This is a genomic window from Proteiniphilum propionicum (assembly GCF_022267555.1).
Lineage (GTDB): Bacteria > Bacteroidota > Bacteroidia > Bacteroidales > Dysgonomonadaceae > Proteiniphilum > Proteiniphilum propionicum.
The window spans coordinates 3,005,013-3,062,683 of sequence record NZ_CP073586.1; the positions used below are offsets into that span (position 1 = coordinate 3,005,013).

The 57,671-nt window shown below is 42.2% G+C and carries 42 protein-coding genes, 1 tRNA gene, 2 pseudogenes and 4 riboswitches (2 of these 49 cut by a window edge); of the genes and pseudogenes, 21 read left to right on the top strand and 24 right to left on the bottom strand.

Going from position 1 to position 57,671, the window contains the following annotated elements:
* Positions 1 to 132 (bottom strand): annotated as a pseudogene (locus tag KDN43_RS12515) (transposase); its annotated part reaches 110 nt to the left of the window's first position; the annotation flags it as partial.
* 251 nt (positions 133 to 383) lie between these two features.
* Between KDN43_RS12515 and KDN43_RS12520 the strand changes: the two are divergent.
* The 11 genes from KDN43_RS12520 to KDN43_RS12570 all read left to right on the top strand — a co-directional run bounded on the left by KDN43_RS12520 (position 384) and on the right by KDN43_RS12570 (position 16,100).
* Positions 384 to 1,484 (top strand): 6-bladed beta-propeller, encoded by a 1,101-nt coding sequence (locus tag KDN43_RS12520; RefSeq protein ID WP_238866593.1) that lies wholly within the window; start codon positions 384 to 386, stop codon positions 1,482 to 1,484.
* 349 nt (positions 1,485 to 1,833) lie between these two features.
* Entirely contained in the window at positions 1,834 to 2,136 is a 303-nt protein-coding gene (locus KDN43_RS12525) for a hypothetical protein (protein ID WP_238866595.1), read from the top strand.
* 114 nt (positions 2,137 to 2,250) lie between these two features.
* Complete coding sequence (locus tag KDN43_RS12530; RefSeq protein WP_238869470.1) at positions 2,251 to 3,339, top strand: 6-bladed beta-propeller; 1,089 nt, start codon at positions 2,251 to 2,253, stop codon at positions 3,337 to 3,339.
* Positions 3,336 to 3,968: a hypothetical protein gene (locus KDN43_RS12535; RefSeq protein ID WP_238866597.1), complete on the top strand. Its 633-nt coding sequence runs from the start codon at positions 3,336 to 3,338 to the stop codon at positions 3,966 to 3,968. Before KDN43_RS12530 ends, KDN43_RS12535 begins: the two co-directional genes overlap by 4 nt.
* 47 nt (positions 3,969 to 4,015) lie before the next feature.
* Positions 4,016 to 5,230, top strand: coding sequence for a 6-bladed beta-propeller (locus KDN43_RS12540; protein ID WP_238866599.1), 1,215 nt, complete (start codon positions 4,016 to 4,018; stop codon positions 5,228 to 5,230).
* Between the two features lie 100 nt (positions 5,231 to 5,330).
* Positions 5,331 to 6,410: an efflux RND transporter periplasmic adaptor subunit gene (locus tag KDN43_RS12545; protein WP_238866601.1), complete on the top strand. Its 1,080-nt coding sequence runs from the start codon at positions 5,331 to 5,333 to the stop codon at positions 6,408 to 6,410.
* Between the two features lie 249 nt (positions 6,411 to 6,659).
* Positions 6,660 to 6,917 carry an NVEALA domain-containing protein gene (locus tag KDN43_RS12550; RefSeq protein WP_238866602.1) on the top strand — a complete coding sequence of 86 codons (258 nt, stop codon included), beginning with the start codon at positions 6,660 to 6,662 and terminating at the stop codon, positions 6,915 to 6,917.
* A 94-nt stretch (positions 6,918 to 7,011) separates the two neighbouring features.
* Positions 7,012 to 8,118 carry a BF3164 family lipoprotein gene (locus KDN43_RS12555; protein ID WP_238866603.1) on the top strand — a complete coding sequence of 369 codons (1,107 nt, stop codon included), beginning with the start codon at positions 7,012 to 7,014 and terminating at the stop codon, positions 8,116 to 8,118.
* The gene (locus KDN43_RS12560; RefSeq protein WP_238866604.1) at positions 8,115 to 11,180 is read left to right on the top strand and encodes an efflux RND transporter permease subunit; all 3,066 of its coding nucleotides are present in this window, start codon (positions 8,115 to 8,117) and stop codon (positions 11,178 to 11,180) included. Before KDN43_RS12555 ends, KDN43_RS12560 begins: the two co-directional genes overlap by 4 nt.
* Before the next feature lie 234 nt (positions 11,181 to 11,414).
* On the top strand, positions 11,415 to 12,890 hold the full coding sequence (locus tag KDN43_RS12565) for a TolC family protein (RefSeq protein WP_407681769.1): 1,476 nt from the start codon (positions 11,415 to 11,417) through the stop codon (positions 12,888 to 12,890).
* Positions 12,891 to 12,926: 36 nt separating this feature from the next.
* Entirely contained in the window at positions 12,927 to 16,100 is a 3,174-nt protein-coding gene (locus KDN43_RS12570) for an efflux RND transporter permease subunit (RefSeq protein WP_238866605.1), read from the top strand.
* A 476-nt stretch (positions 16,101 to 16,576) separates the two neighbouring features.
* Here KDN43_RS12570 and KDN43_RS12575 read toward each other — a convergent pair.
* A tRNA-Val gene (locus KDN43_RS12575) sits at positions 16,577 to 16,651 on the bottom strand.
* A 269-nt stretch (positions 16,652 to 16,920) separates the two neighbouring features.
* Here KDN43_RS12575 and purB point away from each other — a divergent pair.
* The 4 genes from purB to lepA all read left to right on the top strand — a co-directional run bounded on the left by purB (position 16,921) and on the right by lepA (position 22,995).
* Positions 16,921 to 18,264: an adenylosuccinate lyase gene (gene purB, locus KDN43_RS12580; RefSeq protein WP_238866607.1), complete on the top strand. Its 1,344-nt coding sequence runs from the start codon at positions 16,921 to 16,923 to the stop codon at positions 18,262 to 18,264.
* A 132-nt stretch (positions 18,265 to 18,396) separates the two neighbouring features.
* A complete protein-coding gene (locus KDN43_RS12585) occupies positions 18,397 to 19,494 on the top strand; it encodes a pseudouridine synthase (protein WP_238866609.1) in 1,098 nt (365 codons plus the stop codon).
* Between the two features lie 213 nt (positions 19,495 to 19,707).
* Positions 19,708 to 21,105, top strand: coding sequence for an asparagine--tRNA ligase (asnS, locus tag KDN43_RS12590; RefSeq protein WP_238869473.1), 1,398 nt, complete (start codon positions 19,708 to 19,710; stop codon positions 21,103 to 21,105).
* Between the two features lie 102 nt (positions 21,106 to 21,207).
* Complete coding sequence (lepA, locus tag KDN43_RS12595) at positions 21,208 to 22,995, top strand: translation elongation factor 4 (protein ID WP_238866612.1); 1,788 nt, start codon at positions 21,208 to 21,210, stop codon at positions 22,993 to 22,995.
* Positions 22,996 to 23,250: 255 nt separating this feature from the next.
* On the opposite strand, the gene KDN43_RS12600 is transcribed toward lepA, so the two are convergent.
* The 22 genes and pseudogenes from KDN43_RS12600 to KDN43_RS12710 form a co-directional block, all read right to left on the bottom strand.
* Positions 23,251 to 23,997, bottom strand: coding sequence for a DUF4465 domain-containing protein (locus tag KDN43_RS12600; protein WP_238866614.1), 747 nt, complete (start codon positions 23,995 to 23,997; stop codon positions 23,251 to 23,253).
* 203 nt (positions 23,998 to 24,200) lie between these two features.
* Entirely contained in the window at positions 24,201 to 25,154 is a 954-nt protein-coding gene (locus KDN43_RS12605; RefSeq protein ID WP_238866615.1) for a PKD domain-containing protein, read from the bottom strand.
* 86 nt (positions 25,155 to 25,240) lie between these two features.
* A complete protein-coding gene (locus tag KDN43_RS12610) occupies positions 25,241 to 26,404 on the bottom strand; it encodes a YncE family protein (RefSeq protein ID WP_238866617.1) in 1,164 nt (387 codons plus the stop codon).
* Positions 26,401 to 28,443 (bottom strand): TonB-dependent receptor, encoded by a 2,043-nt coding sequence (locus KDN43_RS12615; protein ID WP_238866619.1) that lies wholly within the window; start codon positions 28,441 to 28,443, stop codon positions 26,401 to 26,403. The genes KDN43_RS12610 and KDN43_RS12615 overlap by 4 nt, the downstream gene beginning before the upstream one ends.
* A gap of 121 nt (positions 28,444 to 28,564) precedes the next feature.
* A riboswitch (cobalamin riboswitch) is annotated at positions 28,565 to 28,779 on the bottom strand.
* 151 nt (positions 28,780 to 28,930) lie between these two features.
* Positions 28,931 to 29,392, bottom strand: a complete 462-nt coding sequence (gene nrdG, locus KDN43_RS12620) for an anaerobic ribonucleoside-triphosphate reductase activating protein (RefSeq protein ID WP_238866621.1) — start codon at positions 29,390 to 29,392, stop codon at positions 28,931 to 28,933.
* 100 nt (positions 29,393 to 29,492) lie between these two features.
* Positions 29,493 to 31,622: an anaerobic ribonucleoside-triphosphate reductase gene (gene nrdD, locus KDN43_RS12625; RefSeq protein ID WP_238866623.1), complete on the bottom strand. Its 2,130-nt coding sequence runs from the start codon at positions 31,620 to 31,622 to the stop codon at positions 29,493 to 29,495.
* 189 nt (positions 31,623 to 31,811) lie between these two features.
* A riboswitch (cobalamin riboswitch) is annotated at positions 31,812 to 32,025 on the bottom strand.
* 223 nt (positions 32,026 to 32,248) lie between these two features.
* Entirely contained in the window at positions 32,249 to 32,731 is a 483-nt protein-coding gene (locus KDN43_RS12630) for an aspartate-alanine antiporter-like transporter (protein WP_238866625.1), read from the bottom strand.
* A 94-nt stretch (positions 32,732 to 32,825) separates the two neighbouring features.
* Positions 32,826 to 34,553 carry a 5-methyltetrahydropteroyltriglutamate--homocysteine S-methyltransferase gene (metE, locus tag KDN43_RS12635; protein ID WP_256448740.1) on the bottom strand — a complete coding sequence of 576 codons (1,728 nt, stop codon included), beginning with the start codon at positions 34,551 to 34,553 and terminating at the stop codon, positions 32,826 to 32,828.
* A gap of 41 nt (positions 34,554 to 34,594) precedes the next feature.
* Positions 34,595 to 36,245: pseudogene (locus tag KDN43_RS16595) on the bottom strand (IS1182 family transposase).
* Positions 36,203 to 36,916 (bottom strand): hypothetical protein, encoded by a 714-nt coding sequence (locus KDN43_RS12650; protein ID WP_238866630.1) that lies wholly within the window; start codon positions 36,914 to 36,916, stop codon positions 36,203 to 36,205. The pseudogene KDN43_RS16595 and the gene KDN43_RS12650 overlap by 43 nt, the downstream one beginning before the upstream one ends.
* Before the next feature lie 169 nt (positions 36,917 to 37,085).
* Positions 37,086 to 37,275, bottom strand: a riboswitch (cobalamin riboswitch).
* A gap of 56 nt (positions 37,276 to 37,331) precedes the next feature.
* Positions 37,332 to 38,012 carry a nickel pincer cofactor biosynthesis protein LarB gene (gene larB / locus KDN43_RS12655; protein WP_238866632.1) on the bottom strand — a complete coding sequence of 227 codons (681 nt, stop codon included), beginning with the start codon at positions 38,010 to 38,012 and terminating at the stop codon, positions 37,332 to 37,334.
* Complete coding sequence (larE, locus tag KDN43_RS12660) at positions 38,009 to 38,818, bottom strand: ATP-dependent sacrificial sulfur transferase LarE (protein WP_238866634.1); 810 nt, start codon at positions 38,816 to 38,818, stop codon at positions 38,009 to 38,011. The genes larB and larE overlap by 4 nt, the downstream gene beginning before the upstream one ends.
* A 10-nt stretch (positions 38,819 to 38,828) precedes the next feature.
* Positions 38,829 to 40,112, bottom strand: coding sequence for a lactate racemase domain-containing protein (locus KDN43_RS12665; protein WP_238866636.1), 1,284 nt, complete (start codon positions 40,110 to 40,112; stop codon positions 38,829 to 38,831).
* Positions 40,113 to 40,383: 271 nt separating this feature from the next.
* Positions 40,384 to 40,974 carry a DUF6580 family putative transport protein gene (locus KDN43_RS12670; RefSeq protein ID WP_238866638.1) on the bottom strand — a complete coding sequence of 197 codons (591 nt, stop codon included), beginning with the start codon at positions 40,972 to 40,974 and terminating at the stop codon, positions 40,384 to 40,386.
* A 189-nt stretch (positions 40,975 to 41,163) separates the two neighbouring features.
* Entirely contained in the window at positions 41,164 to 43,095 is a 1,932-nt protein-coding gene (locus tag KDN43_RS12675; RefSeq protein WP_238866640.1) for a hypothetical protein, read from the bottom strand.
* A 16-nt stretch (positions 43,096 to 43,111) separates the two neighbouring features.
* A complete protein-coding gene (locus KDN43_RS12680; RefSeq protein ID WP_238866642.1) occupies positions 43,112 to 45,091 on the bottom strand; it encodes a DUF5018 domain-containing protein in 1,980 nt (659 codons plus the stop codon).
* A gap of 17 nt (positions 45,092 to 45,108) precedes the next feature.
* Positions 45,109 to 46,671: a PKD-like domain-containing protein gene (locus KDN43_RS12685; RefSeq protein WP_238866644.1), complete on the bottom strand. Its 1,563-nt coding sequence runs from the start codon at positions 46,669 to 46,671 to the stop codon at positions 45,109 to 45,111.
* Positions 46,672 to 46,677: 6 nt separating this feature from the next.
* Complete coding sequence (locus KDN43_RS12690; RefSeq protein WP_238866646.1) at positions 46,678 to 46,827, bottom strand: hypothetical protein; 150 nt, start codon at positions 46,825 to 46,827, stop codon at positions 46,678 to 46,680.
* Between the two features lie 35 nt (positions 46,828 to 46,862).
* Entirely contained in the window at positions 46,863 to 47,999 is a 1,137-nt protein-coding gene (locus KDN43_RS12695) for a YncE family protein (RefSeq protein WP_238866648.1), read from the bottom strand.
* 6 nt (positions 48,000 to 48,005) lie between these two features.
* Positions 48,006 to 50,021, bottom strand: coding sequence for a TonB-dependent receptor (locus tag KDN43_RS12700; protein WP_238866649.1), 2,016 nt, complete (start codon positions 50,019 to 50,021; stop codon positions 48,006 to 48,008).
* A gap of 146 nt (positions 50,022 to 50,167) precedes the next feature.
* Positions 50,168 to 50,378: riboswitch (cobalamin riboswitch) on the bottom strand.
* A gap of 292 nt (positions 50,379 to 50,670) precedes the next feature.
* On the bottom strand, positions 50,671 to 51,141 hold the full coding sequence (locus KDN43_RS12705; protein ID WP_238866650.1) for a hypothetical protein: 471 nt from the start codon (positions 51,139 to 51,141) through the stop codon (positions 50,671 to 50,673).
* A gap of 316 nt (positions 51,142 to 51,457) precedes the next feature.
* Positions 51,458 to 52,279 carry a hypothetical protein gene (locus tag KDN43_RS12710; RefSeq protein WP_238866651.1) on the bottom strand — a complete coding sequence of 274 codons (822 nt, stop codon included), beginning with the start codon at positions 52,277 to 52,279 and terminating at the stop codon, positions 51,458 to 51,460.
* A gap of 195 nt (positions 52,280 to 52,474) precedes the next feature.
* On the opposite strand from KDN43_RS12710, the gene KDN43_RS12715 reads away from it, so the two are divergent.
* From KDN43_RS12715 to truB, 6 genes are all read left to right on the top strand, one after another.
* On the top strand, positions 52,475 to 53,935 hold the full coding sequence (locus tag KDN43_RS12715; RefSeq protein WP_238866652.1) for a CCA tRNA nucleotidyltransferase: 1,461 nt from the start codon (positions 52,475 to 52,477) through the stop codon (positions 53,933 to 53,935).
* A 111-nt stretch (positions 53,936 to 54,046) separates the two neighbouring features.
* On the top strand, positions 54,047 to 55,042 hold the full coding sequence (locus tag KDN43_RS12720; RefSeq protein WP_238866653.1) for a TerC family protein: 996 nt from the start codon (positions 54,047 to 54,049) through the stop codon (positions 55,040 to 55,042).
* Positions 55,043 to 55,171: 129 nt separating this feature from the next.
* Complete coding sequence (locus tag KDN43_RS12725; RefSeq protein ID WP_238866654.1) at positions 55,172 to 56,050, top strand: cell division protein FtsX; 879 nt, start codon at positions 55,172 to 55,174, stop codon at positions 56,048 to 56,050.
* 15 nt (positions 56,051 to 56,065) lie between these two features.
* Positions 56,066 to 56,314, top strand: coding sequence for a DUF3098 domain-containing protein (locus tag KDN43_RS12730; protein WP_238866655.1), 249 nt, complete (start codon positions 56,066 to 56,068; stop codon positions 56,312 to 56,314).
* A gap of 33 nt (positions 56,315 to 56,347) precedes the next feature.
* Entirely contained in the window at positions 56,348 to 57,232 is an 885-nt protein-coding gene (locus KDN43_RS12735) for an undecaprenyl-diphosphate phosphatase (RefSeq protein WP_238866656.1), read from the top strand.
* Between the two features lie 4 nt (positions 57,233 to 57,236).
* A protein-coding gene (truB, locus tag KDN43_RS12740) for a tRNA pseudouridine(55) synthase TruB (RefSeq protein WP_238866658.1) crosses the window boundary here: on the top strand, positions 57,237 to 57,671 show its 5' portion. It continues 258 nt past the right edge of the window; the window shows 435 of its 693 coding nt (coding positions 1-435); the start codon lies at positions 57,237 to 57,239; its stop codon lies beyond the right edge, outside the window.

The window sequence follows — 57,671 nt, forward strand, 5'->3', positions numbered from 1 at the left end:
TTCGACGGATCATAAATTGATCACACAATTGTGAAAAAAGTGTCTCAATACGTTTTCTTGTTCTTGTTAACAGATAGGCTGTTTTATATAATTTCGCTGATTTACTCTCATAGGAACTTCCAATCTGATAGATATTATTCGATGTGAATAGAAACTGTCTAAGGAAGGGGAGAAGTTTAATGATCTTTATTTTTACTAATATTATTTCAATGAAAGATCTTAAATACAAAATAGATGTAAACACCAATACAACTTTACCTTTCTGCCTATCCAAAAGATAAACAAATATATCCCTGCATTTTAAAAATTAAGAATGGAAAGATAGATCAAATAAAATTTCAAACTCCAACAGAAGAATCATTAAAATTAATTTTGTGAATTAAATGAAAAAATTACCAATTATTTTATATATATTAGTATTTCTTATTCTATCATGTACTAAAAGCAATGATAAGGGAAATCTACAAACATTAAAAGTATACGAAAATATAGACAAACAGAAAAGATCTTTTTTAATGGATCAAATGGCAGGATACAAAGAGATAATTAAGCTTGAGACTACTGACAGTTCCTTAATTTCTAATGTTAATATAAAATTCACCACTCTCCAGTATATATGCTTATTAGATAATAATATGATCTTTTTCTTCGACCAAACCGGAAAATTTAAACTTAAAATAAATTCTAAGGGAGAGGGTCCGAACGAATATAATTCCATATCAAATGTTGTTTACAATTCAATTGACTCTACATTCTATATCCACGATATGTTTAAGAAAAAGATGTTGGAGTATCAACTTAATGGAAGATACCTCGGAGAAATTACAATTGACAATATAGGAAGTATTACAGATTTAGATAATAACTTTTATGTAGTCAGTTATTCACCTTATGCTAATAAGAGTAAATTAGTAGGTATTTTGGATCATTCTTTCAATATCGTGAATGAATTCATTGGCACAAATTTTAATAATGAAAATTATGCTGACAGGGGATATATTTTAATTAATGATTTTATACAAAGCAATCATACTAAATGTATTAAACCGATCTCTTCGGATACCATTTATAAAATATACCCAAATAAAGTGCAACCTTACTTCTTTATTGAAAAAGGAAGGCTAGCCATCCCAATTGAAATACTTTCTGATGTTTCCCAAAACAATAAATTCAAGAATTATATAACCAACGATTATGGTTTAATAATCAACAATTTATATTTTATGACTTTTTATTATAATAATAAATTATATCAAGACATTTGGGATATTGAAACGAGCAAGTTGTTATATAGAAATATTGCTTCTTCGGTTAATGACAAATATGGCGCTCCTATACATTTAAATGATGAAATAATAAATGTATGGCCTATATTTGTAGACAGTCAATCAGTTTATTGCAAAATTGATGAACGAGATCAACTATTGTTAAAAACGAACATAGAAGAGAATGACATACTGCTGAAAATTAAAGTTGAAAAATAAACATATTTACTTATCTTATTCAGCGTAAGCAGATTGAATCCGTAAATTTTCTTATAAACCTTTTAATTATAGATACATATTTCTAACAACAACGCTTATATTTCGAATGAGACATTTCTATTATATTTTACTGATTTTCTTAGTGGTTTCAAGTTTATTGATTTGTAGTTACTTTCTCTGTGACCTATAGAACAAACAGCGACAATATATGTTGCTCATTATCTGTCAATTTAATGAAATGAGTTATAAGCAACAAACATTACAAGCTACGGGCTTGAGCTATTGAAAGGATAGATATGGCAAACTAATAAACGAATCAGGAAAAGTAATAATTTTAAAACTGAAATTCATGAAAAAGAAAATACTTTTTATATGTACGGCAGCACTATTTGTCTTGGCTGCTTTGAATTTGAAACTTGCATTTAATAACGGATTAAATATAAACTTCTCTTTGGCTAGCATGGAAGCTCTTGCTCGTGGGGAGACTCTATATTGTTCAGTCTGTGGTGAGCAGGTTGATGCCTGTCGGTGCTCACCTGCTATCACATGTGACTATGGACATTGTCATGGGAAAGAATGTCATGAATTTACTGGTAATTTGATTTGTCCATGCAGAGCAAATGGAGATCCATTTTCTATTTGTCCATTATAATAACAATACAAAAAGATGTTCGGTGCCAATAACGTCGAACATCTTTTTAGAATTTTAATTTGATAAGCAATAATGAAGAAAGTATTCATACTCTTGATTGTGGTATTCTTCACAATGTGTAAGCAAAAGCCACAGACAGATGGTGCTATTTTCGTCGATCTGGACCGTCCGGAGAAAGTCTCTCTTTTCGATTATTTTCGTTCCATTGAGTTAATTCCATTGGAAACTTCGTCCGACGTTCTTATTGCAGGTATTATGAAAATGATTGTTTACCAAGATAAATATTATGCATTGGATAAGAATCAATGCATTATTTTTGTGTTTGATGAAACGGGAAAATTTCTATATAAAATTGGGAAAAGGGGGCAAGGCGTCGGAGAATATGTATTTATAGAAGATTTCAATATCAATCCTTTTTCAGGGAAACTTGAGATACTCGAACCATATGGTAAGGTGCATGTTTATGATTTATCGGGTAACTATATTGAAATAAAACAAATCACTTTTCCCGGCTTTCGCATTGCTCATACCCTTGCGGCCATAGATGAACAAACGCATGTTTTTCATACAATGTTCGAACCTGAAAAAATTATTTATTTTAACCTTGACGAGCAAAAGTTGTTACATCAAGAATTTAAAGAAAATAGGCGTTTGAGTAGTTTTTCGAATAATCCATATCAGTACCGAGGAGATTGGTTTTTTTTTCGACCTGTTCATCCTATAGTATACAAAATGGGTAGTAGAAAACTTGAAGCCGCTTTTCGATTCGATTTTGGCACGTATACTAGGGAAGGAAAAACTGCTGTTTTCTCAAAAGAATCAGAAAGATCCCTATCTAAATGTGTAGAAGAATTATTCGATCAATTTCCTTACCTGATACACTCAGTAAGACATAACAGTAAATATGTATTTGCCTCGCTTTCAAGAATTGATTTGGAAGACAAAGTAAATGTGATATACGACAGGGCGAGCGGAAAGTCAAAATATATTTCTGAATTTACCGAAAAAGTTCAGTTTAATTCATATCGAGGTGAGGAGATAATTGTTACGGATGAATATGTTTTGATGCCCTGTCAATGGGTTGATCTCGAAAAGCGTATTACAAAAGAGATGCTGGATAGCAAACAAAAAGAAATTTTTGAAAAATTGTTGAAATCTGAAATGGAAGAAAATCCTATATTAATTAAATACTGGTTCAAATGAAAAATAAAATAAAGTCCATTATTTTATTATGTATTGCAATATGTTTTTTGCTATTTAATGTCGTTTTGTTATTACTAGTCCAACTTCATAAGAATGAGTTAAATAATGTAAGACACGAGCTGGAACACTTGGAAAGCATCGAATTCATGTTTGATGAATACAAGAGAATAACGATCAATAGATTTAAATATGAACAATACAATATAGGTAACTCATCAATTTACATGGGATCAAATGACGCAAACATTATTCCTATTCTTTCTATTACAGATCAACCCAAATTAGTATTAGGTTTAAACCAGAATATGTGCCGGCCATGTGTTGAAGCAGTTTTTAATGATGTAAAGGAGTTTTTTCCTGATTTCGAAATCAATCCAAACATTTTATGTATTGCTGATATAGAGCAACGTTTTAAAGACAATTACTACGGTAAGGAGGTTATTAGTTTTCATAAAAAAGATGATTTTCCTCTGTATGAGATAGAAACAAAACCATATTTTTTCATTCTTGATAAGGATTTATGTGTGAAAATGCTGTTTATTACTGATATAACAAGCCCTGAATTAACGAAGACGGTTCAAAACCGCCTTTTATGTCTCTCACCGAAGACAGTAATCCGGTTGTGGTGAAAATAAAATTGAAATGAGAACAGTTTTTACGTTAAAAGATCACCATAATGAGTAAAAAACAACTCTTCTTTCTGATAATTTCTGTCGCTTTTATTGCATGTACAGGCAGTAAGCACCGAGATCCTTTACAAGTTGTTGAAAACCCCATTCCCGTCATCGATTTGGAAAAGGCCGTTCAATCGCCCACTGAGCCGATGAAAATGAGTGATTTTATAGAAAGTATCGAATACATACGTCCGGAATATCCCGCTTCGCTCGTCGGCACCATTTTTGGAGTGTCGATAAACGATAAGTACCTGCTTCTGGAAGTTCCCGACCGATTGCTTTGTTATACCCGGCAAGGGAAATTCCTGCGCGAAATCGGGAAAAAAGGACAAGGCCCTACAGAGCATCTGGGCATTCGTTCTTCCACCCTGCTCGACACCGTCGTAGCCATCAACAGCAACTTCAACCGCAAAATACTTCGATATGATGTTCAAGGAAACTACCTGAGTTCATTGCCCGTTTCCGACGAAGTGTTCAAAATAAACATGTCCGATACCAATCGGTTTGTCATTAACCTGCATCACGGAATTGCCATGGATGACCCAAATCTTTTTGTAACCGGGATACTCAATGACAAAGGCGATACGGTGCAGTTGAAGAAATTGCAGCCGTATTATCCAAAAGGAATGGCGCACAGTCCCACGATATGGTGGTATGGGGACACGGTTTGCGTACACACTTGTGTAACCGACACCGTGTATTCCGTAAGCAAAAATACTATTACGCCAAGATACATCCTGCATCAGGGCAAATATAAAATCAACCGGGAAGCATTCAAAGACATTCGTCTGTTGGAAGCGGAAAGGAGTAATTTTATTGATGGATTAAGTTGCTGTGAAACCGATGGTTATCTGTTGGCGTCTTTTTCGTTGGATAAAAAACGTTTGTTGGTTTATTACGATAAACATTCGCACGAAACCAAATCTTGGACGCAATATCCCGATGAAGTGAGCAAATATGGGACACTTGTTGGTGGAGGTTGGGAAAACGATGTGGATGGTGGATACAAATTGTCGCAATTGAATGCTATCAATCCTGATTATATTGCTGTTAGCATTCTTCCCGCCAAGCTAAAAGAGGTTTATACTGAAAATAAAAAGAAGGGAATCAAAGTAAAATGCCCTAAACGCCAACAAGAGTTAGAAAAATTAGTCAATTTATTAAACGAAGACGAAAATCCGGTAATCATATTGTATAAATTGAAAGCTAAAATTTAATATTAATACGCATTTAAAAAACAAAGAATAAAAACATTACGATTTATTCGTAGATTGCCGATTTTTTATATATTTGTAAAAAATTTATACGCTGAACAAAATGAAACACATTTTCTGTATCGTCACAACCATTATAATGGTAATATCGCTTCTCATATTCACATCGTGTAAAGCCGACAAGAAAAAAAAGCCCGACGAAACCGTCCAACAACTGTTGCCCGACGCTCCGGCGGAAGTAACCGCCATCACGCTCAAAACAGTAGATTTTGAACACGAATTGGTGAGTAACGGAAAAATATCGGCACGCACGGTGGCGGAACTCAAATTTCAAACCTCAGAAACCATCTCACAGATATTCGTAAAAAATGGTTCACGAGTTTCTCAGGGACAGCGCATCGCTATACTTGACACCTACTCCATTAATAATCGGATGGAGCAGGCAAAAGATGCGTTAGACCGAAGTCGGTTGGAGATGCAAGACGTACTTATCGGGCAAGGTTACAAATTAGACAGCCTTAATAAAGTTCCGACAGATGTGATGGAGCTTGCACGGGTAAAAAGCGGATTCAATTCGGCGCAAACGCAGTTCAATATGGCAACGCACGATTTGCAGCGCGCCACGCTCACCGCGCCCATCGGCGGTGTCATAGCCAACCTGTTTGCCAAACCGCATACGCTCTCTTCTCCAAGCGAAGTGTTTTGCAACATCATTGATACACGCAGCCTCGAAGTGCAGTTTACCGTGCTGGAAAACGAACTTGGCTTTATTAACATTGACGATAACATGAAAATCGTTCCTTTTTCGATGCCCGGATTGGAGGTAAGCGGACGTGTTTCGGAAATCAACCCGTGGGTAAACGAAAACGGAATGGTGCAGATAAAAGCTGCCGTGAATTACAACGCCCGCCTGGTGGAAGGGATGAACGTGCGGGTGAGCACGTTCCGCTCGGCAGGTAAGCAGTGGGTAGTGCCCAAAACCGCCGTGGTGTTGCGCACCGGAAAACAGGTGGTATTTAACGTGGTGGACGGCAAGGCCGTTTGGAATTACGTGCAGACGGGTCTGGAAAACGCCACGGAATACACCATCACGAGCGAAACGCTGAAAGAGGGCGACCAGATCATCGTGAGCGGGAACATCAACCTGGCGCACGAGTCGCCGGTGAAGGTGGTAGAAGATTAGTTGGATTAGATGACAAAATAGAATTGAAACAGAATCTTTACACTTTTATTTTTTATTATAAGGAAAGATTTTGTTTTATTTAAATTGATTTTACAAACACATAAAAAAGGAGGTAACAGGCAACAAAGAAAAAACAGACAAACATCACAAGTTATGGGCTTGAGCTATTGATGGGCTTGAGCTATTGAAAGGATACATATAGCACAATAATGGAATTTTTTTATAAATCAATCTAAACAATTATTTATTATGTCTAAAAAAACAGTTTTAAGCAGTATTTTCGCAATTGCATTGGTAACAGTTGCAGGAATGGGAATTAACAAGAGTGTGAATAAAGATACAGCTCTTTCAAATTTGGCTTTGAGTAATGTTGAAGCATTGGCAACACCTGAACAACCCCTTCAAATTCCGTGCGAAATGGAAGATAAATCTAAGTGTAAGGTTCTTTGTCAAGATGCTAGTGGAACTTTAATGCATATCGAATTTCATGATATACGACCCAGTTAAGTCAATCAAACTTAAAAGTACATAATGTTTTTTGTAAGTACTCTAAAAACTTTATGCACTTTTACATATTAACGAATGATATAATCTATTAAAGATGAAAAAATTAACAAATATAATTATTTTATTTCTCTTGATATTTATTTTGGCATCTTGCTCAGAAAAAGAGAAGAAAGAAAAATACAAGAAAAATGTAACGGAACAACTATATGGTCATATTTTAAAAGTTAATAGTTTAGAGGGAAAATCTTTTATTACGATTAAAGATAGTATGATGATTATGAATTCATTTTCAAGAGACTCATTAGTTGTTGCTTATAAATTAATAAATGGTAGTGATTTAGTTAAGATAGGGAATGCAATTCCAAGAGGTAATGGTCCAAATGAATTCAATAATACGTCATATTATGCAGATAAAGAGATTTTTGACATTATAAACTCAGATGGGATGATGACAAAACTATCAACAATAAATATAGACTCTCTATTTAGAAAAAAGACAACAAATTGTCTCCTTGATAAAGATATGAAATGGATAAACCCATTTAACTACGGAGGATGTTTTGTGAGGTTTGATAATAATAAAATTTTACTTTTAGGGGGCGACTACAATTCTCGGAACTTACTAACATTGATTAATTTAAAAACCAATTCCAAAACAAGTTTAGAATATTGGATTAATGATTCTTATAAAGGTCCTAATATCCCAAAACAAATGCTTTATTGCAGTAACTCGCGTATTTTTAAAAATAATGACAAAATATTGTTTGCTTGTGGAGTTGGTAGATATTTAGAAATTATTGATTTATTAAATACTGATATAACCAACAGAAAATTAATCTATGGATTCTATCCGATTTTTGAAAAAAGAGACGATAACTTAAATTTTAAAATAAAATTTAATAGCTTTAGGGGGATGAATGTATTTACAACTTCTACATATATTTTTGTACATTTAAAAACATATCAAGATGAAGAAGGAGTTCAAAAAAGCATATCTGATTTTAAGGGTTATCCATATTATTATAATGATGAACTAGAAGTTTATGACTGGGATGGCAATTTTTTAAAAAACTATCAAACGAATATTCCTTTTTACGATTTTTTTGTAACAGAAGATAATAAAACTCTTTTTACTATATCTCAAGACTTAAATACATATGAGCCAATAATGGTCAAATATGAATTACAATTCAGCCAATGATAAAGTTCCTCCTCCGCCGCCCCATCGCCGTCCTCATGGTATTTCTTGCCTGTGTGATTATCGGCATCATCACCTACAACACGCTGCCCGTGTCGTTGTTGCCCGATATTGCCATTCCCGAAATTACCGTGCAGGTAACGGGCGACAATATGTCCGCGCGTGAACTGGAAAATACCGTAGTAAAACCGATACGACGACAATTGATGCAGACTGGCAAGCTGCGCGACATCCGCAGCGAAGCCCGCGATGGCTCCGCTATTGTGCGGCTGAAATTCGACTATGGCACCAACACGGACCTGGCGTTTATCGAGGTTAACGAGAAAATCGATGCCGCGATGAACAGCCTGCCGCGCGATTTGCGCCGCCCTCGCGTGATCAAGGCCAGCGCCACGGATATTCCCGTGTTCTACCTGAACCTCACGCTGAAGGAGGACAAACCCTATACGCCAACCGACGAACAGAAATTCCTCGACCTGTCCGACTTTGCCGACAACGTGGTGAAACGCCGCATAGAGCAGCTGCCCCAAGTGGCAATGGCCGATATGACCGGACTGATGTACCGGCATCTTCAAATCGTGCCCGACCTGAATAGGCTGGAATCTGCCTCAATAAGTTTAAATGATATAGAAAATACCCTGGCAGCCAACAATATTGAACCCGGAAGCATGACCGTGCGCGACGGATACTACGAGTACAACATCAAGTTCTCGTCGCTGTTGCGTACGCCTGAAGATGTGCGTAATATCTACCTGCGAAAAGATGGCCGCATTTTTCAACTCAAAGACCTGACGAAAATAGATGTGGTGCGCCAACCGGAAGCCGGTATGTCTCTCATCGACGGGAAGCGCGCTGTCACGCTGGGCGTCATCAAGCAGGCGGACGAAACGATGAAGAGCCTCAAGAAATCGCTCAACGCCACGCTCGCCGACCTTGAACGCACCTACCCCGACGTGCAATTCACCGTAAACCGCAACCAGACCGAACTGCTTGACTACACTATCGCCAACCTTCGGGAAAACCTCACGCTGGGTTTACTGCTCGTTTTTATCGTGGCTCTGCTTTTCCTGGGCGATGCCAAATCACCGGTAATTATAGGGATAAGCATGATAACTGCACTGCTCACCACCTTTATATTTTTTTACCTCTTCAGGCAGTCGCTTAACATCATTACCCTTTCGGGACTGATCCTTGCCGTGGGAATGATGATCGACAGCGCCATCATCGTAACAGACATAATAAACCAGTACCGGATGCAGGGCTGTTCGCTGGAAGAATCGTGTGTGAAAGGAACAAACGAGGTCATCACGCCGGTGCTCAGCTCCACACTCACCACCATTGCCGTTTTCGTTCCGCTGGTGTTCATGAGCGGTATTGCCGGAGCTATTTTCTTTGCCCAGGCATTTGCCGTAAGCGTGGGGCTGCTCATTTCATACTTTACTGGAATTATTATGCTACCCGTGCTGTACAAACTGGTGTACGGCATGAAAACAGGCCCGGACAAGGTGGGCGATCTATTTGCCCGCACCCAGCGGCAGGCCGATAAATGGGCTTTCGGATGGTACGACCGCGGAATAGAGTTTATTTTCCGCCACAAAACTGCCACGTTTCTGTTCATTATTCTTTCCGTTCCGTTATGTGTGCTGATGTTCCGCATTATGCCACGATCATCCATGCCGCATATCGACCATACCGAAACAGTAGCGATGGTGGAATGGAACGAAAACATCCACGTGGACGAGAACAAGGAGCGCGTTTTTAACCTTATGGAATCGACGGACGAAATGACCACCGAACACGCCGGGTACGTTGGACACCGGCAGTACCTGCTCGACAAGGAGAATGACCTGTCGCCCTCCGAAGCACAACTCTATTTCCGTACTGCTAAAGCATCGTACGTGGAGAAACTGAAATTGCACATTTCCGATTGGATCAGAATGAACTATCCGCAAGCTGTGGTAACGTTCTCACCACCCGAAAACGTTTTTGAGAAGATTTTCGATACGTCGGAAGCCGATGTGGTGGCACAACTCTACCCCGCCAACCGCGAAGAAATACCCGATGCCGGAACCATCCGCGCCATTGAACGGCAGTTACAGGCGGCAACCGGCCTGGAAGCCGAGGGTATACCGCTTGAACAGCAACTAACGATCACCATCGACAAGGAAAAGCTGCTGCTCTACGGCGTGGATTACGGCGAGGTTTACCGCACGCTGCGCACCGCTTTCCGTGAAAACCAAATTGCCTTGTTGCGTTCCTACCAGCAGTACCTGCCCATATCGCTGGCCGGAAAACAACAAACCGCGGAACAGGTGCTGCGCGAAACACTGGTACAGGCAAACGCATCGCGAAACAATTCGGAAACGATGATTCCCTTGCAGTCGCTCGTGAGCGTACACCGGGGCGAAGACATCAAAACCATTGTGGCAGGCAAAAACGGAGAGTACATTCCGATGAATTATTACGATATTGACCGTCCTGAAACGCTTATTAAAAATGCCGAAAAGGCTATCAGGAAAGACAACACGTGGGAAGCCCAGTTCTCGGGCAGTTTCTTTTCCAACCAAAAAATGCTGGGCGAGCTGGTGGTAATCCTGTTGGTGTCCATCCTGCTGATGTACTTTATCCTCTCGTCGCAGTTCGAAAACTTTCTTCAGCCGCTGATCGTGTTGATCGAAATCCCAATAGATATTGCTTTCGCACTTATATTGCTCTGGGCAACGGGACACACGCTCAACCTGATGAGTGCCATCGGGCTGATTGTATCAAGCGGGATTATAATCAATGATAGCATCCTCAAACTCGACATGATTAACGAGTTGCGTAAACAGGGCATTCCCCTGATGGAAGCCATCCACACGGCTGGTGTGAAGCGTTTGCGTGCCATCATTATGACCTCGCTCACAACCATTCTGGCAATGGTGCCGCTACTTTTTTCGTTCGATTTGGGTTCAGAATTGCAGAAACCACTAGCCATCGGTATGATTGGTACAATGGTTATAGGAATGTTGGTGAGCTTATTTGTGGTACCGTTGGTGTATTGGGCGATATATAGAAAATTATGAATTACGAATTACGAGGGTAGAATTAAGAAAGGAAAACAGGAGTGAAGGAGGATTCCGCCTTAGGAAGATTAATGTGATAATTAAATAAAGTGTAAAGTTCATGTCCTGATTCTCGGCTCTCGGCTCTGACTAAAATGACATAAAATATGAAACGAGCATCCAAATCATTACACCCACAGAACATGATTATCGCGAGTTCCATACACCTTGATAAAAAAAAAATAAAATAATCGTATGAAATATACCCGTTTATTATTCCTTTTCGCGGTTATGGGCTGGTTGAGCCTATCAACTGTTTTCGCCCAACAAACCGAAATTACCCTCGATTTGAGGCGGACCGTGGCGTTGGCAAACGACAGTTCGCTCTCGGCATTCCGGGCCAGGAACATGTACATGGCAAGCCGGTGGGAATACCGTACATTCAAGGCGGCACGGCTACCGTCGCTCACGCTTTATGCCACGCCGTTACGCTACAACCGCGATTTCACCCGCCGCTACGACTCGGAGCAGAACATCGATGTGTACCGCCGCCAGCAATCGCTCTATTCCTACGGAAACTTGGCCGCTCAGCAGAACTTCGACTTCACGGGTGGAACGTTTTTTGTGGATACCGAACTGGGCTACATCCGCAACTTCGGTGACCTGGCACGAAGCCAGTTTAACAGCGTGCCCGTCCGTATCGGCTACCGGCAGGAGCTGCTGGGCTACAACCGCTTCAAATGGGAAAAGAAAATAGAGCCGCTCAAATTCGAAAGAGCGCAAAAGGAATTGATTTCCAACCTGGAAGCAACGGCTGAAACCGCATCGGGTTACTTTTTCGATTTGGCGATGGCACAGGCCGAACACCAACTGGCTCAGGAAAATCGACGGAACTCCGAACGGCTGTATCAAATTGGTGAGGAAAAGCACAAAATCGCCTCCATAGGACAATCGGAATTGCTCACGTTAAAGCTAGACCGGGTAAACGCCCAAAACTCGCTACAAAATGCCGAACTGCGCTTGAAACGGGCGATGTTTGCGTTGGCGGCTTACCTCAATCTGGATAAGGACACGAAAATCACGCTGCAACTGCCCGATTATCCCAAGAATGTCATCGTAAACGTGAACGATGCGCTGATGTTCGCCAAGGAGAACAATCCACAGTATATGGAACACAAGCAACGCATATTGGAATCCGAGCAGACTCTCGACCGCACCCGCCGCGAATCGCTCTTCAGCGCGGGGTTCTCAGCAAGCGTGGGGTTCAACCAGATTGCACCCACGTTTCGCGACGTGTATCGCAATCCGTTGCAACAAGATATCCTGGCGCTTACGCTAACCATTCCCATTGTAGACTGGGGCGTTCGCAAAGGACGGTACAACATGGCGAAGAACAACCTGAACATCACGCAGCTTTCGGCACAGGAAAGCGAAATCCGCCTGGAAGAAGACGTGATCATGACCGTGGGCGACTTCTCGGTACAGCAACAGATGATCCGCAGCGCCGAAGAGGCGATGGAACTCGCCAAGGTAGCGTACGAGCAAACACAGGAACGCTTTATCATCGGCAAGGCGGATATCAACAGCCTGACGCTCTCCACCAACCGCCGTCAGGAGGCACAACGCAATTACATTTCCGCCCTGCGTAACTATTGGCAGAGCTATTTCAAGCTGCGGAAACTGACATTGTATGATTTTGAAAAAAACAGACCTATTGAGGTAAGTTTTTAGTAAAAAGTTGAAAGTTCGTAAATTACAAATTGATTAATGTCTAAAAAATCTTCCATATCCTCATTCACCGTCATCGTTGCTTTCTTAAGCATAGCCCTCACAGGACTTGCCCTTATTCCGCTGTTGCCGGTCAAGATGGCTCCCTCGCGGACATTGCCCAGTTTGACGGTCTATTTCTCGATGCCCGGCAATTCCGCCCGCATTGTGGAAATGGAAGCCACTTCGAAGTTGGAATCGATGCTGGCGCGCATCGGCGGCGTGAAAAACATCCATTCCACATCGGGAAACGGCTGGGGCAACATCACGCTCGAACTGGACAAGCACACGCCAATTGATGCCGCCCGGTTCGAGGCTTCCACCATAGTTCGTCAGACGTGGCACGACCTGCCGCGCGACGTGTCGTACCCCTATATTTCGGTGCGCCGCCCCGACGAGAACGCCTCGCGCCCCTTTATGACCTTCACCGTCAATTCCGCCGCCACGCCCATCGTTATTCAAAAATATACCGAAAACACCATAAAGCAGCGTTTGAGCGATATTGGCGGATTATACAAAATTGATGTGCGGGGAGCTACACCGATGGAATGGCAATTGACCTACGACAGCGACCAACTACAAGCCTTGGGCATAACGGTAAACGACATCCGCGAAGCTGTTTCGATGTATTATTCCACCGACTTTCTGGGAATGGCGGAAACGCAAAACGAAAACGACACGCCTTCGTGGATGCGCATCATGCTGGTATCGGGGGGTAATAACGACCCCTTTGACGCTTCCGCCATTACCGTGAAAAACCGCAGAGGCACACTTATCCGCCTGGATCAACTGGTAAAAGTGGTGCACACCGAACAAGCGCCCAACAGCCATTACCGCATCAACGGTTTGAATTCCATTTACCTGTCGCTCACGGCGGAAGAAACTGCCAATCAGTTACGGTTAAGCAAACAGGTTCACGAAGCCATTGACGAAATCCGCCTTGCCTTACCTCCGGGTTACGAAATCCACTACAGTTACGACGCCACGGAATACATCCGTGCCGAACTGGGAAAAATTTACCTGCGCAGCGGGCTTACGGTACTTATACTGCTGCTTTTCGTGCTGCTCATAACCCGAAACGTGCGCTACCTGTTTCTTATTGCCGTTACGCTGGCAATCAACCTCGCCGTTGCCGTTATTTTTTATTACTTCTTCGGGTTGGAGATTCAGCTCTACTCGCTGGTGGGAATTACTATTTCACTCAGCCTGATTATCGACAATACCATTATTATGACCGACCACCTGATGCACCGAGGTAACCGGAACGCCTTTATGCCCATACTGGCGGCAACGATGACCACGGTGGGTGCGTTGGGCATCATCTTTTTCCTGGACGAGAAGATACGTCTCAACTTGCAGGATTTTGCCGCAGTGGTGATGATCAACCTCTGCGTATCACTTTTGGTAGCGCTCTTTTTTGTGCCGGCAATGGTGGAAAAGATCAATCTGAAAAAACGCGAACCGATGAAAAGACGGGGGCTTCTCCGCCGCCTGCCCATCCGTCCGCGCTGTCTGACGGTACACTTCAACCGTTTTTACAGCTGGATGATCCGCATCCTTTCAAAATACAAATGGATTCCGTTCACGGCGATTGTGTTGATTTTTGGATTACCGGTATTTCTGCTTCCCGACAAAATCGAAAAGAAAACCAGATTCGCGGAACGGTACAACAGGATTTTCGACAATTCCACCTACAAGGAGAAAGTAAAACCGGTTGTAAACAAAGCCCTGGGTGGTACGTTGCGCCTGTTTTCGGAAAAAGTGTATCAAGGAAGTTACTTCACACGAAGCGAAGAGGTGGTGCTTACCATCACCGCTTCGATGCCCAACGGAACCACATTGCCGCAGATGAACGCCCTTATCGAAAAGATGGAACGATACCTGAGCGGGTTCCCCGAAATACGTCAGTTTCAGACCGATATACCCAACGCACGCAGGGCATCCATCCGGGTATTTTTCAACAGGGAATCGGAACGGAGCGGTTTTCCGTACCAACTTAAAAGCAGTGTCATTACCAAAGCCTTGGAATTGGGTGGCGGAAGTTGGGGCGTTTACGGTTTGCAAGATCAAGGTTTCAGCAACGATGTTACCGAATTTGCCGGAAGTTACCGCGTGAAACTATACGGCTACAACTACGACGAATTAACGTCATGGGCGGATACACTCAAGAACCGTCTGTTGAACTATCGTCGTATCAAGGAGGTGCTGATTAATTCCAATTTCTCGTGGTACAAGGATGACTACCGCGAGTTCTCTTTCGATTTGAACAAGCAGCGGCTGGCTTCCGAAGGCTTTATGCCGGGTGAACTGTTTGCCTCGCTGCAACCCGTTTTTGCCAAAGACGTGTGGGCAGGCTCCTTGGTCATAGACGGCGAAAGGGAGGATATCAAACTGGCAAGCCGCCAGAGCAGGGATTACGATATCTGGGCGCTGCAATACATCGCCCATAACCTGGGCAACCGGATGTATCGGTTGGACGAACTGGCGGATATTTCCAAAGGACAGGCTCCGCAGGAAGTGGGCAAGGAAAACCAGCAGTATCGTTTGGCGGTGCAGTTCGATTACATCGGCGCCAACACGCAGGCCGGGCGCGTGCTCGACCGCGAAGTGGAAGCGCTCAACAAAATCCTGCCGATGGGATATACCGCAGAGAAAGAAGAGAGCGGATGGGGTTGGGGTAAGAAAGACAACAGGCAGTATTGGCTGATTGGCTTGCTGATCGTGATCATCTTCTTCACCACATCGGTATTGTTCAACAGCATCAAGCAGCCACTGGCGGTTATTTTTGTGATTCCTGTTTCCTTTATCGGGGTGTTTCTTACGTTTTACTGGTTCAAACTGAACTTTGACCAGGGCGGCTTCGCGTCGTTTATCCTGCTCTCGGGCATTACCGTGAATGCGAGTATTTACATTCTGAATGACTTTAACCGGATTCGTCGCGAACGTCCGGGACTTTCATCGCTGAAAGCCTACATCAAGGCGTGGAACTCCAAAATTATTCCGATTTTCCTTACGGTGGTTTCCACGATGCTGGGGTTTATTCCGTTTATGGTGGGCACAACCAGGGAAGCGTTCTGGTTTCCGCTGGCCGCTGGCACAATCGGCGGGCTGGCCATGTCGATCATCGGGATATTTTTGTTTTTGCCGTTGATGGTGGTGGGGAGGAAGAAATGATTTGGGATTTGGAATTTACGATTTTAAGTCGCTGAAAGAGATAAACATAATTCAAAATAACACAAATATGAAAAACTTTACAACTGATGTTCAACGGTTTTGCTTGATGTGTCTTTTATTGACATCGCAAACCGGTTGTTCCAATAAACAATACAACCCAACTGATAAAAATAGATGTAACGAAAAATTACCCTGAAAAAAACTGTACATTCAGAACATAGCGGATGTTGAATATGTATCGCTTGAAACCGATGATAACTTGTTGTTTTCCTATCTTTTGGGCATAAGCGATCATTTTATTGTTTGTGGAAACCACGTTGACAACAGCTTTGTCTTTTTCGACCGGAAAACAGGAAAGCCCGCAAGTAAAATAAGAAAGATGTGTCTTTACCTCAACTAAAACCTTCTGTGGGCAAATTGTGGGCAAATAAAAAATCAGGAACTTTAGATTTTATCTTAAGTTCCTGATTATCAAGTGGGCGTTGACGGATTCGAACCGCCGACCCTCTGCTTGTAAGGCAGATGCTCTGAACCAGCTGAGCTAAACGCCCGATTACTTTTTTGCTTTTGTCCGCGCCCGGAGGTTGCTTTCTGAAAAAGTGATGCAAAGATAGGCTGTTTTTATTTTGCAACAAAATTTTTTGCAAATATTTTTATCAAAATTTTTAAGACTCTATAATTATCCGTATTTTTGTACCGTAAATGTAAAGGGCTATCTTTTTTAGAAGAAGCACAAAATCAATGAAGCAATGGTGAATGAGCAGAAAAGTGATTTCCCGCCATTCGTAAAACCGATAATAATCCGCATCACGCACAAAAAATGAACTTAAACCAACTGACAGCCATTTCGCCAATAGACGGCAGATACTGGGATAAAACCAAAGAGCTTGGAGCTTTTTTCTCTGAATATTCACTTATAAGATATCGTGTGAAGGTAGAAGTGGAGTATTTTATTGCACTTTGTGAATTGGGGATCTCTCCACTTGACAAGGTGGATAGCTGTGTGTTTGCTGATTTAAGAGATTTGTATGAAAATTTCAGCGAAGAGGATGCATCAAAGATCAAGGATATTGAAAAGATTACCAACCACGATGTAAAAGCAGTTGAATATTTCCTGAAGGAAAAGTTTAATGTGTTGGGTTTGTCGGAACACAAAGAGTTTATCCATTTCGGATTAACATCGCAGGATATTAATAATACTGCAACACCAATGATGTGGCAGGATGCATTGCAAACGACTACCATCCCCGCCATGGAGTCGCTTATATCGCAGATGAATGCTCTTGCTGATGAGTGGAAGGAGATACCGATGCTGGCACGCACACACGGGCAGCCGGCATCGCCTACACGCTTGGGAAAAGAGATAAAGGTATTCTCTTATCGTCTGTCTAACCAGCTGGAGGCTCTGAAAAAGATTCCTGCAAAAGCAAAATTCGGAGGGGCCACAGGTAATTTTAATGCCCACAAAGTGGCATATCCGGAAATAGACTGGAAGAGATTTGCGGAAAAATTCCTTCAGCAGAAGCTGAGCCTGCATAGAGAAGAATATACCACCCAGATATCTAATTACGATGCTTTCGCGGCATCTTTCGATGCATTGAAAAGGATCCACACAATCCTTATCGATTTTAACCGTGATATGTGGCAATATATCTCAATGGAATATTTTAAACAGAAAATAAAGGAGGGTGAGGTGGGATCATCAGCCATGCCACACAAGGTAAATCCAATAGATTTTGAAAACGCCGAAGGGAACCTGGGTATTGCCAATGCTCTACTTGAACATCTGGCAGCCAAACTCCCAGTTTCACGATTACAGAGGGATCTTACCGATTCTACTGTTATCCGTAATACAGGTGTACCTCTTGCGCATGGGTTAATTGCCATTAAAAGTACAACAAAAGGGCTGAATAAATTGTTATTAAACAGAGAGGCAATCGACAGAGACCTTGATAATAACTGGGCAGTGGTTGCCGAAGGAATTCAAACAATATTACGACGTGAAGGATACCCGAAACCCTATGAGGCATTGAAGGCCCTTACCAGAACCAATGTGCATATTACGCGCGAAAGCATCGCGCAGTTTATTGAATCACTTAATGTTAGTAGCCGGATAAAGGAAGAACTAATGGAAATAACGCCACAAAATTATACGGGAATTTAAAATTTGAAAAGTAAATAATTATTGTATGAAAGTCCAATTCCGGTAGTTTTTATATGAAGGCCGGCAGTGTTTTAGGAAAATTAAAAAAACCGTGAGGTTTCATCAGTAAAACAAAAAAGTAATAAGAGTAACATGACAACAAACAACGAAGAATCGCGTCCGAAACGAAGTTATCACAGCGCGAGCAATGAGAGACACGCTTCTCCAAACAGAAATTACAACAATGAGCGAAGAACACAGGAGGGTTATACCACCTCAGAGAGGCCCTACAATCAGAATTATGGAAATCCCCAACAGGGAAATACTGATGGAGGAGTGAGAAAACGCCGCCCGAGAGTAGGTGAACGCATACAGTCGCAGCAGAGAGGAGCAGGGGGAAACTACCCCAATCGCAACAGGGGAAATCAAGGCCAGGGTGCATATCAGCAACAACCGGTGAGACCGGGAGCAAAAAAGCTCAAAAAGAAAAAACCGTTCAAACAGATTAAATATAAAGAGAATGCCGACCCCAACGCACCTATCCGTTTGAACAAGTATTTAGCCAATGCCGGAGTTTGCTCACGAAGAGAGGCAGATGAGTTTATTCAGGCCGGAGTAGTGAAAGTGAACGGTCAGGTGGTTACGGAACTGGGTACCAAGATTACACGTGCCGATGAGGTGGTGTTCCACAATCAGCCGGTACAACTTGAAAGCAAGGTATACGTGCTTTTGAATAAACCGAAAGGGTTTGTAACTACAACCGATGATCCTGAAAACCGTAAGACGGTTATGGAGCTTGTGAAAAGCGCCTGCTCAGAACGTATTTATCCGGTGGGCCGGCTAGACAGGGCTACAACAGGTGTGTTACTGCTGACCAACGATGGAGACCTTGCATCTAAATTAACACATCCTAAATATGAAAAACGGAAGATCTATCAGGTATGGCTCGATAAGCCCGTAGCTATGGAGCATATGCAGATGATAGCGGATGGCATTGAGCTGGAAGACGGAGAGATCCATGCCGATGCAATCAGTTACGTGACAGAAGAGGATTTATCACAGGTGGGAATTGAAATACACTCTGGGAAAAACCGTGTCGTGCGACGCATTTTCGAAAAATTAGGTTATAGGGTGATGAAACTCGATAGGGTATATTTTGCCGGACTGACCAAGAAAAAATTGTCGCGCGGTAAATGGCGTTACCTGACAGAACAAGAGGTTAACATGCTTCGTATGGGGGCATTTGATTAACAAAACAGTTTCTTTGCACCTTCCCGGGAATGCAGTGGGTAAAAATAGTTGCCTTTGAATGCGCCTGGAAAGAATGATTTGCAAAAACAAAAACGGAATCAGAAAAATCTGATCACCGAAAGAATGATAATAATCCTGCATCCGCATAAAAATGTGGATAAATTATAAATATGCAAACAGAACAGTCTCTTGGATAGAGATATTGTGTTGATTATGAAACAACTAAAGCGAACAAAGATTTCGGAAGCCTTACGGCTTAAAAACTTCGGTGAAGAAGTAAACGTAAAAGGGTGGGTGCGTACCCGCAGAGGAAACAAAAACGTTGGATTTATTGCTCTTAACGACGGCTCGACAATTAATAACATACAGTTAGTCATTAATATAGCCGATTTTGGTGAAGAGTTTCTTAAGCCTATAACTACCGGTGCATGCCTCAATATAAACGGAAAGTTAGTGGAGTCGCGGGGACAGGGGCAGTCGGTGGAAATTCAGGTTGAGGAAATTGAAATTTATGGTTCTGCAGATCCTGTAGCCTATCCACTGCAGAAAAAAGGGCACACCTTGGAATTCCTGCGTGAAATAGCTCATCTGCGCCCTCGTACGAATACTTTCGGTGCCATTTTCAGGATGCGTCACCATATGTCGTACGCCATACATAAATATTTCAACGACAACGGTTTCTATTATTTCCACACACCCATCATTACCGCATCAGATGCTGAAGGTGCAGGTTCAATGTTCGAGGTTTCTACACTGGATATAAATAATCCGCCACGCGATGAAGAGGGGAAAGTGGACTTCACTCAGGATTTTTTTGGCCGTCAGACCAACCTTACCGTTTCCGGACAATTAGAGGGTGAGCTGGGTGCTATGGCATTGGGTGCAATATACACCTTTGGCCCCACCTTTCGTGCCGAAAACTCAAATACACCGCGTCACCTGGCTGAGTTCTGGATGATTGAGCCGGAAGTAGCCTTTTACAATATCGATGATAATATGGATCTGGCAGAAGATTTTCTGAAATACCTTATCCGGTATGCTCTGGATAACTGTATGGAGGATATAGAGTTTCTGACAAAGATGTATGACAAAGAATTGACAAGCCGGCTGAAATTTGTTCTGGAAAATGATTTTGTAAGGCTCAAATATACTGAGGGAGTAAAGATACTGGAAGAGTCAGGACAAAAATTCCAATATCCGGTTTTTTGGGGGGCTGATCTTCAGTCCGAGCATGAGCGTTATCTGGTAGAGAAGCATTTCAAACGGCCGGTTATCCTGACCGACTACCCGAGGGAGATAAAATCGTTCTACATGAAACAGAACGATGATGGAAAAACAGTTCGCGCCATGGATGTGCTCTTCCCGAAAATTGGAGAGATTATAGGAGGATCGGAACGCGAGACCGATTACGATAAGCTTATGAGCCGTGTGAATGAGACCGGTATGAATACTGAACCAATCTGGTGGTATCTGGAAACCCGCAAGTTTGGTACAGCCCCGCATTCCGGCTTCGGCCTTGGTTTTGAACGGTTGATGCTATTCGTAACCGGAATGACCAATATTCGCGATGTGATCCCGTTCCCGCGTACACCGAAAAACGCGGAATTTTAAGATTGATTAATAAATAAAATATCCATCGTGGCACCTTTCATTATCTGACATGAAAATCAGAATAAGGAGGGTGCCTGTTGGTGATGGATCTAAAAAAAATAGATGAAGAATATACGTAATTTTTGCATTATTGCACACATCGACCACGGCAAAAGCACGTTGGCAGACCGTTTGCTTGAGTATACCAAAACTGTTGAAGGAAAAGACCTGCAGGCGCAGGTATTAGACAGCATGGACCTCGAGCGCGAACGGGGTATTACCATTAAAAGCCACGCCATACAGATGGATTACGTACACGAAGGGGAATCCTATTCGCTCAACCTGATTGATACTCCGGGACATGTGGATTTCTCGTACGAGGTGTCGCGTTCCATTGCTGCCTGTGAAGGGGCTTTGCTGGTGGTTGACGCTGCACAGGGAATACAGGCACAGACCATCTCGAATGTATATATGGCCATAGAACACGATCTGGAGATTATTCCTGTTTTAAATAAAATTGATCTGGAGAGCGCCATGCCTGAAGAGGTGGAAGATCAGATAATTCAACTTCTTGGTATTCCACGTGAAGATATAATTCGCGCAAGCGGTAAAACCGGCGTTGGCATTGATAATATCCTTAAAGCTATTATTGAGCGCGTTCCGGCACCACAGGGAGATCCTGAGGCACCGCTACAGGCATTGATCTTCGACTCGGTATTTAATTCGTTCCGAGGAATTATTGCCTATTACAAGGTTGTAAATGGAAGTATCAAGAAGGGCGATTCGGTGAAATTTATTAATACTGGAAAAGAGTATGATGCCGACGAGGTGGGAATACTAAGGCTCAGCATGGTCCCTAAAGAAGAGGTGCGCTGTGGCAATGTAGGTTATATCATTTCAGGCATAAAAACATCGAAAGAGGTAAAGGTGGGTGATACCATCACTCACGTAAAACGACCTGCGGCAAAAGCTATAGAAGGGTTTGAAGAGGTGAAGCCGATGGTTTTTGCGGGAGTCTATCCTATTGATACCGAAGATTTTGAGAACCTGCGCTCTTCACTCGAAAAGCTGCAGCTGAACGATGCTTCGCTCACTTTCCAGCCAGAGTCGTCGGTCGCCCTGGGATTCGGTTTCAGATGTGGTTTCCTGGGATTGCTACATATGGAAATTATACAGGAACGACTCGACCGGGAATTTAACATGGATGTGATTACAACGGTACCGAACGTTTCATACCGTGTCTATGACAAGAAAGGGGTGATGAAGGAAGTACACAATCCAAGCGGCTTGCCTGACCCCACACTTATCGATCATATCGAGGAGCCTTTTATTCGTGCCTCGGTGATAACCAATACTACTTATATTGGCCCTATTATGACGCTCTGTCTGGGGAAAAGAGGTATTCTGGTAAAACAGGACTATATTTCAGGCGACCGGGTGGAGATAATTTACGATTTGCCATTGGGTGAGATTGTAATCGACTTTTATGATAAACTGAAGAGTATTTCTAAAGGATATGCATCTTTTGATTACCATATGCATGACTATCGCCCATCGAAACTGGTTAAGCTTGACATACTTCTCAATGGTGAACCGGTGGATGCGCTCTCAACGCTTACACACTCCGACAATGCTCAGTCCTTTGGACGGCGTATGTGTGAGAAACTGAAGGAGCTGATTCCACGGCAGCAGTTTGATATTGCCATTCAGGCAGCTATCGGGGCAAAGATTATTGCCCGTGAGACAGTGAAAGCCGTACGTAAAGATGTGACAGCCAAATGTTATGGTGGTGATATCTCGAGGAAGCGAAAATTGCTGGAAAAGCAGAAAGAAGGGAAAAAGCGCATGAAGCAAGTAGGGAACGTGGAGGTGCCGCAGAAAGCGTTTCTTGCAGTGCTTAAACTGGATTAAAAAATATAGTATCTGGTTTAAGCCTGGTTTTCGAAGCGTTAATCAACAAAAGCACGGGTATTAATAATATAGTATTTGGTTTTGACAGGAATCGGAACTGCGAGCAGAACGAGGATCATAACCGATACCAGGAAGAGGATCGGAACCGCGAGCTCAGATTGGAAGTATAAATAAAAGGCGCTCCAATCACTTGGAGCACCTTTTTCTAAAAATAATAAAAAAGTAGAGAGAATGCAGCCTAGCGACTGCATTTTTTTATTCACTTATAACCGCTGTAATATCATCAATACAAAAATAAGAAGGAGTATTCATTCCCCAGTCTCCGTTATCGGTGGAGGAGAGTTCAAAATGAACACTTTTCACTTCTCCAAGCCCCATGAGATCAACCCATTTCCATTGATTAAGCAGTTCTGACTTGCCGTTACGGAAATCGGCAAGGTAAAACTCCACTGCCTGCGTGTCATTCCCCGCTTTATCTTTTCCCTTGATCTTGAGTTTAAACCAGTCGCCTTCCCCGAATTTTTTAGCAAATTGGTCCCCATTTTTCATGGAGAAATAGGCGTAGGTACTGTTGGTAACATACATTCCCTTAACCCTGCAGGAAGTGCCTCCTTTGAAAGAAATTACAGCAGGATTATAATCTGTACTGTTTGCCGTAAGGTAAACTTTTCCTGTATATGCTTTTCCGGTGATGGCACTATTGTTAGCATAACTTGCAGTTGTGACATCACTTTTATTAGTGTACATGAATCCACTCCAGGAAGAATCGGAAAAATAGTTGTCAAAAACGAAAAGATTATCCGCACCGCTGAACTGGTTTTTCCATATGGGACCATAATCGCCGGGAATTTCGGTTCCCGACTTGTCTCCGGTCCACTCGGTTTCGACTCCAGTTAGCTTGTTTTCCAGATCAACAACTTTTGTAACGGTTACATCATCATTCTCGCATGAAACCATCAGAAGAGAGAAAAGAGAAATTAAATAAAACAGGTTTTTTTTCATTTTGATACAATTAATTGGTTCAACTTTAGCATGTGTTGCTCTTAGAGCTTAATAGTTCTACATTGTATGTTTAGCTATACACCCATCGCATTAACACATGCGAAAGTTCAGTTATTTGATTATTTGACATATAAAAATATACTGTATTTCCTGTAATGATTACTTAGTTGAACAGGCATTACAATTGTTTGGCATATTAAAATCTACTGTTGTTGGAGCAGGTGCAGATCAATTACTCCACTTACTTCGGTGGAAGACTCTCCAATGCGTCCATTAAATTGGTTCACACCCGTATATATTTTAACAAAATCTATTCCGTCAAGATGTACTTTCTTACGGTTTGTATCTACAGCCCAGTCTATATCGAACTGAGCTCCTGAGCTGTTGTTAGGCATATTGTCGGCATAACCCCAGTCGTAAGAGTGCAAGGTGTAAGTATCGTTATCAACAGTGTTGTTGTCGGGAAGCCTTGTCCCGATAAACTGCATTTTATCACTGTCTATCCATTGCGGGTAATAACTTTGCTGGTGAAAGGTAGTCTTATAAACATAACCCTCGCCATTTACGTTAGCGGTCCATTTGATATAGGCTGCATCAGTCACGTAAAAGAGCGATGGGTGAAGGACAGGAGTTTTATTTTCATCGGGCCTGTAGTAAGTGATTTCATAATTGTGTATGGTTTTCTCATTGTCATGTTCGCTTCCGGCAAGTTCGTACCATGGGTCATCGGGTTTCCCGTTTTTGTTGATGTCGGCAGATACCATCACAATACCCGGTTCACTATTGCCGGCGTAAGCATTTCCCAGTACTGCAAAATCGGCTTTACCAGGCACATTTTCAATGGTATGATCAAACCCCACTACTACATAACCGCCAAACCCGCCCAGCGATATCAGCCCACCTCTGTCACCGGCGATTTTTTCTTCGGCTTTTTTCGCCATTGTTTCGAATGTATCGCCTTCCTTATATTCCGGCAGTTTGTTCACAAACTGGCCCGGAGCAGGCATATACTCAAACACGCGGGTGAGATAGGGAGAGTGTTTTATTCCGGGGCCTTCTCCCTCATCAGTCACATCTCCTTCACTGCTGCAACCCACTGGCAGAAGAATAAAGAAAAGGAGAAAGAAAAATTGAAAAAGCTGCCTTTGTTTTGTCATAAGAATAATTTGATTTTTTTATTATTGCATATAAACCTTTGCCATTCCTAATATCTATAAGGATGGAGCAATTAGTTCGATTTTGTTTATCTTCTCTTGGGGAGTAAAGCAAAATGCGCGGGAATATCTCCCGTTTGTATGCTCCATCGCTTTTTCCCTTTCCGGTTGAAACAATACAGAAATCCCGGATTAATATAATCTCCCGCATCAGTTATGTAGATATCTTTTGTTTCGGGATGTACCATTATACCGTAGGGAGTCTCAAATTGCCTCTCAGTACCGTCTGTAATGAAATGCGTATTTATAACTTCACGGGTAGTTGTATTAATGATGGTGAAATTGAACTTATTCACATTTGATGCTGCTCTCTCTTCAATACCAAAAAGATACAGTGAATCACCATCTATCTGAAAATTATTGACAGAAAGTAAAACAGAATCGCTTACTATCTGCTTTTGCCGGTCGATAAAAAACAACCTGGAAGAATTGCCCCGATGATCACCACGTGAGGTGACCCACAGGTTACCTCTTTTATCTGCTTTGATCAGGTGAAGATTGCAGCTCACATCAATACGTTTTTCTTCTTTAAATGTCGCAATATCTATCACAGAAACGGTTCTCTCATAGTTTGCACTTTTTCCTGCTCCCTTGTAACCGCCGGAATTTGCTACATAAATCTTACCGTGAGAAATGGCAATTCCATCAGGCTGATATCCTACAACACATCTTTCTTCAACTTGCAGCGTCGCTGTATCAACCCTAGCCACATAGCCTCTTTGTTTATATTCGGGATCTATCTCGATAGGGCCTGCATAAGATGTAACGTAAGCATACCTTTCGTAGAAGGCAATGTACCTGCAGTTGGGAATATCCGCCTGCCCGATTCTTTTTGCCGTATGTGCATCCATCACCTCAATTTTATTGGATGCGTTAATGACAGCGTACAAGCGGTTACCATAAAGCTTAATGTCATTACCAACATCACCCAGCTCTTTTGGAACGGATGGATTCTGTACGGCGTAGATATTACGATTGTAGCTTCCGGAAACAAAGTCGTAATAATCTAGCGTTGCTTTGTTACTCCCCATATTTCCCTCATTCAACAGGTAAAAGCCGGCAAACCGGCCGGCTCCTGAGGCCCCGGGATCGGTAACGACAGCCTCAGAGAGCAGCAGCTCCACATCTTTTCGGCAAGAAGCAACAAGCATCGCAAAAACCAAAAGTGATAGTATGATAATCTGTTTCTTCATATTTCCACTGTCAGTGTAATTCTATAGTTTCTTTTTGGCATTGGGTAGTTCAGAACCACCTCATAATCCTGACTGAACATATTATTCACTTCTAAAGAGAGTTTTCCGTTGAATTGTTTCCGGGTGAATGAGCGGGCCAGCGATAAGTCGCTCGTGTACCAGGGTTGTTCATAATTCTCACGTATATTGGCTGAGGAACGGTAACGCTCGCCTACATAGATAAAACTGTAGTTCAGATGCCACAGGCGATGACTAAGAGTAGCAACCACAGAACCGCTATGCCACGGGATGTAAGCAATTTGTCCGCCATAAGTAATCTTTTCCAGCTCCTTGTTTGTCCGGCGTGTAAGATCCTGTGCCTGCTGCCAGGTATAGTTAAGCTTTATGTTCAGGAGCCATTCTTTATTGAGCATTGAAACCGTTGAAACAGCAATATCTAACCCTTTTATCTCCACATTCCCCACATTCATCATCATCCAGCGGTACATTCCATTTCCTTTAGGTACCGCGATAATCTTGTTGGTAACCAGGTTGAAATAGCCATCGGCCTGAATATCCCAATGCCGGATAATACCGTATGTGTAGCTTTTGGTATACTGTACGCCAATATTGTATTGACGGGTATCTTCAGGTTCGAGGAAAATGTCCCCGATATCTGTATAAAAGAGATCGTTGAATGTAGGCATCCGGAATATATGTTTATAGAAAGCCCTGAGATTCAAGTCATGCAGAAAGTAAGGTTTGTATGAGACAAACAAGGCAGGGGTAAACCGCTGTATGTTTGGGCCGTTGTCCGGTGCTGAGGTTTCTGTTTCTGTATGGCCACTGATAAATGTGCCTAAAATGCTTCCCTGCATCTTCACCTTTCCAAGATCAACAGCAGTAGCAGCAGCAACCAGGTAAGTGCAACGCGAAGGCTGCACAAAACCATCGAGCTCGGAGCGTAGACCGTTCCATTGTAAATCGGCAGCCAGTGAAATATCCCAGTTCTTCAGAGGTTTATATTTGTTTACCAGAGAGAGATATGCCTCCTGCTGAGTGAAGGTGTTGTCGATATATATCAGAGTGGTATCGGGATTCAGGTAACGCATATGGTCATTAGCGTATTTTCCATTTATCAGTATATCATATTTCGATGATACCGATTTTTGGAAAGTCCCCTGAGTGAAGAAATTACGGTCCCATTGCCTTTGAGAGCGTTTCCATACGTTATTGACAATAGCACCGGGTATACCTCTTTCAGAAGTGTAGAAATAAGTTTTCAGGTTCCAGTTACCTCCCGGAACAAAACCATGCAGTCCTGTTTCCAGTCGCCATGCATCAACATCACCGTTTTGCCGTATAGCTGTGGTATCGTAAACTGCTTCTTTTGTGACAGGGTGAACACGCTTGTACCGGTACTCGTATTTACCGTTTGCATGCACCCACTCCGCATTGAAATAGCCGGCGAGCGCCGATGCAATTTTTTGTTCCCATAATAACGATGGGTTCAAAAGCCCGAACGATCCGGTACGTAAAATTCCTCTCAGATTGTACTGTTTTCCTTTTTTAAAGCGCGGGTAGCGTGTACGGAGATAGATGCTTCCTGATGAGCCGAAATCTTTGGCGGATTGAAAAATCTCACTTTTCTGTCCATTATAAAGTGTGATCGATTCAATATTATCAAGTGAGAATTTTCCGAGATCTATCTGTCCGTTTTGTGCATTCCCGAGCTGAATGCCATCGTAAAATACGCCCATATGGTTTGTACCCATACTACGTATATCTACTGTCTTTAATCCACCGATGCCGCCATAGTCTTTTATCTGTACACCCGAAAAATAGCGGATGGCATCGGCAACAGACAGGCTGCTTAATCCTTTCAGTTCCTCTCCCGAAAGCTTTTGTGCAGGAATGATTTCGCGAGAGGACTTAGCGGTCACAATAATTTCAGGCAGTTGTTGCAGGCTGTCAGTATTATACTGAGCATAGATAGGGCTATGAATCACCAATAAGGCAGCAAGAAAACAAAAAAGCGCTATTTTTATAAATGAGTACATTTACCGAATTTTATCCGGCGAAATAAATGCATCAACGAAAGCACGTTTAACAAAAAAACCAGAAGAAAAGTATGATCTGAAAGTCGTGTCGTTTGCAAGCCTTTTTCCCCGAAAGCCGTTTAACTTTTTTGAAACGCCGGCAGGTCTTCTGACTTACTCCTGTGTCTGAACGCCTTCCCATTCCGGTCTTTCGGAACAGTGGTCATAGAGATGTTTGTTCAGCACATATATGGAGTTCACAGCAGCGGGCCTGTTCAGGATTTGCACCTGATTCCCTTTTAATCACTCATTCGGTGATAATCACAAATAAGTGAAACCGTTGTTTCGCGACAAAGATATAGAAAAATTTCCAATATTTCTTTTTTTATGTAAGAAAACAAATAAACACGTCAACAACCTGAAATGTCTTTGAAATTAAAAACAAAAAGTAGAAAATATAAATAATTTATAAATAACAGGTTTGTGTTTATGTTTGCACAGAGTAGGGCTATGACTGCATGCGGAAGGTAATATCGATAATATCCTCTTTACTGATTCGATACAACCTCTGATTGGTCGTTTTTTTGCTTAACCCTCCCAGCGCTTCCAGATAGGGGCCTGTTTTCACATAATCAAAACGACCGGCAGCCATAGGATGCAGGTTGCTGTTTCCTGAATACCAGGCCGTTTTGAGCCATTCTCCCCAATTCATCCGGATATAGTATGCCAGCCGGCATACTTCTTCGGCATGAGCATCGCCCCCCATAAAACAGATGCAGGTGATTGAATGCTCATAGAGCTGCAGCAGCCGCGAAATGGCCTCTTCGTTCAGTTCTTCACCTATGTCTTGCTGCAGGTGGGGACTGTGACACCCCTTGCAGCGGTGTGGACAACCCGACAGGTTGACGGCTAACGTCACCTCATCGGGAATTTCCTGAAAAACGATATCATAGTCTGTGTATTTAAGCATAAAAATTATCTTATGGTTGAAATATTAGCTTTTCTGTAATACCTTTATGGCATCTCATTCTCAAACATAGCTTTGGTATGCTTGAGACTAATGTACAGCCTTAATAAATAATAGGTTCCTCTTTAGTCTTCTCTGTTATGTCCGGCTTTCCGTAATGTCTTCTTTCCGCTTCCGCCTGCCGAGCAGCCGAGAAGTTGCTCACTCTCTTCATATAACCGATAATGCGTGTGAGGTAATCCACATTCCGGGAGCCACACTGGGGGCATTCCTTCAGGTAACGCTTGTCGATGGCACCACAATCGTTGCATACAGTGTTTGGAATGTTGAAGGTGAAATAGTTGCAGCCCTCGTGGGCTGCTACACGCAACAGCTGTCGGTATTGTGCTTTTGAGAGGTGTTCCTCCAGGTTCAGGTGGAGTGCCGATCCGCCCGTCAAATGTTCAATATAGTTACGTCCGTGCAGTCGGAACTTGTCGATCACATTTAGCGATGGATCTTCCACCCGGTAAAAATAGCTATTGTAGCAGTCGCGCGGCACGAAATAGCCGTCCTCCCTGTCCCATTTGGCATGTTTTACGCCTACATTTTCGGCAGGGATCATCTCACAATTGAACATCAGTTCTTTAGATCGGTATTTTTTGTTGTATTGCTCAATAATTCCGAGCACCTCCTGCACGAAGGCCTTATATTGAGGATTGTGATTGATGGCTATCCCCAGCGATTCGGCTGCTTCCACTAATCCATTTACGCCGATTGTAAGGTATTGGCGTCCGAGGTTGATGTATCCAGCGTCGAACAATGGCAGCATCCCTTTTTGTTGGAACATCTTCAGGTTTTCATTATAGGCGATCTGCACCTTGTGTGTCAAATCCACCACCTCTTCAAGGAAAGTACCATAGGGTTGTCCCGTACGTTTTGCAAACTGAACACAGCGGTTAAGGTTGATGGTGAGCACGCTTTTGGAACCGGTGGATACTCCACCCGCACCTAAGGTGTAGCTGAACCCGTTGTCCTGAATCTCGTTGCGCAGGCGGCAGCAGCTCGATAACGAGTCGGCATTGTCGCTCATATAGGTAAAGAAAGAGTGTCCTTCAGCATACATTTCGGCGGTAAAATCGGCATATTCTGTATCAATCACATCCTCTTCCCGCGAGAGCAATGCCATCGTTTCCACCGGAAAAGTAAGTACGGTTTTGGTGCGTTCCTTGTTAAACCATTTCATAAAGCGTTTCTGCAACCAACTGAGCGATTCCCATACGGGGCGTGAGCCATCGGGGAACCGGAACTCGCCGAACAGGCTTTCGAAGTAGTACCTGTCGTAATAGGAAATGTTCCAGAAGACAGCCTGGAAATTGCGTGCTCCTGTGGGCTGGTTGATGGAGTAGACTATCTGTTCGAAACAGTCGGTAATTACCTTGTCGAGTGTACGCCTTCGTCTTGACAGATCTACTACCTCTGTGGTATGTAAAAAATAGTTGTCGCCATACTCTTTCCGGATAAAATAATCAAGGTACATCAGAAACTCAGGAGTGGCGCAGGCACCACTAAGCATGCTCGATACAATGAATACCATATTGATGAATCCGCCGCAGAACGATTTCAGGTTGGTGGGTGGGGTGGAGTTGCCCCCGACAGACAGGGTGCCGTTCAGCAGCCAGGGATACATGGTAATGCTGGCGCAGTAGTTGGCCAGGCTGGTTTCGTCGTTTTTATAAATGAAATGTTCTTTCAGCATGCCGATGTATTTGTCGGCAAGCTCCTTCCCGTACATCTCCTTCATCCTGTCTGTTATCATCTTCCTATTCAGGTCAATGAAGTTCTTTTTGGGTAGCTCGCCGATGAGTGTGGCAATGTTTTTCTTCTCTACATTGGCATTGGAATCGAACTTGCTTCCCGTGGCAGCATTCTGAGCGTTGCAATAGCTCATCAGGAAGTTCATCTTGCTCTGGATCTCACGTGTTTCGGTATGTTTCTGCCGGTAGAGCATGTATGATTTTGCAACAGCAAAGTATCTTTCCCGCATCAATGCTGTCTCCACCTGGTTCTGGATCTCTTCCACAGTCATTCCGTCAGAAATATGAAGGTGGGCAAGGAGAGTAGTGAAGTCCTCTTCTGTAGCAAACGAACCTACCGACAAAAATGCTTTCGCAATGGCATTTTCAATTTTTTTGAGGGAAAATAGCACCCGTTTCCCGTCGCGTTTCACAATCTGAATTTCATTGTTACCCATTTTTTTAGACCGTTAAATAGTTAGATAAATAGATTGTAAGACTTTTTGATTATTGAATTTTAAAATGTTGGGAGTGGGGCAGTCCTTCAGTCTATTAGTCTGAAAACCTCATGTCCAATAGTCTAAAACAATATGGATATTATGTGTATATCAATATTTCGACTGTCTTTTTACCCGAAAGAGATCAAAAAGTGTATAACGCACCTGGCAGGTCTTCTGACTTACTCCCGTGTCTGAACGCCTTCCCGTTCCTGCTTATCGGAACAGTGGCTATGAAGATGTTTGTTCAGCACATAAAAGGAGCTTACAGCAGCGGGAACTGTTGCTGATTTTCACAGCATTCCCTTTTCATTTTATTTATAAAAGACGACTATAAATAAAAACCAGATGTTGTCACAAAGGTAGATTTACTTTTTTGAAAAAACAATAATGTTTTCCTAAAAAGTTATCAACAGTTATGATTTGAAATCCTATACATTTGATTATTAATTTATTATATATTTTAGCAGGAAATTTGCATTGATTAATAAGATTAAAAGTTGTTCGTTTTGGTGAATAATAAAAATTCAGTGGAGGATAAATAAGCCAAAGATAATTGCCTGCACGGGTTACTTTTTTAAAACGGATTACAGAAACATCAAGATCAATATCAATATCTGCGCCGAGATCACCCAGAGGAACATGGTCAGCGGGTAAACGGTAGAATAAGCCACTGCCGGGGGATCGTTTCCCGCTATGGAGTTGGAGTAAGCCAATGCCGGAGGATCGGTCATGCTTCCCGACAACAATCCCGTCAAGGTAAAATAATCCAAGTGGAGCATTTTTCTGGCCACGCATTCTGTGAGCAGTAGCGGAACCGTCGTGACGACGATCCGGTGTGAGATCAGCACCTTGTCCAATTCTTTCCAGTCCAGCTCCGTTGTTTCTCCCAGAAACGCCGTGACGGCTTCGGCCGCTGCTCCGGCGGTGATCAGTACAAATGTCACACCTAGGGAGATACCGAAGATCCTGATCTTTCCTAATGCCACTCCCGCAGATATCGTCAACGCGTATAGCAGGACGGTATGGGCAATACCATCCTCGAAAAGAAGCGAATGGAACCACTCCATAAAGCTTGTCAATTAAATTCAATAATGATTTTTAAGGCAGATGCCTAAGCCATGCCATTTTTATATTTATTCCACTATTGATGCAAAATCGGTATTACCTGAGTCCTTTCCGCATTTGCCGGGCGGCTTGCACCATTCTGGTCAACGATTCTTCGGTTTCTTTCCAGGTTCTTGTCTTCAATCCGCAGTCGGGATTGACCCATAACTGTTCCTGAGGAATGACATTAGCAGCTTTTTTCAACAGATGAACAATCTCGTTCACGCTCGGTACGCGAGGTGAATGGATGTCGTACACCCCGGGACCGATATCGTTCGGATATCTGAACCGGACAAAAGCATCCAGCAGTTCCATTTGTGAACGGGAGCATTCTATGGTGATCACATCGGCATCCATCAATGCCATGTGTTCGATAATATCATTGAATTCGGAATAACACATATGCGTATGGATCTGCGTTCGGTCTTTAACTCCACCCGAAGCAATACAAAACGATCTCACCGCCCAATTTAAATAGGTTTTCCAGTCGCTCTTCCAGACCGGCAATCCTTCCCTTATTGCCGGTTCGTCGATCTGTATAATTCCTATTCCGGCCTGTTCCAAATCATCAACTTCATCCCTGATAGCTAATGCTATCTGCAGACAAGTCTCGGAACGTTTCTGGTCGTTTCTTACAAATGACCACTGCAAGATTGTAACCGGTCCAGTGAGCATTCCTTTCACCGGCCTGGATGTAAGCGACTGTGCGTAGCTTGTCCAATAGAGGGTCATGGGGTGGGATCGGGAGACATCTCCGTAAATAACGGGAGGTTTTACGCATCGTGAGCCGTAACTTTGCACCCATCCGTGCTGTGTAAAGGTGAATCCGTTGAGTTGTTCCCCAAAATATTCCACCATATCGTTTCGCTCGAATTCCCCATGTACCAGAATGTCCAGTCCTATTTTCTCCTGCCATTCGACGGCCTTTCGGGTTTCGGACTTCAGTCGTTGGTCGTATTCCGCTGCCGATAATTCTCCTTTTCTAAATTTTGCTCGCCAGGCGCGTACTTCTTTGGTCTGAGGAAAAGAGCCTATCGTTGTTGTTGGATAGAGGGGGAGGTTTAGTTCCTTATGCTGGATTTTTTTTCTTACTGGAAACGGGCTTTTCCGTTTAGCATCATCCTCCGATATGGCTTTGCAACGATTCTCTACATTTTTGTTGTGGATTAGGGAAGATGTTCGTTTACTCTCCATTGCCCGCTTGTTTTCTTTTAGTTTGTTCTGAACGGACAGATCTCCTTTCGCCAGTTTCTGTAGTATGGTTAATTCTTCCGTTTTTTGTTTTGCAAAAGCCATCCATTGTTTTATTTCAGGAGTAAGTATGTTTTCATCCGTTTCCTGTTCCAGATCGTATGGCACATGAAGGAATGAAGAGGAGCCTGCAATCATCACCCGGTCGGGACCAAGTTTGCCTATTGCTTTGACGATTATTCTCAAAGATTGTTCAAAGTCGTTTTTCCAGATATTACGTCCGTCAACGACACCCAAAGATAATATCTTGTGTGTCGGAAATTGTTCCAATACATCGTCCAATTGAGATGGCGAACGAACCAGATCAATATGTAAGGCGTCTGCAGGCAAGCCAACAGCAAGCCTCGTGTTATCCCTCAACCCATCAAAATATGTAGCAATCATCAGTTTTAACTGTGGACATGCCTCTTTTATGGTCTTGTAAGCTTTTATGTATGCCTTTTTTGTCCATTCGTCGATATCGGTTACCAGGTAAGGTTCGTCAAGTTGAATCCATTCGGTTCCTTCGTTCTTCAGTTCCTTTAGTAATTCGATATATGGGGCTGTTCCAAAAGGACAGCTCCTTTTTTAATTTTTCATGCTGCTATTTTCTGATTGTTGTTATTAATTGATGAGAAACTTTTAGAGTTGATCTCTATTTTTATAAAAAACAGAATAATATCTCCTTTATGACCATATTTCTCCAAAAAATAGAGTATTTCTTTATCGGCTAATCCCTTCAAGTGTAGTTTTCCGAGGTTAAACGCGATAGCGAAGATTGCAAAGTCCATCAAAACCTTGTCTTTATTAAAGTGTCTGAACCTATTGTAGTGTTTGTTGGATTTAATTTGGCCGAACACTGACTCCGGCTCTATAGGACGCTGACTTCGATGATAAATTCCTTCTTCGCATGTCAACAGTTCCCTTGCTTTCTGTTTATGGCGGTTAAGGTTATGATTTACTTCCACCCTTCTATTGCCTTTTGCATTACTACAGAGACATTTCAAAGGACAACCCTTACAGTTTTTCGCCTCGTAAATAGTTGTTGTTGATGTGTACCCACTAGCTGTTTTGCTTCTTTTCTTTCCTACCTTGTTCATGTGCTGACCCATGGGACAAACATAGTAATCTTCATCCGCGTTATAATAAAGGTTTTGAGAGAGAAAGCCGTTCTTTTTAAATGCCCTTTTCTGTTCTTTATGAAAGTAGCCCTAACTTTACAAATGGCTCAATATCATTCCCCTGCATAAACTCATAGTTTTCTTCACTACCATAACCTGAGTCAGCCACAACCTTGACGGGCAAAATATTATAACGATTCTCAAATCCATTCAAAAAGGGAATCAGTGTTAATGTATCGGTGGGGTTTGGATAAAAATCATAATGGCTTATAAACTGGTTCTCTGTACTTATCTGAACATTATATGCAGGCTTTAGCTGTCCATTGAGCATATGATCCTCTTTCATACGCATAAAGGTTGCATCGCAGTCTGTCTTGGAATAACTATTACGATTTGCCAGAGTATCTAAATGCCGCTCATACTCTTCAAGTTTAGGTAAAAGCTTGTTCTCAAGTGTCTTTATTGCTTTTTGTTCTTCTTTGCTCCGGTTCTCTTTATTAATCTGAGCAACACGCTTTCTTAACTCTTCGCTGTTGAATGGTGTAGGTGGATCATCCTCAGGGTTATTATCCTGGGCGATACCCTCCTCAATCATTCCAAGGACTTTAAGTATCTTTTCTTCGAGTCTCTCTTTGTATTTTTCAATGGATTTACGCCAGACAAAAGTGTAGCGGTTGGCTCGTGATTCAATTTTTGTTCCGTCGATATATGCAACTTCAAGACTTAAACAACCCATTTCAACAAGCATAACCACTACCTGGGTAAAGACCTCATGTATTGAGTCTTTTAAATGGGATGAACGAAAACGGTTTATGGTGTTATGGTCAGGTGTTTGATTGCCTGAGAGCCACATGAAACTAACTCGATCAGTAAGTGCCTGCTCGATCTTACGACTTGAATAAATATTGTTCAGATAGCCGTATAGAACAACTTTAAGCATCATGCGTGGATTATAGGCAGTTGTACCCCCACCTTTATACGTGTCGAAGACTTTACTCAAGTCCAGGTTATCCACAATTTGATTAATGATACGGGCAGGAGAGTTTTGAGGGACCTTTTCATCCAGAGTGGGAGGGAAAAGACTTACTTGACCTTGATTATAGGATTTAAACTTAGGCTTAGCCATATCTTATGTGTTTGATATATAGACATAAAGATATGAAAAAGTGGTTTAAATAACAATATTTGAGGAGGTTTTTTTAAGAAAAATTTGATACTAAAAAAAGAGGCTGCCTTTCTTTTGAGACAGCCCCCTAGCAGTTCCAGACGGTGGAAGCCCTCTTCTTTTTCTTTTCCAGATAACAGGTAAGAGACCGGTCCGGGCAGTACCGGTTTGGTTTCGATCCCTTGCTCTCTCCCTTCCTTATACTCCTCAAGTGCTTTGTTATAAATAAGAGAAAATGCTTGTGTTTTGGTAAATTCAGGAACGATATAGTGATAATTTGTGTCGAACCATTTGGTCATTTCCATTGCGGTGATATCTTTTTCTCCCTGTTGATATCCGCGAGCCATGGCGAAGTAGAGCGCCAGCTTATCATCCCGGAGGCAGTCATAACGTGTCGGAATGGCTCCTACCGCTAGGGTGGTATCTAACACCTGATCATAAAAAGAGAAATCGTTCGAAGGGATAAGGTCTATTCCGGCCTCTTTTTGGAGAATGCGGTTTTGTTGCCTGATGGACCTTCCCGTACTGAAAAGTTCATCTTCCGTGATTTTTCCTGCCCAGAAACTTTCGCAGGCTTTTTTCAGTTCGCGCCGGTTGCCGATGCGAGGGTAACCGAGAATGTTTGTTTGCATTGCTTTTAATTTTTTAAAGTGAATACCCATGAAGCTAAAAGCTCTTTTCCCGAACTTTCGCAATACAACGGCTAATAAAAGAAGGATGAAGTAAACGCAAGGATATATTTCTTCCTATCCGCATAGGAAGGAATGGATGAGTCTGACAACATACTTTTATCGCGAAGCATTGTCAATCCGAATTAAGGCAGGTCTCCTGACTTGCACAATTTCCGCCATCCTTCCCATTTCGCAAAGCGGAACAGTGGATTTTAACGGGCGGAAACGTTGACCGTGCTTACAGTTGCGCGACAGTCCACGATTCTCACGTGGTTCCCTATTATACCCTTTTTTGGGGGGCACCTTACCGGTTGAAGAAATGATAAAAAGAACTTTAGTACGGCAAAGATAGAAAAAATAGGTAGATATTCCAGCTTTATCCTATCTTATTAATTTTGCTTGCCTGGCAGGCGGCGCCGTAGCCGTTATCTATATTTACCACACACAGCGAAGAACAACTGTTGAGCATGGATAATAGAGCGGCGATGCCGTTCAGGTTCGCCCCGTAACCCACGCTGGTGGGAACTGCTATGACCGGACTGCTTACCAGGGCCGCCACTACCGATGCCAAAGCTCCTTCCATGCCGGCCACGACAATCACCACCCTAGCGCCCCTAATAAGGTCGAGTTTATCGAACAGGCGGTGGATGCCGGCAACCCCCACATCCATAATTTTCTCTACCTTGTTGCCTAAAAATAGGGCGGTTTCATACGCCTCTTCAACTACCGGCAAATCGGATGTGCCGGCAGACACAATGGCAATGTAACTGTCGGTTGTTTCCTCCCGGTTCCCCATCAGGCGGATCGTTTTGGCTACTGGGTTGTATACAACCCCCTCGACACGAGTGGAAACGTAGTCATACATTTCTCTTGTCGCTTTTGTACCGAATACGTCGTTCCCGTTGCGGAGCAGGGATCTTATTATACCCACAACCTGTTCGGGGGTTTTTCCCTGACAGAAGATCACTTCCGGTTGTCCCGTCCGTTCTCGGCGAAGATAGTCGACCTTGGCAAAGTCGATGTCTTCATAACCTTTGTCTTTTTGTTTTGTCGTCATTGTAAATTCCTGTTTAAACTTCCCATGGAGTAGCCCTCCAATTCCATACAGACATAGAGGAACCCGTATTCTTTAAGTTGCCGCGACACCCTGTCCAGGATTGCGGGGTCGCAAAATCGCGCCCTCTCTTCCGGCTCTAGTTCGATACGAGCGATCAGATCGTGGCTGCGTACTCTTACCTGCGCATATCCGAGGGAATGCAGGTATTTCTCCGCTTTTTCAATGCGGTTCAATTTCCCGGCCGTGATCTCTTCACCGTATGATATACGGGTTGCCAGGCAGGCGTAAGCGGGTTTATCCCAAGTGGATAACCCGAGTTGCTTTGACAACAGCCTGATCTCTTTTTTATTCAGGCCGGCCGTTTTTAGCGGACTGATAACGTTTAACTCTTCTATTGCTTTTGTACCCGGACGGTAATCTTTCGTGTCGTCCGCGTTGGAACCGTCCAATACGGCATTGAATCCTCTTTCTTTGGCTATTTCCACGATTGCCCGGAATGCTGTCTTTTTGCAATGGTAACAACGGTTTTCAGGGTTCTGTCTGACAACCGTATCAATCGTCGCTTTTTCTAAGAGGATATGTTCTATTCCTATTTGGGATGCGATTGCTTTCGCATCGTCTAAGTCCCAAGCGGGAATCATGGGTGAGACAACGGTAACGGCAATCGCTCTGTCGCTCAACACTTCCCGGCAGACTTTCGCCAGGAAAGAACTGTCCACTCCGCCCGAGAAAGCCACAACAACGCTTTCAAGTTGTCCGAGATGATCTATCAGGGATTGGTATTTAAATAGCGTATGGGTATCCATGAGAAGGATATTATGTATTGAGATTCTCTTTGATCGTCCACAAGCCGGCCGACGGCGTGCTGATAAAGTATATCTCTTCTCCGCCTGGCAACCGGTTGAATCCGTTTCGTAACTTGTCGGGAGAATACACCTCCATCGCCTGATGATAATCGAGGTAATTAAAATTGACCGATTCAATATCCTCCTTCGACAGGTGTCCGGGGGCGTAAGTGATTTTAAACCGCCCTTCCGACGAACCGTGTATCAAGTGGGCCGTAGCATGGGTCAGATCCTGCAAGTCTTCATTTTCTTTCCAGAGTTTCATTATTTTTTCAGTTCCCGCATACCCGTATTTCCGGATGACCTTGTCCACCTCATCCTGTTCGCCGAAACGTTTCAACCCGGGAGCGATGATGATGAGTTCCCCTCCGTTGGCCATCGCCTTGCGTGTCCGGTATATTGCCTTGTTGGCTACCCACGTACTGAAAAACTCATCTCCCTGCATGACGGCAACCACTTTTTTTAACGGAGGAACAACGGTGATATTTTCGGCCATTGATTGTTTGGCAGCCTGTAAGTAAGTATCCAGGTCGTTGCCGCAATAAAATCCTGTGTGTACAAGTTCTCCTTGTTCATTGTAGGCCATTACCACCTGGATATATACATCCGGCAAGCGGTTCATAAATTCGTTCTCGGCTTTATTGAAACAATGCCTCAGGGGCGTCACCAGCGAACCCAGGTTATTTTCAATGCCGTAACTGGCCGCCGCCATATGCGAGGCGCAAATGGTATCCTTGCCGCCCAGCCCGATAAAATAGTTCTTGTTGTGGTTGGCAAATCCCAGTACCTCATGCGGTACCACATGCCCTACATTGATGATCATATCCCAGGGTTCTTCCATCACATACCGGTTTATGGAGATAGGAATATCCCAATCGGCACAGCCTCCGGTGATTTTTTCCACGTAGTTCCCCGGCACGATGCCCAACCGTTTGCCGTCGCGGAGCCAATCGTGTTTCAGTATTTTGTTTTCGGGGATATTCCCGAACATCCATCGGTTTTGCTCGACGGTATGGGGAACATGCTGTCCCAATGTGGGAATTACATATACATCAGCCATCGGTTCAAAAAAATGATACAATATTTCGGTCATCCAACCGGCCCCGCTGTGGGCACGCGTAATATCCGGAGGAAGTAATAAAACCCGTTTCGGATTTTTGCAAACACGGATTAAACATTCGTTTGCACTTTTTACAACAAGAGCTTCCATCTCCTTCCAGCCAATCTCTTTTTTCCTTTCAAAAAACCAAGCCATAATCAATTTTGTTTAGTTAATCACATAATTAAAACACTCCGCTAAAATTAGCTAATTTCCTGCCACGCCATGACTCAAACATACTTGGCTTTGACCGCACTATTTAACGCAAATAAATTGCTTCGCTTGTGTTTAAGCGCATAGATATTTGAAGTAGTGAGGCGAAATTACTAAATGATCGGAAAAGAAACAAAGGCATATCACGCATTTCTACTTTCAAAAAACGGCCCAATGGATGGATTGATGAAATATAATGAGAAATAGGCTTGTCTTACGTATCCTTCCTCTCCCAATTTTGAGGGTGTATACGCAGCCCGGGAAACCACGAAAGCGATATTTCGAATAACCCGAAGAGGGCCGTCGAATATACCAAGTCGCCCAACACCGTGTTTTTAAAGAACGGGATTCCCGCCGCATAGCAGGCTGAAAGACCGGCTGCGGTTTTGGGATACATTGTTGTGGAAAACCACACGCCGAAGTTGGAGACCAAAAAGAAGATGATGGACGCGCCCAAAGCAGAGAACAGCAAGCGGGGAACACGCACTTTGCGCAGCGTGAATGTACCCATCAGCACGATAAGGGCAAAAGCGCCGTAGGTGAACAGAGAGCCGGAGTAGAACCAGACAAACCGGTCGAAATATTGCGCGTAAACCACATTGTTCAGGATTAAATCGCTTATCCACATGGCCGCGATAGGCACTAAATACGCCCACCCTTTGCGGGTGTAATACGTCGCCCCGAAAAGAGCCATGCCGCCAATGGGCGCGAAGTTGGCGGGGTGGGGGATCAGGCGGCTGAATGCCGCAAGGAGAATTATCACCGTTATGACGGAAAAACGAAGGGTTAATTTTTTGTTGTTCATATTATTTGTGAGTTTTGGCTGTTGGTGTAGGCAATCAGCCATCGGCTTTGCGCGAACCTATTGAGCCGTTGGTTTAAATTAGTTGTTTGACGAATACTTGTTTTTCAATATCCTGGTTTGTGAAAAAACCGCTTACCAATGTGAGATATTCGGGGAGCACACCGTTGCAGCTCCACTTCATTTTAATAACTACGGTTTCACATATCGCCCGGCTTTCAGGTCTTCGAAAGTGGGATTGTACGCATTATCGTGAACGGTATTGCCGTTCCATTTCTTTTCGGTGATAGATCCTGATTCTACCGCTTTTTTCAGTCCGGAAAAGTCGGTCAGAAACTTACAAAACTTGATCTCTAATTTTTCCACCGAAGTGAGCGCTGCGAGAAAACTTAAATCGGTTAGTTTCTCATTTTGCCAACCCGACCAGGATCCGCCAACTTCTAAATTCCCCACCGATGTAAGTTTAGGCAGATAAACGGCCTCTAAAAATTTTCCAAACAAACTTAGTTTGCCTATGACTTTTTCCAAATTTGGGAACGACATAGAAGCCAACTCGTTGGATGAAATGGATATCTCACCAGCCTCCAGTAGGTTCTCTCCCGAAACAGCGGTTACATTACTATACGAGGATAAGCTGTTGCTTATTTTCTTAAGAGATGCAGGCAATACTATTTCTGTAATTCCCGGTGCATTTTGTACTCGGAAATTTTCACACTCTTCCAACCCTGTTATCAGGGGAAGTTGCGTTATGGAAGGATCGGATGCAAAATTAAGTTCGAGTGTTTTTTGAATCAGCTTAGGCAGTTTAATTTTGGTAACATCTGCAAGAGATCCGACAAACTCCACCGATCCGTTTATGGTAACCCCCGATAAATCTATTTCACCCTTATGCGGTATTTTATAAATCCGTATATTTCCAATTAATTTTAAATGCGATAATAACGGGTCGATAGAAGTGATTTTGGGGCATTCCGAAATTCCCATATATTGGTTAACTTCCTCAAGCATGGTTGTTGAAATGTTCTCAAGGTTCGGACAATTACTGATAGTTATCCTGTCATTAACCGATTTTAAAAGGGCGATTTTTAAGTCCTTTAACTCTTCGCACCTTTCCACATTTATTTTATTGGCCGTTTTCATCAATCCCATATTTAAGAGGGACACCATTTTTAGATTGGCAATATTGACGTCTCCGGCGTTTTCCAATTTTTCCAAATCAATCGTTTCTAAATTCAACAGATTTTTTATATCTAATTTTTTACAACTCTGCAGGTTTGGAAAGGATATCTCTTTAATCGTTGACACGTCCACTTCCGACCATCCCTCTTTTCCGGAGAAAGACATTTGCCCGGCCCTTTCTAATCTAGGGGCGGAAAATTCTGCCAGTTGGGTAGATTTAACCGTTATGTTTCCAGCTGAAGTAAGAGCATCAAACGAAATTTTGGAGATGTTGTTGGAACGAGAGATAAAATCTTCAAACAGATATTGCAGGTTGGGCAAAACAATCTCTTTAAGTTGCTTTGGCTCGCCGTTGACCATAATTCCGCCTACCGATCTCAAATTTTGCAGCGGTTTCAAGTCTCCTTTAAAGGTGGGGTTCACAATCAATTTGTATTTTATCTCGTTCAGCAGATTCAGAGCATCGATATTGGATATGGAGTCCGTCCCTTTTTCAGCGCCGATAATTAGATTACCGTTTATGATATTGATTTTTTTCTTTGCAAACACATCCACCTCCTCATCGGTTTGTAAAAAGACGTTATCGCCCAAAACCACATCCTCTTTCAATATTTTTACCTTATAGTCGCGTTTCGTTCCGTTATACGATGTTACCGTTAGTCTTTGTTCGCCGCTCCACTCTTTTATCGTCTCGGGTTTGGGATCAATCGTCGCTAACTCGCTGAGCATATATTTTGCCGTAAGTTTGTCCATCTCTAAATTCTTCGGCATTGATACCTCTATGACATTGTCTGTGATTTTTCCCTCATATACCATTTTGTCCGCACTCTGCAGTGAAAATTCCAAAAAGTAGTTATCCAACCCTTCGAAAGGCTCTTTGGTACATCCGGAAAAAAGCAAAGTGCCTATAATGACAGCCCCAAAACTCTGTTTTATTGTTTTCATCTTTTTATTCTGTTTTTTATTGTTTTACGTAGTGTCCGGCCTGTAAATCTTGAAAAGTCGGATTATAGCCGTTATTGGCAATACTGAAATTCCTGTTCCAAATCTCTTTTGTTATTGAGCCGTTGGTGATTGCTTTTTTTAAGAATGAGTAATCATTAAAATTACTGATATTTTTAAGTGTCAGAAATTCAATTTTTTCAAGAGAAGATAGCCCATTCAGATGGGTCAACTTCTCGTTTTTATCTTTCCAGTCACTTATTGATAGGGTATTTATCTCTTGCAGCATCGGACATTCGATTGTTTTCAAAGAGAACATTTGAACGCAATTGAGTTTATTTAACTTAGTTAGCTTTGCAAAAGATATGCTTTCCCAATGTTTACTATTTCTATCCTCTCTAATCCATAATTCTTTGGCTTCTTTTAGGTCGGGAGCCGAAAAACTTTTCAGATTCATACTGTTTTTGATAAATATTGAACCCGATTCCAATCCCGTTAAAACCCAATCTTGAGGCTCTGACAGGATTAGGTTACTGATTTCAATTTTTTGTTCTACCTCTTTTAAACCGGATATCCGGATCGGTTTTTTACGAGGAGCATTCGTGTCCCCTCCAACGTATAACTCTTTCATTACCTCCGGCACAATAATCTCTTCCAAGTTGTTGCACTGATCCAACAGAACTTGTTCCACGCCCGTTTTGCTGACATCCACAACTCCTTCGCAAAGCACGAAAGTCATTGAGAGTTCAGAGAGATTAGTCAGGTTTCTAAAAATCGGTGATATGTCTTTTAGTGATGGGAGGTTGTTAGTAATCAATTTACCGTCAATACTGTTGATGTTAGCCATATCTTCAACAGAAGTTATTGGTATGGAACGGAGTTCCAAATTTCCCTTTACTGTTTTTAAGTTTTTGAGAGATATATTTTTAAGATTATTATTGTTGACGATAAACAGGTCACCCGTTTCTGTTAATGAGGGAAAGAGGGCTGAAGTGATTTTTGAATTATTGATGTTCAGGTTGCCTCCTACCCGGGTTAAATTATTCAACTTTAACCCAACCAGCTCGGGCCCTTTAATGATTAAATCTCCGCGAATTTCCTTCAATTTCGAGAGGTCCAAGGTTGTGAGCGATGGCACTTCCTGCAAAATAATGGAGTTGAGTGTCTCTTCCAGCTCTCTTAGTTTTAAAATGCCGAGGGAGCTGCCGCTTATCTTTATATCTCCTCCTCGCTTAAGTATCGGCAACTGTAAATCCGTGAGCTTGTTGGAGGAGATGAACAGCTTACTGTCTACTGTCTCCAGCATGGGTAGAACTATTTGTTTTACACTGTGGCTGTTCACAAAGAGGTCCTGTCCAACCTTTTTTAAATTCTTTAACGTGATATCCGAAAGATACTTATTCGCATTAACGATAATAGACCCGGTCTCCTCAAGGTTTCTCAGCCCGGAGAGGTCTTTTCCTTTGTATGTGGAATTGATAATCAGCTTATATCCTACCTTTGTCACGTACGTTAACGCGTCTATATTACTGATGGAGTCCGTTCCCGTTTCATTTCCAATAATCAGATCACCCTCTACGGCTGTGATGTTTTTTTCGGCGAATGCTTTCACGTCGCCGTCGGTTGCCAATAAAACGGTTCCCTCCGCTTGCCCGAGTTGCCTCTTGATATGAATCACATAGGTTCGTTTCACGCCGTTGTATGAAAAGACGTTGAACACCTGCTCATCGTTCCAGTTGGTTATTTTTTCGGGTTCGGGAAGGATAGTGGCATTTTCACTGAGAGTGTATGCGACTTTGGCGTTGTTCAGATCGGTCTCCACCGGCAGTGATATGATTATCTCACTGTTTTTCACCGCCCCTTTATACTCTTTCCCTCCGGTTGTTAAAGAGAAGGATAGCAAACGGTTATCCTCACCGTTAAAAGGGCTTTCGGTAGCACATGATAGGAGCATGACCGCAAAAAAACCCGCAAGTAATCCAATATATGTTTTTTTCATCTTCTGTTTTGTTTAAATTATTCTACTTGTATATCCACAAACTTGAATACCTCGGTGGAATTTTCACCCAACCAGCCGGCTTTCACGTTCAGCCCTGTTTGTACTTTAATAAAATCGATATATTCGAGATGAATCTTCTTTCCCTCGAAGGTAATGGCGTTGCTTATTTTAAAGTGGTTCGAGTTTGCCGCCGCCCCGTAGTTGATGTCGTCCGTAAGGCGGTCGATGGGACTGAAATTATCTGCATATCCCCAATCGAACTCCTTGTTAACCCAATAAGTGCCTTGCCCCGATTCATCTTCCGTTCTCGCTTCTAGTCGGGTTCCCCGCAGCGTATATGTGTTCTCCTTTACCCAGTTGGGGTAATAGAACGGTTGTTGGTGAAATCCCAACCAATCCACTTTACCTTTTCCTCCCAGATTGTCTATCCACAAGGTGTTGGATTTTGGAATGGCAGGACGAAAGTAAGTCGCCTCGTAATCTTGGATTGTTCCCGGTTTGCCGGTCTCGCTCCCTTTCAGCTCATACCAGTTGTCGTCGGGCAAACCGTTTCCGTTCTCATCCTGCATCACCCACACGATACCCGGCTCGGAACTTCCTTTAAAGGAGTTTCCCATAATAGCGAAATCATATCCCGCTGCAGTCGTGGTGCTGAGGTTGGATTGGCTCCTATTTTTGATGCTGTGGTCGAATCCAACCACAATATATCCTCCGAATCCCCCTAAGGAGACATACGCCTTCTGCGCTAAACGACCTTCCGCGTATTGGCAGGCCTCCTCCATGGTGTTTGCGGTGTACCCCTCGTTCACGAACTGTCCCGGTGCCGGAAGAAATTCATAAACCTTTGTGGAGTAGGGTGAACTTCCCGGTTGGGCGGCCCGGAAATGTTGCTCCGGATTTACCGTGTTCACAACGATGGAGGCTTCGCCTTTTTTTCCGCCCTTTGTGGCGACCACTTTTATATTTGTTTTCCCAAGCGCCGAAGGCTTATAGACATATTTGTCAGAAGTTTGTGTTGGGTCTTCTTTCCCATTCACAAACCACTTGAATGTGACATTTTTGGTGCTCGACATATCAGGAATGAGCCGAATGGCTCTTCCCAACGATGCCGACTGTTCGGGATAAGCGAACGATAGGCTTAACGGCACCTCTTTAACCACCAATATCTGTATGAGGTATTCATCATCACCGTCATCATTCTCAGCTTTGAGAATGATGAAAAAGTTTCCCTCTTGTTGTGAGCTGAAGGCATATTCATCAGCCGTGGAAACCTCTTCCCCATCTATCTCCCAGCTTAACTTCAAGCCCTCTTTGTTGGCAATCTCCGGCTTGAAAACGTACTCTTCGCCTGTTTCCAAGATAAACCCGTCACCCGTTTCGTCCAAAGAAATGATGGGTGGAATCAAATCAGTAACTTCAACTTTCACCTCTATTTGCGCTGTCCCGTGTTCGGTGACGGTTTTAAATTTAAGGTAATACTCTCCCGTCTCTCTCTCTTTAAACAGGATATTTTTTTCTGTTCCTATTATTTTGCCATTAAGAGACCACGAATAAACCGTTCTCTCATCAACATTCTCCACTTTGGGCTAAATAAGCACGCTGCGGTTCGGTTTAACGGTAAACGTTGTTTTCTCCATTTCAATTGTTGGCGGAACAACGGTCTCTATATCGTGACATGACGTGAATGCCGCTATCAATACCGTAACCCCGATTAAAAAATAACTTCGTCTTTTCATGTTTTACATAAATTAATGATTATTAAATCTTTGTTCTATTCGAATAAAAAGGCAAAATGCCCGGGAATGTCTCCGGTATCCACTTTCCATTTCAACTTGCCGAATTTGTTGTAGCACAAAAGGGTTCCCGGCGTGACATAATCAATGGCATCGGTCACATAGATGTCTTTGGTAACGGGATTCACCTTCACTCCGTAGGGAATGACAATATCCTTGTCTGTGCCGTCTTTAATAAAGTTTCTCGACACTATTTCCTTGGTTTTTATATTCAATATACCGTAGGTAATGGTGTTTTTTTGAGTGTTGTGGCTCCACTCCACGGCATAGATGTAAGCCGAGTCTCCCACTATATCCAAGTTGCTGACCGCCATCTCGATGGTTTGAGTCACCTCCTCTCTGTCTAAGTCGATCACAAACAGCTTTGACGGTTCATTGTAGTAATCGCCCCTGCTGCTTACTATCAACTCATGGTAAGGGGTTTTTCGCAGGCGGTGCAAGTTGATGCCCACATCTATCTTCTTCTCTTCTTTAAATGTCTCCAAATCGATAACCGATACCGTGCGGTCGTAATTGGGAAACATATACCCTCCCGAGTTGGCAACGTATATCTTGTTGTTTGCGATTACTAACTCTTCGGGCTGGTAGCCTACATTTACCGTACGTAGCACCTCAAGTGTTGCGGTATCTATTTCGGCGACATAGCCCACGCGGGCGTTTTGGTCGAATTTTACCGGAGCCACGTAGGACGAGGCATACGCTTTTCCGTTGTGGAATTTAATATAGCGCACATTGGGTATTTCGATTTTACCGATATGTTTGGCGGTTTTGGCCTCCATCACTTCAATGTAATTGGATACATTGATGACCGCATACAGCTTGCTTCCATAAATTTGGATGTCGTTTCCCACATCCCCTAATTCTTTAACAATAAAGGGATTTGCCTCGGCATATATATTTCTGTGGTATATACCCGTTGCGAAGTCGAAATAATCGAGGCTAGCTTTGTTACTACCCATGTTTCCCTCGTTTAAGAGGTAAAAACCCTTTAAATTTCCCGTATTCTCTTCACCTAGGCTTGTTTGGGTTTGTGAAGAGTGGAGGATCTCATACTCTTCCCTGCATCCAAGAAGAATCAGCATGAGACTGATAAGTATGAATTTTTTTCTAGCCATATCCGCTTATATCATAAAAGTTACAGTTAGACGATAATTTCTTCCCGGCATCGGGTAATTGAGCACCACATCGTAGTGTTGATTCAACAGGTTGTTAATATCCAAAGCAGCCCGTAAACCTATTCTGCGGCAAACGGCGGAAAAATCTTTCCTGATACTTATATCACTTGTGTACCACGGTTGCATGTGGCTGTTTACATCGTTGTACTTGGCATTGTATCTCTCTCCGGTGTATATAAAACTGTAATTCACTCCCCAGTTTTTGTAGTCAGCCGAAAAGATGATTGAACCGCTATGGCGCGGGATATACACAATTTGGTGTTTATAGTTTTTCGCTTTTTCATCGGTTATGTCCAACGCCTGTTGATAAGTGTAATTCAGTCTCAAGGAGGCAAACAGCTCATTGATGGGTTCCACAGTCGTGTTTGTGTTTATCTCCATCCCTTTTATTTGCACTTTCCCTAAATTCAGCATCATCCAACGAAACATGTTACCTGCAGGAACAGCCACAATTTTATCGTCTATCTCATTATAATACACATCGGTTTGCAGATAGATCGTTTTAAAAACGGACTCTTTAGGCGATACGGTATAATTGAGACCAATGTTATATTGGGTGGCGTACTCGGGATTTAATACCGAATTTCCGATAAAGGTGTAATACAAGTCGTTAAAAGTGGGTATCCTGAATATTTTTTTATAGAAGCTTTGCAGGTATAATTGGTGCTGCTTGAATGGCTTAATGGAGAGGATAACCGCCGGAGTGTAGATGTCCTTTTTGGGAGCGGCTTTGTTCATCTTCACCTTCTCGCGGACAAATGTTCCGAGCAGGCTTGCCTGGAGGGTGAGCCTATCAAAAGAGAACTCTCCCGCGGCGGCGGTTAAGATTGTGTGACGCGTGGGGTTGGCGAAATTAACCAAGTTTGCCTTCATCTTATTCAATTGATAGTCGGCGGAGAGATTGAAGCGCAGCCATCTGGCAATTACGAACTTGTTAGCCGAGGAGATATAAAAATCGTGCTGCAGGTATTTATTGTCCACATATAACGGGCTTGTCCACTCGTTGTCAATATAACGCGTATAGTCGTTGGCATATTTCGCGTTTAATTTTAGACTGTATATGTTGTTGAACTTTTTCCTGAATTTGCTTTGAATGAAAAAGTTTTCATCGTGCAAGCGTTGCCCGTGTTCAAAAACATTCTTCACGATAGGACCGGGCAACCCTCTGTGCGATTTGTAAAAATAGCCGTGCAGATCCCATTCGCCATCGTTCAATGCTTTGTAAAGGGAGCTCTCTAATCGGCAGGCTTTGATGTCACCGTTTTTTCGGATGGCTACGGTATCGTATGCCACTGTCTTGTCTTCAAACACTCTTTTGTAACGAAAAGGATACTTCCCGTGTGAATAAATCCATTCGGCATTAAAGTTAAAGGCATAATCGGCAGGCAGTTTTTGTTCTATCAAGAGCGAGGGGTTGACAAGTCCGAACGACCCTGTTTTGAACGTGAAACGCGCATGGGTTCTCTTTCCCCTATCGAATGTGGGGCGTTTGGTCTGTAAATAGATCGTTCCCGCCGACCCGAAGTCTTTGGCCGGTTGAAAAATATCGCTCTTTTGTCCATTATACAAAGTGACTTGTTCTATATTATCCAATGAGAATTTACCCAAGTCTATTTGTCCGTTTTGTGCGTTCCCCAACTGAATCCCATCATAGAAAACGCCCATGTGGTTCGTACCCATACTGCGGATATTCACGGTTTTTAATCCCCCCAATCCTCCATAGTCTTTGATCTGCACGCCGGAAAAGTAGCGGATGGCATCGGCCACGGAAAAACTGCTTAGCTTTTTCAACTCCTTGCCCGATAGTTTTTGGCCGGGTATCACCTCTTTGGGAGCATCAGCCGTAACCACCACTTCGGGTAAGTGATGCAAACTGTCGAGTTTATTTTGAGCGAACGTTTTCCCTGCCGCAACCTGAAAACAGATTGCAGCAAAAAGAGTGGTTTTATTACATATATTCATCTTACCGAAAATTTAGCTTTCGGAAAGTGAGATTTGGAAGTAGAGTTAACACACAATTGAAGTGTTCTTGTAAACAGAGTGACCCAAATAAAGAAAAACGGCTGTAACGCATGTTTGTTCTTCAAGCTCCAATCCCCGAAAGCTATTAAACGTCAATGAATTTGGCAGGTCTTCTGACTTACTCCCGTGTCTGAACGCCTTCCCATCCCCAGGGGGACAGTGGCAATTGAGGTATTTGTTCGGCACGTAAGCGGAGCTTACAGCAGCGGGTCTGTTCAGGATTTTCACCTGATTCCCTTTTCATTGTTCACTTCGAAGCCGTGTGAAGTGAGCAATACCAAAATTCTATGCAAAGTTAAAATTATATTTTTACATACGAAAAGGTTTAAGGTAAGATTTCCAGAAAATATATGGCACCTTTTTGACAGTCTTTTTGATTATCATTAAAATATTTTATCAGGTATTTAATGATAACAGTCCGGTAAAATAGTGCCGAGAAGCCATGTAATCCATTAATTAGCAACTAAATAGATCTATCCAAAACTCAGTAGTACTTTTTACTATTGCCGCCTGCCTGGCTAAGGCACGTATAACATGCAATAGTTCAAGGCAGAGGAAGAGGAAGAGGAAGAGGAAGATCCATAATACCTTAAAATCCCTCTATCACTCCCGTATAAAAACCCTTAAGACACCTGTTATCATTAAGAGCCAGAGAATATTTAAGGTTACAGGTGCCAGCCCCGTCAAGAATGCGGATCTTAACATTTCCACTCTGGAAACCGTTTCTGCTTGAACGATTACCTGTATATAGGATATTGTCTGCTTTTCCCTTCACACTCCACTCACCTTTAGATAAAGGTATAGTGAAAAGGGTGTCTTTCATTGTTTCGGGAAAGGACAGTTCTATAAAAAAATTACTTTCGGACGAGTCGCCATTTGAATACAAATAAAATATAAACGAACCGTCGGATCTGATTGATTTTGAATTTCTGATAGGAATTTTCTGATCACCCAGAGTGAAATAATTATTGTTGCTTATTCCCATCTCTTCACCCAATTGGTCGCATGCTGTTACAAGCACTAAAAGGGCAGTCAATAATGTGCAAACAATTTTTTTCATAATTTAATTGCTTTTTTGTTTGTATGATAATTGTTTTTCAGTTTGCTACGTAATATTTTGAACATTTAATATAAATCAAACTCACGGAAGTAGTTTATTACAGAAAAATGCAATAAATGAATTTTGATATTCAATGTATTATAAATATAATGAATTTGATTCAATATATCAGGAGCCAGACTCTATGTTTATATTTTTTTGTAATGTAACTAAATAATAATTGAATTATTTAGATCTTTAGTTTTAGTATTTTTATGTGCTTTGTTGAATATATCCGGACAATGATCGCGCATACTCAAAGCCGGAATATTTTATTTTACTGTTTCCTGCTTTCCAGATATTTTATCAACGCCTCGCTTTTTTCCTTCTCCAGCTTGAGCTGCTCAATGTTTAGCAAAAGTCTGGAAAGCTCAAAGGATTGGGAAATCCCTTTTTTTGAAGCATTACTGAGTGTAACGTTGATGGTGCGATTGCCTATAATATGCACTGTCAATGGCTCATCTTGAAAAGTATAAATAAACTGTGCCACTCCATTTTCGTCTGTTCCGCTATATCGAACTATCTCATAGTTCCTGTCAATTGTGTTAAATCGATAATTCAGCCCATCAGAGGTCACAGCAAGAGTTTCTGCAAAACTGCCATCGCGTGAGGTGACTCTTATTTTATTATGTTTTATTCCACTGCCCAAAACTATGCTCTCTATAAAAAAGACGCCCTTTTCCCGCACTCCCGAACGAAGCCCGTTCCTGTTTAAGGAGCTATGATAGGGATAGGACTTGGGATAATACTCTCCAAACTCCTGGTAGCGGCCGTCTCTCACATAATCAAATTTTGTGAGCATCTCATTGAGCGAGTCATAGCTTTCACGAAGCATTGAATCACAAAATACAATATTTCTTATGTTCTCGGACATTCGTATTTGTTGCATAAGAGAAAAACCGGCATTAATCTCATCAAAAGATTTAGGATAGAGCATTTTTATGCTGTCTATCTTCAACTTAGCCAGTGAATAGTTCCCCTCTTGATATGCGATAGCTGCATCTGAAAGATATTTTTTTGCACCGTTGCCTCCGGAACAGGAGATTAAGAGAACATTGATAAACAATAAAATATGGGTTCTAAAATAAAAACGCATCATTAATAATATATTGAATGTACGATTATAACCCCGTTATCGACTTATATCTTGCAAATTTACTAAATATATTCATCATAAAAAGCTGTTTTGAAGTACAATTATTGTAATTTTGTAATTTGTAACAGATAATTGGCTGATGGAAAATAAATTACACAATAGTTATTCTAGGCCGTAAAGTTTAAAAACCAAAAGGTTATGGATATATCTCATGAGGAGATACTGTCATATTTAGATAAAAAAATTTTTAGGATTATTTCAAGTGCTGCAGATGAAATGGAGCTGGAGTGCTATTTAATCGGAGGATACGTACGAGATTTTTTTCTCTTCCGCCCATCGAACGATATAGATATTGTGGCAGTGGGAAAAGGAATTGAACTGGCTCAATTGGTAGCTAAAAAACTGGGGAAAAATACAAAAATTACTGTTTTTAAAAACTTCGGTACAGCACAGATAAAGCATAAAGGGTACGAAATTGAGTTTGTAGGTGCCAGGAAAGAGTCGTACAGCCACGATTCCCGAAAGCCGATTGTGGAAGAAGGCACTCTTGAGGACGACCAGAAGCGGCGCGATTTTACCATTAACGCCATGGCTTTCTGCCTTAATAAAGAGCAGTATGGGAAGTTGGTTGACCCGTTCGACGGCCTTAGTGATCTGGATAATCTGATTATAAAGACACCTCTTGATCCTGACATCACCTTCAGTGACGATCCGTTGCGTATGATGCGTGCCATTCGTTTTGCATCACAACTTGGATTTGATATTTTTCCCGATACGTTCGATGCCATAATCCGAAACAGGGAGCGTATTCTTATAGTATCGATGGAAAGGGTGGCTGATGAGCTCAATAAAATTATATTGTCACCCAAACCTTCTGTCGGATTTATTTTACTGGATAAAACAGGATTGCTGGATATCATCTTTCCTGAACTAACAGAGCTGAAAGGAGCGGAAACCAAGGATGGGGTAGGGCATAAAGATAATTTCTATCATACACTTGTTGTCCTTGACAATATTGCAAAGAATACCGATAATCTTTGGCTGCGATGGTCGGCATTACTTCACGACATAGCCAAACCGGCTACCAAACGATGGGATCCGAAATTGGGATGGACATTCTACAACCATAACTATTTTGGTGAAAAAATGATCCCTAAAATCTTCCGGAGAATGAAACTTCCGCAAAATGAGAAGATGAAATATACGCAGAAGATGGTTTCACTTCATATGCGACCCATGCAGCTGGTAGAGGAAGAGGTTACCGACTCGGCGGTTCGCCGGCTCCTTTTCGATGCGGGTAACGACATTGATGATTTGATGATGCTGTGCGAGGCTGATATAACTTCAAAGAACCCTGAAAAGGTAAGGCGGTTCCTGAACAACTTCAAAATTGTAAGGAGAAAGCTTCAGGAGATAGAGGAGAAAGACAGGGTACGCAACTTCCAGCCTCCTGTTGATGGCAAAGAGATAATGGAGGTGTTCGGACTTCCGCCGGGACGTGAGGTGGGATTGCTGAAATCGGCTATAAAAGAGGCTATCCTCGATGGTGTAATACCCAATGAACATGAAGCAGCCTTCCTTTTTATGATGGAAAAGGCCAGCGAACTCAATTTGAAGCCGATTAACATTGATCATAAAAAAGGTCAGCAGGAGCAGTAAATGTATTATATACCACTGCACTACCGTTACATATAGCTATTGCATATAGCAAGTACAAGTACAAGTACGAAAGTTTTTTTAGGTTATTATATTATTTAAATTGTTTATTAGATGGAAGTTAGTTCAAAATTTTGGGTTGGGTTTATCATCCTGATCATTACCCTTCTTTCCCTTGACATGTTTGTTTTTCACAAAAAAGGAGAAGTCGTAAATATAAAAAAAGCATTATGGTTAAGTCTGTTCTGGATTGGTTTTGCACTTATTTTTAATGTTGGAGTCCTGTTTATCTTCGGTAAAGAACCTGCCTTGGAGTTCCTTACTGCATATCTGATTGAAAAGTCGCTGAGTATTGACAATCTTTTTGTTTTTATTCTCATATTCACCTCGTTTAAGATCGATTTCAGGTATCAGCATGATGTACTTTTCTGGGGAATCATTGGAGCTCTCATTTTCAGGGCGATATTTATCTTTGCCGGTATCACGCTTATTGAAAGGTTTGCATGGATTATGTATCTGTTCGGCGGATTTCTGGTTATAACAGGAATAAAGATGATTACAGACCACCTCAGAGAAAAGGCAGGAATAAAAAAGGAAAAAGAGAAGGATCTGAATAAAAGTTCATTTGTGAAATTTATCCGCAGAATTTTCCCCGTGACTGACGACATGTCAGAACCAAAATTTTTCACAAAGATTGATCATAAAATGGTTGCAACACCTTTTTTTCTTGCGCTTCTTGTAATTGAGATGACCGATCTGGTATTTGCGATAGATTCAATTCCGGCAGTGCTGGCAGTCTCTACCAATATGTTTATCGTTTATACATCCAATATTTTCGCTATTCTGGGCCTTCGCTCACTATATTTTGCTCTAAGAGGAGTAATGGACTATTTCATTTACCTGAAGTATGCGCTCAGTGCCATCCTTGTTTTTATAGGCAGCAAGATGATTATCAACCACTATTCTGATGCCAATGGCACGGAATTTTATATTCCAACTGCTATGTCGCTTCTCATTATCCTTTTTTTGATATTGATATCTGTTGCAGCATCGATTATAAGGAGTAAACAAAAACAAAAGATTGCTGTAACAAAGAAGTTTGATAAATGAAAAATTAAGTTTATTTCCCTTAATATTTTCCATTCTATCCTGTTTTATGCAATTAATTTTATTACTTTGCAGTTTATTTGGAAATGGGCTCTTTTGTTGAATTTTCGCCTCTCGTTATTGCAATCACCTATGTCTAACAAAAAAAAAGTATCCACGGCAAGATTCCTGAATGCAAAAATAACATCAACAATCAGTATTTCGCTGGTTTTGGTGTTGTTGGGTATTACTATTTTAATTCTGTTCATGGGGAATGAGATGTCGAAATTCCTGAAAGAGAATATGAGTTTTAGCGTAATGCTCTCTTCCAATGTAACAGATTCACAAATAAGCGCTATCAGGAAAAACCTCGATGGACAACCATTTGTAAAATCATCGCGTTTTATTAGCAAGCAAGAAGCAAAAGAACAGCTTATTAAAGATCTGGGCGAAGACCCCGAAGAGTTACTAGGGTACAATCCTGCACAAGACTGCATTGAGATTTTTCTCCATTCGGAATATGCCAATAGCGACAGTATTGCCGTTATAAACAAGTTGGTCAGGCAAAATACCAATATAACTGATCTGCTTTATCAGCAGGAGGCGATAGATCTTATCAACAACAATCTTGCCAGGGTTATGACTGTGTTGCTCATTCTGGCAGCTGTGCTCCTTTTCATATCATTCACACTTATTCGGAATACAATCAGGCTAAGTGTCTATTCAAAACGATTTCTTATCAATACAATGAAACTGGTAGGTGCCACAGGCGGTTTTATAAGAAAACCATTCGTAATAAGTAATATTTTCACCGGTTTGATTGCCGGAATTATTGCGGACCTAATCATTTTATCGCTGATAACCTACTTCGGTAAAGAGTACGCTGAGATTCAATCTGTTGTACCTTTTTCCGGTTTGTCTGTAATTTTCGTCATTGTGATAATACTGGGTGTGATTATTTCCACCGTAGCTACCGCTTTTGCTGTAAACCGATATGTGAAAATGAGTTCTGACAAGCTTTATTATGTATAAATTTTAAAATATAATATGTCTAATAAAAACGTAGCCCTAAGTAAAAAAAACCTGATCATATGCGGCATTGCTGTTTTGCTTATTATTATCGGATTTGTATTGATGACCGGCCCATCAACATCTTTCGAAAACGGTTTCGAATCCGAAATTTTCAGTGCAAGGCGCATTAAACTTGCTCCCGTTGTATGTCTTGCCGGATTTGTACTGATGATAGTAGGTATTTTGTATCCTACGAAAGAGTATAAAAGTGAAAAAGAAAAATAATCACTTGGAACATCGTACAAAAACATCATCTTCATGAGTATTTTAGAAGCGCTCATTATTGCTGTAGTGGAAGGGCTAACTGAATTTCTGCCTGTGTCATCTACCGGTCATATGATTATAACCCAGGCGTTGCTGGGAATGGAAATTACCCCTTTTGTGAAAGCCTTTACTGTAATTATTCAGTTTGGTGCTATATTGTCGGTAGTGCTCCTCTACCATAAACGTTTTTTTCGCCTCAGGCCTGTTCATATATCCCAAAAAGAGGATGTTGCCGGAGCGAAGGCAGGAAAAAAAGTATTGAACCGGCTCACTCAGTTCGTTTATAAATTCGATTTCTACTGGAAATTGTTCATTGCTGTTATTCCTGCTGGTGTTATAGGGTTGCTTCTTAGTGACCGGATAGATGCTTTGCTGGAGAATGTGACAGTTGTGGCTGCGATGCTTGTACTGGGAGGGATCCTCATGCTTTACGTGGATAAATGGTTTGACAAACCGTCAGAAGACCAGGAGATGGGATGGAAGAGGGCATTGAAGATAGGTCTTTATCAATGTATTGCCATGATACCCGGCGTATCACGTTCAATGGCAACCATTGTAGGAGGTATGACAACAAAGCTTTCCCGGAAAAACGCTGCTGAATTTTCTTTTTTTCTGGCTGTACCAACTATGGCGGCAGCATCGGGTTACAAACTGTACCAGCTGATGAAAGACCCTATCAGTGCCGAAATGCTGAAAGAAAACATGCTGTTGCTGACAATCGGCAGCATGGTTGCATTCATTGTAGCAATTTTTGCCATAAAATTCTTTATTAATTTCCTCACCAGATACGGATTCAAGGCATTTGGCGTATATCGAATAATTGTCGGTGGTATTTTGCTGGTGCTAATTTTTTCAGGTGTAAGCTTAAGTATGGTGTAGCAATATGGATTTTATCGAAGGTGAAATTTTACATATCGATAAACCTCTTCACTGGACATCATTCAGGGTTGTTCGTGTTGTTCGTGCAAAGCTGTGTCAAAAGCTGAAGATAAAAAAATTGAAGGTTGGTCATGCAGGCACACTCGATCCATTGGCGACCGGTGTAATGACAATCTGTACTGGTAAAAAAACCAAACTTATAGAGGAGCTGCAGTCACAGACAAAAGAGTATATTGCAGATATCCGTCTTGGAGCAACTACACCGTCGTTCGATCTTGAGACGGAAATAGATGCAGAATACCCTACACAGCATATAACAAAGGAAATGGTGGAGAAAACTCTTCTTCGTTTCACAGGATCTATAGAACAGGTACCACCTCTGTTTTCGGCTGTTAAGGTTGATGGTAAAAGGGCTTACGAATTTGCCAGAAAAAATGAA

Excerpts from the sequence above, each read along its gene's own strand:
- KDN43_RS12725 (WP_238866654.1), top strand. The coding sequence starts at position 55,172 with ATGTCTAACAAAAAAAAAGTATCCACGGCAAGATTCCTGAATGCAAAA.
- KDN43_RS12605 (WP_238866615.1), bottom strand. The coding sequence starts at position 25,154 with ATGACAAAACAAAGGCAGCTTTTTCAATTTTTCTTTCTCCTTTTCTTT.
- KDN43_RS12700 (WP_238866649.1), bottom strand. The coding sequence starts at position 50,021 with ATGAATATATGTAATAAAACCACTCTTTTTGCTGCAATCTGTTTTCAG.
- larE (WP_238866634.1), bottom strand. The coding sequence starts at position 38,818 with ATGGATACCCATACGCTATTTAAATACCAATCCCTGATAGATCATCTC.
- KDN43_RS12715 (WP_238866652.1), top strand. The coding sequence starts at position 52,475 with ATGGATATATCTCATGAGGAGATACTGTCATATTTAGATAAAAAAATT.
- KDN43_RS12600 (WP_238866614.1), bottom strand. The coding sequence starts at position 23,997 with ATGAAAAAAAACCTGTTTTATTTAATTTCTCTTTTCTCTCTTCTGATG.
- KDN43_RS12550 (WP_238866602.1), top strand. The coding sequence starts at position 6,660 with ATGTCTAAAAAAACAGTTTTAAGCAGTATTTTCGCAATTGCATTGGTA.
- larB (WP_238866632.1), bottom strand. The coding sequence starts at position 38,012 with ATGACGACAAAACAAAAAGACAAAGGTTATGAAGACATCGACTTTGCC.
- KDN43_RS12610 (WP_238866617.1), bottom strand. The coding sequence starts at position 26,404 with ATGAAGAAACAGATTATCATACTATCACTTTTGGTTTTTGCGATGCTT.
- KDN43_RS12675 (WP_238866640.1), bottom strand. The coding sequence starts at position 43,095 with ATGAAAACAATAAAACAGAGTTTTGGGGCTGTCATTATAGGCACTTTG.
- KDN43_RS12560 (WP_238866604.1), top strand. The coding sequence starts at position 8,115 with ATGATAAAGTTCCTCCTCCGCCGCCCCATCGCCGTCCTCATGGTATTT.
- purB (WP_238866607.1), top strand. The coding sequence starts at position 16,921 with ATGAACTTAAACCAACTGACAGCCATTTCGCCAATAGACGGCAGATAC.
- KDN43_RS12690 (WP_238866646.1), bottom strand. The coding sequence starts at position 46,827 with ATGAAAAGACGAAGTTATTTTTTAATCGGGGTTACGGTATTGATAGCG.
- KDN43_RS12555 (WP_238866603.1), top strand. The coding sequence starts at position 7,012 with ATGAAAAAATTAACAAATATAATTATTTTATTTCTCTTGATATTTATT.
- KDN43_RS12545 (WP_238866601.1), top strand. The coding sequence starts at position 5,331 with ATGAAACACATTTTCTGTATCGTCACAACCATTATAATGGTAATATCG.
- KDN43_RS12565 (WP_407681769.1), top strand. The coding sequence starts at position 11,415 with ATGAAATATACCCGTTTATTATTCCTTTTCGCGGTTATGGGCTGGTTG.
- KDN43_RS12680 (WP_238866642.1), bottom strand. The coding sequence starts at position 45,091 with ATGAAAAAAACATATATTGGATTACTTGCGGGTTTTTTTGCGGTCATG.
- KDN43_RS12720 (WP_238866653.1), top strand. The coding sequence starts at position 54,047 with ATGGAAGTTAGTTCAAAATTTTGGGTTGGGTTTATCATCCTGATCATT.
- KDN43_RS12665 (WP_238866636.1), bottom strand. The coding sequence starts at position 40,112 with ATGGCTTGGTTTTTTGAAAGGAAAAAAGAGATTGGCTGGAAGGAGATG.
- asnS (WP_238869473.1), top strand. The coding sequence starts at position 19,708 with ATGAAACAACTAAAGCGAACAAAGATTTCGGAAGCCTTACGGCTTAAA.
- KDN43_RS12650 (WP_238866630.1), bottom strand. The coding sequence starts at position 36,916 with ATGCAAACAAACATTCTCGGTTACCCTCGCATCGGCAACCGGCGCGAA.
- KDN43_RS12530 (WP_238869470.1), top strand. The coding sequence starts at position 2,251 with ATGTGTAAGCAAAAGCCACAGACAGATGGTGCTATTTTCGTCGATCTG.
- KDN43_RS12570 (WP_238866605.1), top strand. The coding sequence starts at position 12,927 with ATGTCTAAAAAATCTTCCATATCCTCATTCACCGTCATCGTTGCTTTC.
- KDN43_RS12670 (WP_238866638.1), bottom strand. The coding sequence starts at position 40,974 with ATGAACAACAAAAAATTAACCCTTCGTTTTTCCGTCATAACGGTGATA.
- KDN43_RS12615 (WP_238866619.1), bottom strand. The coding sequence starts at position 28,443 with ATGTACTCATTTATAAAAATAGCGCTTTTTTGTTTTCTTGCTGCCTTA.
- KDN43_RS12695 (WP_238866648.1), bottom strand. The coding sequence starts at position 47,999 with ATGGCTAGAAAAAAATTCATACTTATCAGTCTCATGCTGATTCTTCTT.
- KDN43_RS12705 (WP_238866650.1), bottom strand. The coding sequence starts at position 51,141 with ATGAAAAAAATTGTTTGCACATTATTGACTGCCCTTTTAGTGCTTGTA.
- nrdD (WP_238866623.1), bottom strand. The coding sequence starts at position 31,622 with ATGGGTAACAATGAAATTCAGATTGTGAAACGCGACGGGAAACGGGTG.
- KDN43_RS12525 (WP_238866595.1), top strand. The coding sequence starts at position 1,834 with ATGAAAAAGAAAATACTTTTTATATGTACGGCAGCACTATTTGTCTTG.
- lepA (WP_238866612.1), top strand. The coding sequence starts at position 21,208 with ATGAAGAATATACGTAATTTTTGCATTATTGCACACATCGACCACGGC.
- KDN43_RS12730 (WP_238866655.1), top strand. The coding sequence starts at position 56,066 with ATGTCTAATAAAAACGTAGCCCTAAGTAAAAAAAACCTGATCATATGC.
- nrdG (WP_238866621.1), bottom strand. The coding sequence starts at position 29,392 with ATGCTTAAATACACAGACTATGATATCGTTTTTCAGGAAATTCCCGAT.
- KDN43_RS12710 (WP_238866651.1), bottom strand. The coding sequence starts at position 52,279 with ATGATGCGTTTTTATTTTAGAACCCATATTTTATTGTTTATCAATGTT.
- KDN43_RS12735 (WP_238866656.1), top strand. The coding sequence starts at position 56,348 with ATGAGTATTTTAGAAGCGCTCATTATTGCTGTAGTGGAAGGGCTAACT.
- KDN43_RS12520 (WP_238866593.1), top strand. The coding sequence starts at position 384 with ATGAAAAAATTACCAATTATTTTATATATATTAGTATTTCTTATTCTA.
- KDN43_RS12630 (WP_238866625.1), bottom strand. The coding sequence starts at position 32,731 with ATGGAGTGGTTCCATTCGCTTCTTTTCGAGGATGGTATTGCCCATACC.
- KDN43_RS12540 (WP_238866599.1), top strand. The coding sequence starts at position 4,016 with ATGAGTAAAAAACAACTCTTCTTTCTGATAATTTCTGTCGCTTTTATT.
- KDN43_RS12585 (WP_238866609.1), top strand. The coding sequence starts at position 18,397 with ATGACAACAAACAACGAAGAATCGCGTCCGAAACGAAGTTATCACAGC.
- KDN43_RS12535 (WP_238866597.1), top strand. The coding sequence starts at position 3,336 with ATGAAAAATAAAATAAAGTCCATTATTTTATTATGTATTGCAATATGT.